The 57,671-nt window shown below is 69.7% G+C and carries 44 protein-coding genes, 1 tRNA gene and 1 riboswitch (1 of these 46 running past the window's edge); of the genes, 30 read left to right on the top strand and 15 right to left on the bottom strand.

The window, feature by feature from the left end; all coding sequences use genetic code 11:
• Window positions 1–507 carry the final stretch of a cytochrome c oxidase subunit I gene (ctaD, locus tag DS843_RS26700; protein ID WP_149471864.1) on the top strand. It extends 2,025 nt beyond the left edge of the window, so only the last 507 of its 2,532 coding nucleotides appear in the window; its start codon lies off the left edge, out of view; its stop codon occupies window positions 505–507.
• An 8-nt stretch (window positions 508–515) separates the two neighbouring features.
• The gene (locus DS843_RS26695) at window positions 516–875 is read left to right on the top strand and encodes a hypothetical protein (protein WP_149471863.1); all 360 of its coding nucleotides are present in this window, start codon (window positions 516–518) and stop codon (window positions 873–875) included.
• 15 nt (window positions 876–890) lie between these two features.
• Here the strand turns inward: DS843_RS26695 and DS843_RS26690 are convergent, their stop codons facing one another.
• Window positions 891–1,754 carry a DUF2189 domain-containing protein gene (locus DS843_RS26690; protein ID WP_149471862.1) on the bottom strand — a complete coding sequence of 288 codons (864 nt, stop codon included), beginning with the start codon at window positions 1,752–1,754 and terminating at the stop codon, window positions 891–893.
• A gap of 116 nt (window positions 1,755–1,870) precedes the next feature.
• Here DS843_RS26690 and DS843_RS26685 point away from each other — a divergent pair, with 116 nt between their 5' ends.
• A complete protein-coding gene (locus tag DS843_RS26685) occupies window positions 1,871–2,209 on the top strand; it encodes an acylphosphatase (RefSeq protein ID WP_475849396.1) in 339 nt (112 codons plus the stop codon).
• Window positions 2,210–2,417: 208 nt separating this feature from the next.
• Complete coding sequence (locus DS843_RS26680) at window positions 2,418–2,813, top strand: hypothetical protein (protein ID WP_149471861.1); 396 nt, start codon at window positions 2,418–2,420, stop codon at window positions 2,811–2,813.
• Between the two features lie 3 nt (window positions 2,814–2,816).
• On the opposite strand, the gene lipB is transcribed toward DS843_RS26680, so the two are convergent.
• Window positions 2,817–3,542: a lipoyl(octanoyl) transferase LipB gene (gene lipB / locus DS843_RS26675; protein WP_149471860.1), complete on the bottom strand. Its 726-nt coding sequence runs from the start codon at window positions 3,540–3,542 to the stop codon at window positions 2,817–2,819.
• 125 nt (window positions 3,543–3,667) lie between these two features.
• Between lipB and DS843_RS26670 the strand changes: the two genes are divergently transcribed.
• Window positions 3,668–3,754 (top strand) — tRNA-Leu (locus DS843_RS26670).
• A 103-nt stretch (window positions 3,755–3,857) separates the two neighbouring features.
• Here the strand turns inward: DS843_RS26670 and DS843_RS26665 are convergent.
• Window positions 3,858–4,160 (bottom strand): STAS domain-containing protein, encoded by a 303-nt coding sequence (locus tag DS843_RS26665; RefSeq protein ID WP_149471859.1) that lies wholly within the window; start codon window positions 4,158–4,160, stop codon window positions 3,858–3,860.
• Window positions 4,161–4,456: 296 nt separating this feature from the next.
• Between DS843_RS26665 and mgtE the strand changes: the two genes are divergently transcribed.
• The 7 genes from mgtE to DS843_RS26630 all read left to right on the top strand — a co-directional run bounded on the left by mgtE (window position 4,457) and on the right by DS843_RS26630 (window position 10,173).
• Window positions 4,457–5,896, top strand: a complete 1,440-nt coding sequence (gene mgtE / locus DS843_RS26660) for a magnesium transporter (protein ID WP_149471858.1) — start codon at window positions 4,457–4,459, stop codon at window positions 5,894–5,896.
• 44 nt (window positions 5,897–5,940) lie between these two features.
• A riboswitch (TPP riboswitch) is annotated at window positions 5,941–6,044 on the top strand.
• On the top strand, window positions 6,036–7,205 hold the full coding sequence (gene thiO, locus DS843_RS26655; protein ID WP_149471857.1) for a glycine oxidase ThiO: 1,170 nt from the start codon (window positions 6,036–6,038) through the stop codon (window positions 7,203–7,205). (Overlaps the previous riboswitch by 9 nt.)
• Window positions 7,202–7,411 carry a sulfur carrier protein ThiS gene (gene thiS, locus DS843_RS26650; RefSeq protein ID WP_149471856.1) on the top strand — a complete coding sequence of 70 codons (210 nt, stop codon included), beginning with the start codon at window positions 7,202–7,204 and terminating at the stop codon, window positions 7,409–7,411. The genes thiO and thiS overlap by 4 nt, the downstream gene beginning before the upstream one ends.
• A 254-nt stretch (window positions 7,412–7,665) precedes the next feature.
• Window positions 7,666–8,436, top strand: coding sequence for a thiazole synthase (thiG, locus tag DS843_RS26645; RefSeq protein ID WP_149471855.1), 771 nt, complete (start codon window positions 7,666–7,668; stop codon window positions 8,434–8,436).
• A gap of 50 nt (window positions 8,437–8,486) precedes the next feature.
• Window positions 8,487–8,930, top strand: a complete 444-nt coding sequence (locus DS843_RS26640; protein WP_149471854.1) for a PaaI family thioesterase — start codon at window positions 8,487–8,489, stop codon at window positions 8,928–8,930.
• Between the two features lie 38 nt (window positions 8,931–8,968).
• The gene (locus tag DS843_RS26635) at window positions 8,969–9,442 is read left to right on the top strand and encodes a hypothetical protein (RefSeq protein ID WP_149471853.1); all 474 of its coding nucleotides are present in this window, start codon (window positions 8,969–8,971) and stop codon (window positions 9,440–9,442) included.
• 32 nt (window positions 9,443–9,474) lie between these two features.
• Entirely contained in the window at window positions 9,475–10,173 is a 699-nt protein-coding gene (locus DS843_RS26630; RefSeq protein WP_149471852.1) for an NnrU family protein, read from the top strand.
• A 16-nt stretch (window positions 10,174–10,189) separates the two neighbouring features.
• On the opposite strand, the gene DS843_RS26625 is transcribed toward DS843_RS26630, so the two are convergent.
• Window positions 10,190–12,319 carry a hypothetical protein gene (locus DS843_RS26625; protein WP_149471851.1) on the bottom strand — a complete coding sequence of 710 codons (2,130 nt, stop codon included), beginning with the start codon at window positions 12,317–12,319 and terminating at the stop codon, window positions 10,190–10,192.
• Window positions 12,320–12,534: 215 nt separating this feature from the next.
• On the opposite strand from DS843_RS26625, the gene DS843_RS26620 reads away from it, so the two are divergent.
• Window positions 12,535–12,894, top strand: coding sequence for a Rid family hydrolase (locus DS843_RS26620; protein ID WP_286192341.1), 360 nt, complete (start codon window positions 12,535–12,537; stop codon window positions 12,892–12,894).
• A gap of 10 nt (window positions 12,895–12,904) precedes the next feature.
• Here DS843_RS26620 and DS843_RS26615 read toward each other — a convergent pair whose 3' ends face one another.
• On the bottom strand, window positions 12,905–13,090 hold the full coding sequence (locus DS843_RS26615) for a hypothetical protein (RefSeq protein ID WP_149471849.1): 186 nt from the start codon (window positions 13,088–13,090) through the stop codon (window positions 12,905–12,907).
• A gap of 230 nt (window positions 13,091–13,320) precedes the next feature.
• Between DS843_RS26615 and DS843_RS26610 the strand changes: the two genes are divergently transcribed.
• The 3 genes from DS843_RS26610 (at window position 13,321) to DS843_RS26600 (ending at window position 15,958) form a co-directional block, all read left to right on the top strand.
• The gene (locus DS843_RS26610) at window positions 13,321–14,034 is read left to right on the top strand and encodes a response regulator (protein WP_149471848.1); all 714 of its coding nucleotides are present in this window, start codon (window positions 13,321–13,323) and stop codon (window positions 14,032–14,034) included.
• A 226-nt stretch (window positions 14,035–14,260) separates the two neighbouring features.
• The gene (locus tag DS843_RS26605; RefSeq protein ID WP_149471847.1) at window positions 14,261–14,863 is read left to right on the top strand and encodes a 2-hydroxychromene-2-carboxylate isomerase; all 603 of its coding nucleotides are present in this window, start codon (window positions 14,261–14,263) and stop codon (window positions 14,861–14,863) included.
• Window positions 14,864–14,965: 102 nt separating this feature from the next.
• Entirely contained in the window at window positions 14,966–15,958 is a 993-nt protein-coding gene (locus DS843_RS26600) for a potassium channel family protein (RefSeq protein WP_149471846.1), read from the top strand.
• Between the two features lie 6 nt (window positions 15,959–15,964).
• Here the strand turns inward: DS843_RS26600 and ccoG (DS843_RS26595) are convergent, their stop codons facing one another.
• From ccoG (DS843_RS26595) to DS843_RS26570, 5 genes are all read right to left on the bottom strand, one after another.
• Window positions 15,965–17,431 carry a cytochrome c oxidase accessory protein CcoG gene (ccoG, locus tag DS843_RS26595; RefSeq protein ID WP_149471845.1) on the bottom strand — a complete coding sequence of 489 codons (1,467 nt, stop codon included), beginning with the start codon at window positions 17,429–17,431 and terminating at the stop codon, window positions 15,965–15,967.
• A 243-nt stretch (window positions 17,432–17,674) separates the two neighbouring features.
• Window positions 17,675–19,147, bottom strand: coding sequence for an aminotransferase-like domain-containing protein (locus DS843_RS26590; RefSeq protein WP_149471844.1), 1,473 nt, complete (start codon window positions 19,145–19,147; stop codon window positions 17,675–17,677).
• Window positions 19,148–19,499: 352 nt separating this feature from the next.
• Window positions 19,500–22,322 (bottom strand): phosphoenolpyruvate carboxylase, encoded by a 2,823-nt coding sequence (ppc, locus tag DS843_RS26585; RefSeq protein ID WP_149471843.1) that lies wholly within the window; start codon window positions 22,320–22,322, stop codon window positions 19,500–19,502.
• A gap of 495 nt (window positions 22,323–22,817) precedes the next feature.
• A complete protein-coding gene (locus tag DS843_RS26575) occupies window positions 22,818–23,696 on the bottom strand; it encodes an SMP-30/gluconolactonase/LRE family protein (RefSeq protein ID WP_149471842.1) in 879 nt (292 codons plus the stop codon).
• Between the two features lie 24 nt (window positions 23,697–23,720).
• Window positions 23,721–25,514, bottom strand: a complete 1,794-nt coding sequence (locus DS843_RS26570; RefSeq protein ID WP_149471841.1) for an IlvD/Edd family dehydratase — start codon at window positions 25,512–25,514, stop codon at window positions 23,721–23,723.
• A gap of 214 nt (window positions 25,515–25,728) precedes the next feature.
• Here DS843_RS26570 and fbaA point away from each other — a divergent pair, with 214 nt between their 5' ends.
• Window positions 25,729–26,808: a class II fructose-bisphosphate aldolase gene (gene fbaA / locus DS843_RS26565; RefSeq protein ID WP_149471840.1), complete on the top strand. Its 1,080-nt coding sequence runs from the start codon at window positions 25,729–25,731 to the stop codon at window positions 26,806–26,808.
• Window positions 26,809–26,959: 151 nt separating this feature from the next.
• On the opposite strand, the gene DS843_RS26560 is transcribed toward fbaA, so the two are convergent.
• From DS843_RS26560 to DS843_RS26545, 4 genes are all read right to left on the bottom strand, one after another.
• The gene (locus tag DS843_RS26560; protein WP_149471839.1) at window positions 26,960–27,781 is read right to left on the bottom strand and encodes a GH12 family glycosyl hydrolase domain-containing protein; all 822 of its coding nucleotides are present in this window, start codon (window positions 27,779–27,781) and stop codon (window positions 26,960–26,962) included.
• Window positions 27,782–27,858: 77 nt separating this feature from the next.
• The gene (locus tag DS843_RS26555) at window positions 27,859–28,713 is read right to left on the bottom strand and encodes a glycosyltransferase (protein WP_149471838.1); all 855 of its coding nucleotides are present in this window, start codon (window positions 28,711–28,713) and stop codon (window positions 27,859–27,861) included.
• Between the two features lie 309 nt (window positions 28,714–29,022).
• Window positions 29,023–30,501 carry a cytochrome c oxidase accessory protein CcoG gene (ccoG, locus tag DS843_RS26550; RefSeq protein WP_149471837.1) on the bottom strand — a complete coding sequence of 493 codons (1,479 nt, stop codon included), beginning with the start codon at window positions 30,499–30,501 and terminating at the stop codon, window positions 29,023–29,025.
• A gap of 159 nt (window positions 30,502–30,660) precedes the next feature.
• Complete coding sequence (locus DS843_RS26545) at window positions 30,661–31,368, bottom strand: Crp/Fnr family transcriptional regulator (protein WP_149471836.1); 708 nt, start codon at window positions 31,366–31,368, stop codon at window positions 30,661–30,663.
• Window positions 31,369–31,738: 370 nt separating this feature from the next.
• On the opposite strand from DS843_RS26545, the gene DS843_RS26540 reads away from it, so the two are divergent.
• The 11 genes from DS843_RS26540 (at window position 31,739) to DS843_RS26490 (ending at window position 52,179) form a co-directional block, all read left to right on the top strand.
• Window positions 31,739–33,988 carry an ATP-binding protein gene (locus DS843_RS26540; RefSeq protein WP_149471835.1) on the top strand — a complete coding sequence of 750 codons (2,250 nt, stop codon included), beginning with the start codon at window positions 31,739–31,741 and terminating at the stop codon, window positions 33,986–33,988.
• A 9-nt stretch (window positions 33,989–33,997) separates the two neighbouring features.
• On the top strand, window positions 33,998–34,480 hold the full coding sequence (locus DS843_RS26535) for a response regulator (protein WP_149471834.1): 483 nt from the start codon (window positions 33,998–34,000) through the stop codon (window positions 34,478–34,480).
• Window positions 34,481–34,495: 15 nt separating this feature from the next.
• Window positions 34,496–37,378 (top strand): PAS domain S-box protein, encoded by a 2,883-nt coding sequence (locus tag DS843_RS26530; protein ID WP_167525479.1) that lies wholly within the window; start codon window positions 34,496–34,498, stop codon window positions 37,376–37,378.
• 68 nt (window positions 37,379–37,446) lie between these two features.
• Window positions 37,447–39,975, top strand: a complete 2,529-nt coding sequence (gene ptsP, locus DS843_RS26525; RefSeq protein ID WP_149471832.1) for a phosphoenolpyruvate--protein phosphotransferase — start codon at window positions 37,447–37,449, stop codon at window positions 39,973–39,975.
• A gap of 22 nt (window positions 39,976–39,997) precedes the next feature.
• Window positions 39,998–40,969 carry a 1-phosphofructokinase gene (gene pfkB, locus DS843_RS26520; protein WP_149471831.1) on the top strand — a complete coding sequence of 324 codons (972 nt, stop codon included), beginning with the start codon at window positions 39,998–40,000 and terminating at the stop codon, window positions 40,967–40,969.
• Between the two features lie 27 nt (window positions 40,970–40,996).
• On the top strand, window positions 40,997–42,847 hold the full coding sequence (locus DS843_RS26515) for a PTS fructose-like transporter subunit IIB (protein WP_149471830.1): 1,851 nt from the start codon (window positions 40,997–40,999) through the stop codon (window positions 42,845–42,847).
• 176 nt (window positions 42,848–43,023) lie between these two features.
• Complete coding sequence (locus DS843_RS26510; RefSeq protein WP_286192340.1) at window positions 43,024–45,357, top strand: ATP-binding protein; 2,334 nt, start codon at window positions 43,024–43,026, stop codon at window positions 45,355–45,357.
• Complete coding sequence (locus tag DS843_RS26505) at window positions 45,354–46,994, top strand: ABC transporter substrate-binding protein (RefSeq protein ID WP_149471829.1); 1,641 nt, start codon at window positions 45,354–45,356, stop codon at window positions 46,992–46,994. Before DS843_RS26510 ends, DS843_RS26505 begins: the two co-directional genes overlap by 4 nt.
• 264 nt (window positions 46,995–47,258) lie before the next feature.
• Entirely contained in the window at window positions 47,259–48,401 is a 1,143-nt protein-coding gene (locus DS843_RS26500) for an efflux RND transporter periplasmic adaptor subunit (protein ID WP_149471828.1), read from the top strand.
• 6 nt (window positions 48,402–48,407) lie between these two features.
• On the top strand, window positions 48,408–51,551 hold the full coding sequence (locus DS843_RS26495; protein WP_149471827.1) for an efflux RND transporter permease subunit: 3,144 nt from the start codon (window positions 48,408–48,410) through the stop codon (window positions 51,549–51,551).
• A 73-nt stretch (window positions 51,552–51,624) separates the two neighbouring features.
• Window positions 51,625–52,179, top strand: a complete 555-nt coding sequence (locus DS843_RS26490) for a hemerythrin domain-containing protein (RefSeq protein WP_286192339.1) — start codon at window positions 51,625–51,627, stop codon at window positions 52,177–52,179.
• Between the two features lie 62 nt (window positions 52,180–52,241).
• Here the strand turns inward: DS843_RS26490 and DS843_RS26485 are convergent, their stop codons facing one another.
• Complete coding sequence (locus DS843_RS26485; protein WP_286192338.1) at window positions 52,242–56,558, bottom strand: response regulator; 4,317 nt, start codon at window positions 56,556–56,558, stop codon at window positions 52,242–52,244.
• A gap of 353 nt (window positions 56,559–56,911) precedes the next feature.
• On the opposite strand from DS843_RS26485, the gene DS843_RS26480 reads away from it, so the two are divergent.
• Together DS843_RS26480 and DS843_RS26475 are read left to right on the top strand one after the other, a co-directional pair.
• Window positions 56,912–57,172 (top strand): hypothetical protein, encoded by a 261-nt coding sequence (locus tag DS843_RS26480; protein ID WP_149471825.1) that lies wholly within the window; start codon window positions 56,912–56,914, stop codon window positions 57,170–57,172.
• 120 nt (window positions 57,173–57,292) lie between these two features.
• Window positions 57,293–57,671, top strand: a 379-nt coding sequence (locus tag DS843_RS26475) for a CoA transferase (RefSeq protein ID WP_208852330.1), incomplete at its 3' end; no start/stop codon positions are given.

The raw sequence follows: 57,671 nt of genomic DNA, 5'->3' as shown, positions 1-57,671 counted from the left end.
ACGGCCTTCGCCTGCCTGTGCTTCACCTACGTCTTCCTGTGGACGGTCAGTCCGGACGTCTGGCCGGCGGCCACGGAGGCCTTGCCCGGGCTGGAGTGGCTGGCCGGCGGGGTGGCCCTGTGGATCGTGGCCGCGGTGGCGATGCTTCTGGCGAGCCGGGCGCTGAACGGCAACCACGCCTGGGCGATGCGCGGCGCACTGGTTTCCGGTTTCCTGCTGACGGTGGTTGCGGCGGTGGCGGAGCCCTATGCCCAGGTCGGCGGCGGCCTCGTCGCGTCGCGGAGCGCCTATGGCGCCATCGTCTACATGCTGGCGGCCTGGCAGGTCTTCCACGTCGCGATTCTGCTTCTGATGACCGGCTACGTGTTGGCGCGGTCCTTCGCCGGGCTGCTGCACGCGCGGCGCCGGGTCACCTTCGACAACCTCATGCTGATGTGGCTCTACACCTGCGGGCAGGGGGTGGCGGCGCTCCTGCTGGTCCATCTGTTCCCGCGGCTGGCCGTGTGAGGCGCGCTATGGAGAAGACAGCGTTCACCGCGACCTTCACCGGGATGATGTCGGCCTTCCTGATCTGGGCGGTTCATTTCGCGGCGGTTTACGGCATCAACGGGTTGATCTGCGCCCGCAACCTGGAAGGGGTGGACTGGTACGGCCAGCCCGCCGCGGTGGTTCTGGTCCTGGGTGCCACGGGCATCGCCCTGCTGCTGGCCGCGGGGGTTCTGGCGGCGGCGCTGTGGGGTGCGGCGCCGGGGCGGCGGGCCAGCGAGGACCCGCGCCGCTTCATCCGCTTCTTCACCGCGCTCGCCGCCGCGGGGGCGCTGCTCGCCATCCTGTGGAACGGCCTTCCGGCCCTTCAGGTGCCAGCCTGTGGGTAGGTCACTGCGGGTGGCTCACTCCGGGATCAGACGCCGGTAGAGGTGCCATGTGGCGTGGCCGAGCACCGGCATGACGATCACCAGCCCGACGAAGGCGGGCAGCGAGCCGAGCAGAAGCCCGCCCGCCACGATCAGGCCCCAGAGCGCCATGGCCTCCGGATTCCTCAGGGCGGCGCGGACGGAGGTGCGGATGGCCGTCGCCACGCCGACCCGGCGGTCGAGCAGCAGCGGGAAGCTGACCACGCTGATCGCCAGCACCAGGACCGCGAACAGGAAGCCGATTCCCATCCCCAGCACGATCATCGCCCAGCCGGCGCGGGTGGTGAACAGCGCGTGGCTGAAGGCGCTCCAACCCTCCGACGCCAATGGGGCCAGCGTCGCCATGTAGATGAGCTGCGCCGCCACGAGCCACAGCAGGAACACCGCCGTCAGGATCGCCCCCATCGCCAGGACCGCCCCGAAGGCCGGCGAGCGCGCCACCCCGAAGGCGTCCGCCCAGGACACGCGGTCGCCCCGCTCGCGGCGGCGGCTCATCTCGTAGAGGCCGACCGCGGCGAAGGGGCCGATCAACGCGAAGCCGGAGGCCAGCGGGAACAGAAGGTGCAGGGCGTTCTTGTCGAACATCACCTGGGCCAGCAGCAGCCCGACCAGCGGATAGATCAGGGCGATGAAGAGGACGTCGGTGCGGCAGGCCATGAAATCCTGGAATCCCTTCCTCAGCGCCTCGCGCAGGTCGTCGCTGCGGATGCGGCGCACGGTCGGCTCCAGCGCCGCCCGCTCCGCCGCCGATGGGGCGATGGCGTGCCCCGCTTCCGCCAGATTGTGGGACCAGGATTTGAAATGGGCCGCTCCCCATTCCGCAGGGTTTCGGATGGTCATGTCCGTTCCTCCCGAACCGTTCGTTCCGGGAATAATACGCCGACGAACGGTTGACGGGGCTGTTCATTGGGGGAGGAGAGGGCACGGGTCTGCACCGGGTTTTCCGGAGGAGACGCATGCCCTATTGTCGCGACCGTACGAAGACGAAACCGGGGATGGGAATGGCGGAGAACGAGGACCGCAAGGCCGTGCTGGCCCGCATTCATGGCAAGGTTCAGGGCGTGTGGTACCGCGGCTGGACGGTGGACGCGGCGGGGCGGCTGGGGCTGTCCGGCTGGGTGCGCAACCGCGGCGACGGCACGGTGGAGGCCCTGTTCGCGGGTCCGGCGGAGGCCGTGGACCGAATGCTGGAGGCCTGCCGCCGCGGCCCTTCCGCTGCCGTGGTCAGCGACATCGCCTTGGAGCCGGCCCGCGACCCCGGTCCGGGCGTCTTCGAGCAGCGGCCGACGCAGTGACCTCTCGCTGGGATGGTTAGCGTTCCGTTAGCCGTGCGGGGATAGGATGTTTGGACCGGGTGGGGGCAAGCGGATTGGGATGAGCGGCAACAGGCCAGAATCTGTGCTTCGGCTCCTGCGCGTCGCGTCACTCGGCCTTTTGCTGGCCGCACCGGGAACCGGGAGCGCTTGGGCCAAGGGGCCGCTCGACCGGACGGAGCCGGGGCACATGCCGCCGGTGCCGCCCGGCGGATACGACCTGCCGCTGTCGCCGCCGGTGGTCCAGTTTCCGTTGCCCCCGCAATGGGTGATGATCCGCTCCACCCAGGACTGGCGGCGCGCGGGGACTTTCGAAAAGGAACTCAGCAAATCCTGCGCCTCCCGCCACTTCCGGGAGCAGATGCCCCTGCGCTACCGCGCCATCTTCAAGGGGGAGGTGCTGGGGGTCGCCTTCGGGCATGGCCTGAATCTGCATGACCCGAAGAAGCAGGCGAACCGCCGGCTGATCTATCTGTTCCGCAACGGAGACAGCACCGGCTGCACCATCGTGTCGATCACCAACGAGGATGTGCGGGTGCTGAACGACGCGCAGCCGGCGCAGCCCGCCGGAGCGGCGAAGCGGTAGGGATCATCCCTCTTCCGGGCCGCCGCCGAAGACCTCCGCGAAGCTGGCGATCAGGGCGGCGTCCACATCCTCCATGCTGACCAGATGGCCGAGCGCCACGATGGAGGTCACCCCATGCTCGCTGATGCCGCAGGGGACGATGCCGGCGAAGTGGGACAGGTCCGGCTCCACGTTCAGGGCGATGCCGTGGAAGCTGACCCAGCGGCGGACGCGCACGCCGATGGCGGCGATCTTGTCCTCCTGGCCGGGGGCGCCGCCGTAGGGCTGCTTGTTCACCCAGATGCCGACGCGGCCCTCCCGCCGTTCGCCGCGGATGTTGAAGGCGGCCAGCGTGCGGATCAGCCACTCCTCCAGATCATGGACGAAGGCGCGGATGTCGGCGCCGCGCGTCTTCAGGTCCAGCATCACGTAGGCCACGCGCTGCCCCGGCCCGTGATAGGTGAACTGACCGCCGCGCCCGGCCTGATAGACGGGGAAGCGGCCCGGCTCCAGAAGGTCCTCCTCCCGCGCGCTGGTGCCGGCGGTGTAGAGGGGCGGATGCTCCAGCAGCCAGACCAGTTCCGGCGCGGTGCCGGCGCGGATGGCCTCGACCCGCGCCTCCATCTCGGCCAGCGCGTCGGGGTAGGGGACGGGCGTGTCGCTGATGCGCCATTCCACCGCCGGAGCGGCGGCAACGGAGGCGGAGGCGTCGGCGGACGGCGGAACGGGGGCGGTGCTGGCGTCGGTCATTCCGACGTTATGAACTTTCTTTTCCAAAAACGCGAGACGCCGCTTGATCGGAGATTGGGGATCTGGTATTCCCCCGCTCCACCCGATGGAAAGAGCAATCCTGACGTCGGTTCTACCAGCCTTGTGCGGTCGTGGCGGAATTGGTAGACGCGCAGCGTTGAGGTCGCTGTGGCAGAGATGCCGTGGAAGTTCGAGTCTTCTCGACCGCACCATCCCTCCGGAACGGGGGATTGGCAAACAAACGAAAAGCCCGCGGGTCCAACGGACCACAGCGGGCTTTTTCGTTTTCGGGCCGCCCTGTCGATACCGGCCCCTTCAGCGGAACTCCACATACTGGTCGAGCGCGACGCGGCGCATGGTCTGCACAATATAGGGTTGTGCATTGTGCACCGACACCAGCCCCTTCGCGTCGCGGCAGCGGTTGGCGAGAACGAACAGCATGCCGATCGCCGCGGAATCGACGAAGGTCAGGTAGCGCAGGTCCAGCCGCACCTGGGGCCGCGCGCACACATCCCAATCCGCCAGCAGGTCGTGGAACTTGCGGCTGTCGTCGTAGGTGAAACGCCCCGACAGCATGATCCCTTCCTGACCGTCGACGTCGGTGTAGGCGTACTCCATCGTCACATCCGCTGGCCGGTGGTGTCAGTTCTTCGTTGACTGCGAGGGTTGAATGGCCCCGCACGCATTATGGGTGCACGAATTATGCACTCCGCGCAAGCATTGCGCGAAGGGACGGAGGCTCTGGAACCGCCCGCCGCGCTGGACAAAGCGGCGGCGCACCTATATTCGGTGGGCGCCCCGGCGGAGATCCGCGGGGGCTCCCCACCAACCCGCAAACGCCGGTGCGCCATGGCCGACCGATCGCCGGACCATGCCGTCACGCCGCATTGCCATCGTACAGGGAGGGTGCCGCCATGCACACCGACCGCCAGGAACCGGATCGTATCCAGGACGATGTGCCGCACCCGGCCGAACGCCCCGAACCGCCCCGTGAGGACGGCGAGGAGGAACGCGCCTATGGCGTGGAGCCGGAGTTCGTGGAGGAGATCGTCGAACGGCTGCACGCCGGACGGCGCGACGAGCTGCGCGCGGAGGTGGACAGGCTCCATCCCGCCGACATCGCGGACCTGATCGAGCAGCTCGGCCATGACGACCGCGAGGCGCTGGTCGGCATCCTGCGCCCCGACTTCGACGGCGAGGTGCTGAGCTACCTCAACCCCGATCTCCGCGAGGAGATCGTCGAGCTGTTCGAGCCGAAGGAACTGGCCGCCGCCGTCGCGGAACTGGACACCGACGACGCCGTCGACGTCATCGAGGATCTGGACGAGGACACCCGCCGGGCGGTGCTGGAAAACCTGCCCGCCGCCGACCGCGCGCTGGTCCAGGAGAACCTGACCTACGACGAATACACCGCCGGCCGCCTGATGCAGCGCGATCTGGTGGCGGTGCCGCAGTTCTGGACGGTGGGCAAGACCATCGACTATGTCCGCGCCGCCACCGACGAGCTGCCGGAGGATTTCTACGACATCTTCGTCGTCGATCCCATGCACCGGGTGGTCGGGGCGGTGCCGCTGTCGCGCCTGCTGCGCCAGAAGCGGTCCGTCCGCATCGCCGATCTGGTGACGGAGGAGGTGGACGCCATCCCCGCCACCATGGACCAGGAGGAGGTGGCGAACCTGTTCCGCCAGTATGCCCTGGTCTCCGCACCCGTGGTGGACGCCGGCGGGCGGCTGATCGGCGTCATCACCGTGGACGACGTGGTGGACATCATCGACGAGGAGGCGGAGGACGACATCGGCAAGCTGGGCGGCGTCGGCGACACCTCCATCTACCGCACGGTGCTGGAAACCTCGCGCTCGCGCATCTCCTGGCTGGGCGTGAACCTGTTCACCGCCTTCGCGGCGGCGGGCGTCATCTCGCTGTTCGAGGGAACCATCGAGAAGATCGTGGCGCTGGCCGTGCTGATGCCCATCACCGCCTCGATGGGCGGCAACGCCGGAACCCAGACGCTGACCGTGGCCGTCCGCGCACTGGCGACGCGCGAGCTGTCGTCCTCCAACGCTTCCCGCGTGGTGGGTAAGGAGGTGATGGTCGGCCTGATCAACGGCGCCGTCTTCGCCACGCTGGTGGGGGCCATCGCCGCGACTTGGTTCGAGCCGATGATCGGCGTGGTCATCGGCTGCGCCATGGTCATCAACCTCTTCGTCGCCGGGCTGTGCGGCGTGCTGATCCCCATCGGGCTGGAGCGGATGGGCGTCGATCCGGCGGTGGCGAGTTCGGTCTTCCTGACCACCATGACCGACGTCATAGGTTTTTTGTCCTTTCTCGGGCTGGCAACGCTTCTGTTGCTGTGACCAACAAAAGGGCTTGCCAAAGGCGGCTCTCTTCCGGATGATCCGGGCATTGGCTGGGGTGCCGTGCGGGATGAGCCCGCGCGGCTGAGATCACACCCATCGAACCTGTCTGGATAATGCCAGCGAAGGGAGCCGCCGCATGGTATCCGCGCCCTCAATTCATTCCGATTCCGCAAAGCCCTCCGTCGCCGTGATCGGCGCCGGGGTGATCGGCCTGTCCATCGCCTGGAGGCTGGCCGCTGCCGGCTGCCGGGTGGAGGTCTTCGACCGCGCCGCCGCCGGTCGGGGGGCCAGCCACGCCGCGGGCGGGATGCTCGCCGCCTGCGTCGAGACCGAACCCGGCGAAGAAAGCCTTCTGCCGCTGACCCGCGCCTCCCAGGACCTGTGGCCTGCCTTCGCGGCGGAACTGGAGGCCGCCTCCGGCATGGCGGTGGACCTGCGCACCGAAGGCACCATGGTCATCGCGCTGAACGCCGACGACGCGGCCAAGGTGCGCTTCCTGCACGATTTCCAGACCAAACTCGGCCTGCCGGTGGAGTGGCTGAGCGGGGCGGAGGTGCGGCGGCGCGAACCCTATCTCCAGCCGGGCGTGGCCGGCGCGCTGTTCTGCGCCGGCGACCATCAGGTGGACAACCGCAAGGTCGCCGCCGCCCTTCACGCCGCCGCCCTGCGGGCCGGGGCCTCGATCCACGAGCACGCCGAGGTCTCCCGCATCGAGGTTCGCGGCGGGCGGGCCGTCGGCGTCCAGGTCGGGGACCGCTTGGTCGAAGCGGACCGGGTGGTTCTGGCCGCCGGGGCCTGGTCGGGCCGGATCGACGGGCTGTCTCCGGCGGTGCGCCCGCCCGTACGCCCGGTGAAGGGGCAGATGCTGTGCCTGCGCATGGACTCCCGGCTGCCGCTGCTGCGCCATGTCGTGTGGACTCCCGGCACCTACCTGATTCCGCGGCTGGACGGGCGGTTGCTGGTCGGCGCCACGACGGAGGAGCGCGGCTTCGACGACCGGCTGACCGCCGGGGGACAGTTCGCCCTGCTGGAGGGGGCGTGGCGCGCCCTGCCGGGCATCGCCGAACTGCCCATCGAGGAAAGCTGGGCCGGCTTCCGCCCCGGCACCCGCGACGACGCCCCGATCCTCGGCCTGTCGGAGGTGGAGGGGCTGGTCCACGCCACCGGGCACCACCGCAACGGCATCCTGCTGACCCCGGTCACCGCCGATTCGGTGGCGCGGCTGGTCCTGACCGGGGAGGCCGATCCGGTGATCCGCCCCTTCGCGCTCGACCGGTTCGCCCAGCCGAAGGGAGCCGCGGCATGAGCGCCCTCATCCGTGTGAACGGGCGGGAGGAGGAGCTTGCCGCCCCCACCGTCGCCGCGCTTCTGGCCGCGCGGGGCATTCCCGTGGGCACGCGCGGGGTCGCCGTCGCCCTGAACGGCGCGGTCCTGCCGTCCCGCCGGTGGGACGAGACGCCCCTGTCCGCGGGCGACGCCCTGGAGATCATCCGCCCCGTGCAAGGCGGCTGAGCGCAGGGCGGTCCCAATCAATGGCATGTCCCTCTCCTGCCCCGGAAGAGGGTGCCCGCGCAGCGGGCTCTCGCGCTGGCTGGAAGCCAGCGCTGACGCGGCAGGCGGACCTTCGGTCCGCCGAGAGCGGGTGAGGGTAAGGTCGAGGATCGATAAACTATCCTTGCCGGAACCCTCACCCTTCCCACGCTTCGCGCGGGCCCCTTCCCTCTCCCGGGGCGGGAGAGGGGATGTCAGTCAACGAGGAAACATCCATGAACGACACGCTCACCATAGCGGGCCGGGAGTTCGGCTCGCGCCTGTTCCTCGGCACCGCCGGCTATCCGAACCAGCAGGTGATGCTGGACGCGCTGGAGGCCAGCGGCAGCGAACTGGTCACACTGGCCATCCGGCGCATCAGCCTGGACGGCTATTCGGAAAGCCTCGTCGACGTCATCGGCGACCGCGCCGGGCTGCTGCCCAACACCGCCGGCTGCCTGACCGCCAAGGAGGCGGTGCTGACCGCGCAACTCGCCCGCGAGGCGCTCGGTGTGGACTGGATCAAGCTGGAGGTCATCGGTGACCGCGAGCTGCTCTATCCCGACGTGGAGGAGCTTCTGCGCGCCACGGAGGAGCTGGTGGCCGACGGCTTCACCGTCCTGCCCTACTGCAACGACGATCCGGTGACCTGCCGCAAGCTGGCGGATCTGGGTGCGGCGGCGGTGATGCCGTTGGGCGCCTTCATCGGCTCGGGGCTGGGAATCCGCAACCCGCACGCCATCGAGACGATCTGCGCGCGCAGTCCCGTGCCGGTGGTTCTGGACGCCGGAATCGGCACGGCGTCGGACGCCGCCCTGGCGATGGAGCTGGGCTGCGCCGCCGTCCTGCTGAACACCGCCGTGTCGAAGGCGCGCGATCCGGTGCGCATGGCCGCGGCGATGCGCGACGCGGTGGCGGCGGGACGGTCGGCGCGTCTGGCCGGGCGCATGCCGAAACGCGCCTTCGCGGAAGCGTCGAGTCCGCAGCTCGGCTTGATCGGAACGTAAGGCTGGCGCAGGGTAGGGGGAGCCCGAATGCAATCAGGGGAACCCGAGACGTGCCCAAGACCTTCGAACCGCGTGACCCGGACTGGGAGGCGCGCTGCCGCGCCGGCTTCGAACGCCAGCCGATCTGCAAGACGCTGGGGATCGAGTTGACGCGGCTGGAGCCCGGCTTTTGCGAGATGCGCCTGCCCTTCCGCGCCGACCTGACGCAGCAGCATGGCTTCTTCCACGCGGGCATGGTCAGCACGCTGGCCGACAACGCCGGGGGCTATGCCGGCTACACGCTGATGCCGGCGGGAAGCGAGGTCCTGGCGGTGGAGTTCAAGGTCAACCTGATGTCGCCGGCCAAGGGCGAGGTGATGATCGCCCGCGCCCGCGTGTTGAAGCCGGGCCGCACCCTGACCGTCACCAGCGTCGAGGTGTCGATGCTCGACGGCGGGGTGGAGAAGGACTGCGCCATCATGCAGCAGACCCTGTTCTGCCAGGCCCCCGTCTGACCCGCCCCACCCCCTTCCATCCGATCCAGGAGGTTCGCATGCCGCTGTCGCGTCTTCTCGGTGCCGCGCTGATCGCGGGCGCCGCCGCCATCACCCTGGCCCAGCCGGCCTTCGCCCAGAAGAAGGAGCCGCCGGCCTGCGCCGCCGTCTCCTTCCGCCCCATCGCCCCCGGCGCACCGGACGGCGAGACCGACGCCGGACTCTACAAGTCCCGATTCGGCAAGATCGAGGTGAAGGCCGAGGTCAAGGGCGGGCAGGCGACCAACTACTACATGGTGCTGAACGGCAAGCGGATCGACGCGACGGCCAACCCGCCCAAGGCTGCCGATTCCTGCCTGACGTCCAAGAGCGTCAAGCTGCCCTACCAGAAGCAGGCGGCGGGGGCCTGCACCGGCAACCGCTTCCGCGTGGTGATCGACCGCTCCGGCAAGCAGCCGGTGGCCCTGTTCTTCGGCCTGCACGGCGACGATTGGGCCTATTGCAGCGGCACCACGCTGGAAAAGGGCGCCTGACGGGAGAGTAGGAAGCGACCGGGAGACCGCGCATGACCGGCACCATCGCCCATCTGTCCGCCGCGGGCCTGTTCCTGCTGCTGACGCATTTCGGCATCTCCAGCACGCCGCTTCGCGCGGCGCTGGTCGGGCGGCTGGGGGAGAAGCCCTACCTCGGCCTCTATTCGCTGATTTCGGCGCTGGCCTTCTGGTGGCTGGCGGCGGCCTACAACGGGGCGCCTTACGTGCCGTTGTGGCCGCCCGCCGGCGGGCTCGCCTGGGTGCCGGTCCTGCTGGTGCCGGTCGCGCTGTTTCTGCTGGTCTGCGGCTTCTCCACCCCGAATCCGACGGCGGTCGGGCAGGAAAAGCTACTGACCGGAGACCGGGAGCCGGTCCGCGGCATCCTGCGGGTGACGCGGAATCCGTTCCTATGGGGCGTCGGGCTGTGGGCGGTCGCCCATATCGTGCCGAACGGGGATCTCGCCTCGCTGATCCTGTTCGGGACGCTCGCCCTTCTGGCGCTGGGCGGCAGCGTCCTGATCGACGCGAAGATGGCGCGGCGGCTGGGGGCGGACTGGGACCGCTACGCCGCGCGCACCTCCAACCTGCCCTTCGCGGCGATCCTGGCCGGGCGCCAAAGCCTCGTCTGGCGGGAGATCGGCTGGTGGCGCCCGGCGCTGGCTCTGCTGCTCTATGGCGGGTTGCTGCACCTGCACCGGATGCTGTTCGGCGTGTCGCCGCTGCCCTGGTGAGGCTCCGCCTCCAGGCTCAGAAGGTCATGCCGCGCACCTGATCGCGCAACGTGTCGCGGGCGGTGTCGGCCTCCTTGCGGGCGGTGGACAATTCGCGGGACAGGGCGTCCAGACGGGTTTCCTGGTCGCCCATCTTGGCGATGGTCCGCTTGAACAGGTCGCTGTCGCGCGGCAGCGTGGCGAGGTTCTGGCGCAGCCGCTCCTGCTCCTTGCCGATCTCCGCCTGCTCGCGCTCCAGCTCGGCGACGCGGCGTTCCTTGTCCGCGACGGCGGCGCGCAGGGTGGCGACCTTCCCCAACGCCTCGCGCGCGGCGGGCGGAAGCTCCGTGGAGGAGGCGTAGGCCCGCACCTGCTCCGGCGACATCTCCGAGATGCCGAACCGCTCGACCCGCGGGCGCTCCAGCGCGACCGCCAGGGTCACCGTCTGGCCGGCGGGAACCGCGACGGGCAGACGGTAGGCGTCCGCGGTGGTGTCGGGAGCCGTGCCGTTCGCCGCCGGCTGCACCATATTCCAGCCGGGGCGCCGCGGATGCTCGACGATGACCGTGCGGTCCTCGCCCGCCGCTCCGGCGATGCGGTAGGTGGTGGTCTGGCGGTCGGTCACGGTCAGTTGCAGGACCCCGTCGGCCAGCGTGGCGCGGGACAGGGTGCGGCTGGGCTGTTCGGAGCGGTCCACCGTCACCGCCTGATCCACCGCGAAGCTGAGGATTCGGCTCTCTCCCGCCGGCAGGGTGGCCAGCCGCGCGTCGCCCACATAGGCGGCGGCCCCGCCGAGCCGCTCATAGAGGGTCAGCACGCCCGGCGGCAGGCCCCCCGTGTCCCCCGATTCGCCGTTGCTGAGGCGCAGCGCGGCCAGCGGGTGGCGCGGCTGGGTGTCCGGCTGATAGAGCGACAGCCGCTCCGCCGGGATGGCGCGGGCGACGATGGGCATCATCAGCGTGCCGCCGTTCGCCAGGGTTACCGGCTGCGGGTAGCGGAACAGCACCTGGGCCGTGGCCTCCGTGCTTTCGGCGGGGGTGGTCTCCGCCGCGCGCTGGGGCATGGTGCCCGCGAAGGGAGCGGCCATGGCCGGCGCCGGGGCCGGAGGGGCAGCTCCGGCGACGGGCGGGGCGCTTTCCATCGTGCGGGCGCGGTTGTTGGCCGGTTCCATCGCCTTCGCCATCGCATCGGCGGTGACGGCGCCCTCGTCGGGCTTGGGAAGGACGCGGCCCAGCACCTCCACCGGCACCTCCGGGCGGTTCACGAAATAGGCGGAATAAAGCGCCTGACGGAAGGTGACCGGGTTGCCGGAGGCCACCGACAACTCCACCCCTTTCCAGTCGTCGCCGCTGAGGTTTTCCAACACGGCCCAGCCCTGGAGATCGCCGGTGCCGCCTTCACCGCCCTTTACCGATCCGGGCACCGATTTGGCCGCCGATTCGGGCAGGGTCAGGCGGTAGGTGGCCTTCCACAGCGGGGCGGCGACCACATAGGCGACGCGGACCGTGCGTTCGGCCCCGGCGTCGGCCTGCGGGGCGGTGGTGCGGATGGTCAGGCGCCGCCGCTCCTTGCCCGCCGATCCGGCGACGGCGGCCAGAGCGGAGTCGAGCTGCGCCTGCACCCGCGGGTCGGCGAAACGCAGGCTGTCGGTCTCCTCCAGCAGGAGCTGGCGCAGGCCGTCCGCCGTCATCAGGCTGACGCGGTGGCGGGTGACGGTGCCGCCGCCGTTGGGAAGCTGCGTGAACTCCTCCGTCACCGAGAGCAGCCGGCCCGACACCTCGCGCGAACCGCTGGCCCGCACCTCCGCACCCTTCATGGCGTTCAGGAGAGCGGTGGGGGAGGCGAGGTCGTCCGGCGTGAAGGGCAGTTCGCGGAAGGCGGTCTCCAGCGGCTCCTGCCCCGGCAGGTCCACCGTGCCGATGCCGCCACGGTCGTCGTAGACCACGATGCTCTTCAACACGTCGTCCACCTGGTCGCGGCGCACCTCCAAAGTCAGCGCCGCGTCGCCGCTGACGCGGGCCTCGTGCTCGAAATAGCCGACGCCGCCGGTGGACAGCAGCACCCGCTTCAGCGCCAGCGCTCCCGGCGGCGGCTCCGCCGCCAGGGCGGGCGCGGCCAGCAGCGGCACGGCAAGGGTGAAGAGGGCGGCTTTCGTGATCCCGGACATGCGGGTTTCTCCCGTTATGGACGACTGGGCGTTCCTGGCCCGGCTTACGCTTTCATTTGGGAAAGATTTGGGCGGACGGGAAGGACCCGGCCGCGCCGACATGCCGCGGAACCGCTGCACGTCAGGGTTTGTGCGGGCCGGGCCTTCTGTGACATATAGATGTCAAGGCCGCGGCACGGACTGTCGGCATGACAAACGGAATGGGAGGCAACGCCGTGGATCAGATCCTGACGGGCGGTTGCGTGCGTGCTTTGGTGGGGGATGCGGAACGGCGGTGGGTGTTCGTCCCGGGCACCTCCGGCTTCGACGCGGAGCAGCGGACGATGGCCGGCGACGTGGAGGAGCAGGCGCGCCAGACCCTGCGCAACATCCGCAAGGCGCTGCGCCGGTCGGACGCCGATTTGTCGGACGTGGTGCGGATGCGGGTCTATCTGGCGGATGCCGCCGACTTTCCGCGGGTCCAGCCGATCCTGGCGGAGCAGTTCCGCGACAGCCCGCCCGCCGGAACGACCATCGTCTGCCCCCTGGCCAACCCGCGCATGAAGATCGAGATCGAGGTCACCGCCCGCTGTTGAGCGGTCCGGCTCATGCGTCGCCAAGCATCGTGCGCGCTGATTCGATGTGGCGGCGCGCTTCGGTCAGCAGAGCGCGGTGCTGGGCCAGCGCCTCGCGGATCGGCGTCCGCGTGTTGTAGACGCGCACCTCGTTCAGCAGACGGTCGGCGCGGTCGAGATGGGCCATCCGTTCCAGGCATTGGTCGAGCGCGGACATCGTCTTTCCCCTACAGTGCGGTATTTCGTCTTCTGCCTCGCGGCAAAAGGGAATAAACCAACCGGCGATGACCGCATGATTTCAGGAAGCAGGCATTTTCGTTTCGATCGTGACGCAGGATGTTTCAGCCGATTCACCCGTCAGTCGTGCGGCGAGTGCCTGTTACGGGCTTGTAACCGATTGCGTGTGCCCACGGGTGTGAGCTATGAAGGGAACGGGAGGTATGGGCCATGCACATTCTCGCGGTCGATGATGACGAGCCGGTGCGCGAACTTCTGGCGTCCTATCTGGCGTCGGAAGGCTATCGCGTGACCACCGCACCGGATACGGCCGCGGCGAAGAAGGCGTTGGAGAGCGACCCCGTCGATCTGGTGGTCTGCGACCTGCGGCTGCCGGACGGCGACGGTTTGGGGCTGGTCCGCCAGATCCGCACCGAATCGCACATCCCCGTCATCATCCTGTCGTCGAAGGATCAGGATGTGGACCGCATCGTCGGGCTGGAACTGGGCGCCGACGACTATCTCACCAAGCCCTTCAACCCGCGCGAGCTTCTGGCCCGCATCAAGGCCGTGCTGCGCCGCGTTTCCGGCGAGGGGCGCCCCCCGCGCAGCCCCGACGACCTGCGCGCCGTCGTGCAGTTCGCCAATTGGGAACTGGACCTGACCGCCCAGCGCCTGCGCAACCAGGACGGACGGGAGGTGGAGCTGACCAAGGCGGAGTTCGGCCTGCTGGCCGCCTTCGTGAAGCGCCCGCAGCGCGTCCTGACCCGCGACCAGCTTCTCGACCTGACCCGCGCGGACGGGGCGGAGGTGTTCGACCGCTCCATCGACGTGCTGATCCTGCGCCTGCGCCGCAAGATCGAGGCAAATCCGAAGGAGCCTCGCATCATCAAGACCGAACGCGGCGCCGGCTACGTCTTCGACGCCAAAGTGAAGACGGTCTGAAGCCCGTCCTGGCGCCCGCGGGCGCGGAGCGGGCTTTCACCACGGAGACACAAAGACACAGAGATTCGGAGAGGTGAACCGCGGGAGGCGAAGCCCGGCGGTTCGATCCTCCGTGTCTCCGTGTCTCTGTGGTTCATCGTCGGCGCGAAAAGCGCCTGCGGCGGCTGGACGGAACCTTCGGCGCGCGTTAGCCTTTCCGGAAAATCAAAACCGGGAGGACGCGCGGATGGCCGACCCCATCGATTTCTATTTCGACTTCGCCTCGCCCTACGGCTATTTCGCCAGCCGCCGCATCGAGGAGCTGGCTGCGGCGCATGGCCGCACCGTCACATGGCGCCCGGTCCTGCTCGGCGCCATCTTCAAGGTGACGGGGATGAAGCCGAATCTCCAGCAGCCGTTGCGCGGCGAGTATCTGGTCCATGACGTCGGCCGGATCGCCCGGCTGACCAAGGCGCCCTTCACCTATCCCGACTCCGCCCCGGCCAACAGCGTCGCCGCCGCGCGCGCCTTCTACTGGCTGACCGACGAGCATCCCGAGCAGGCGAAGCTCCTCGCCCGCACCCTCTACCACGCCCATTGGGGCGAGGGGCGCGACATCGGCCCCGCCGAAACGGTTGTGGAGATCGCCGGCACGCTCGGCCACGACCGTGCGGCGGTGGCGGCGGCCCTCCAGGACCAGGACATCAAGGACCGTCTGCGCGCCGAGAACGACGCCGCGGTGGACCGCGGGGTCTTCGGGTCGCCCTTCGTCATCGTGGACGACGAACCCTTCTGGGGCTGGGACCGGCTGGACATGGTGGACCGCTGGCTGGCGACCGGCGGCTGGTGAGGCGGCGGCTTGTGAGCCGGATGGGGGAAGGCGGTTGAAAGTCCTGCCAAACGGACCGGCGGTGGCGCTATAAGGTGGGCACCACCGACAACCGGTTCGCGCATGGACCAGACCCTTTCCGACCGTCGCCCCAGCAAGGCCGCCGGCCCCGCTCACACGCCCCGCCCGCGTGCCCGCCGCTCCTGGCTGACCGGGGCGGTGCTGACCGCGCTGATGCAGGGCATGATCGCCCTGTCCATCCGGTCGGTGTCGGGCGATCTGGCCTTCGCGCTGCTGGGTTCGGTCGGCCTCGTCGTCGGGGCCTTCCACTATCTGTTTCCGGGAAGCCAGTTCTTCAGCCTTGCCCTGGCGAACTTCATCGGCGTGTACGCCTGTGTCTTCGTCTTCTTCCTGGAAAGCAACTTCCACACCATCCCGTCGCACATCCAGGCCGCCGCCTTCGCGATTCCGCTGATCGCCTTCCTGGGCGGCGCCTGGTGGCGGGCCAACACGATCCGCAGCATCGTGATGTCGCGGCGTCTGCGCGACGGTGGGCATTTCGACCGCATCTTCCTGTGGATGGCGCCGGTCTGGGGCATCGGCGCGCTGACCTTCCTGTTGCCGGGGCGGGACGTGTCGCCGGAGATGCTGACCGCCGTCTTCCTGCTGTCGATGAGCGCCATCGGGGTCGTCGTGGCCCTCGTCGCGCGGGACATCGCCGTCTTCCTGCTGGACGCCGGGCTGCTGTTCGAAGGCTTCTTCCAGCAGGCGGCCCGGCTGGTGCTGCCGGCCTTCGCCTTCCTGACCTTCTATTCGCTGTGCATCATCATGTTCGGCGCCTTCTACACCATCCTGGACCGCTTCATGGTGGAGCCGAACTTCATCGTGGACGGCGTGCGCCGCGACCTGACCTTTCCGGAGGGGCTGTATTTCTCGCTGGTCACCTTCGCCACGGTCGGCTACGGCGACATCCACCCGGTGACGGGCGCGGTGCGGCTGATCTGCGGGATCGAGATCGTCATGGGCGTCCTGCTTCTGCTCTTCGGCTTCAGCGCCATCATCGGCCACACCGCCCCGAGGGACCGCCGCGACCGAGATCGCGACGGTCCTCTGTAGGAGCGGTCAAGGCGCCAGGAACACCGTTTCGGCCTGATGGACCGTCCCGTCCGACAGGCGGGTCAGGGTGAGGGTCAGCGGCGTGGAGCCGGTCGCCGCGGCACCCGCCGGGACGCGGACATGGACGCGGTGGGTCTGCACGGTGTCGGGGCCGGCGGTCAGCAGGGCCGCTCCACCGGCCACCGCCACCGCGGCGCCCTTCGGGCCGGCGACGGTCAGGCGGTAGTCCTGGGGCGCGCGGGTCATGTTGGAGATCTTGACCGTGTAACTGTTCTGGACCGCCCCGTCGGACAGGGTGACGTGGAGCGGCGCCCGGTCGCGCAGGACGGACACGTCCACCGTCGGCTCCAGCAGAACGCCGAGCGTCATCATCCCGCCGACCACCAGCATCATCAGCGAATAGACGATGGTGCGCGGGCGGACCAGCCGGTAGGGCTCCGGCTTGCGCGCCGTGGCCTTGGCGGCCTGCGCGTTCTGGGTGTCGTAGCGGATCAGCCCGCCGGGGCGCCCGATGCGGCCCATCACGTCGTCGCAGGCGTCGATGCACAGGCCGCAACTGATGCAGTCCATCTGAAGCCCGTCGCGGATGTCGATTCCGGTCGGGCAGACCTGGACGCAGGCCTTGCAGTCGATGCAGTCGCCCAGCCCGGCGGCGGACCGTTCCGCCCAGCTCTGCTCCTTGCGCAGCGGCGCCCGCCCGTCGCCCCGCCAGTCCTGGTAGGTGACGGTGAGGCTTTCGTCATCCAGAAGGGCGGCCTGGATGCGCGGCCAGGGGCAGACATAGACGCACATCTGCTCCCGCATGAAGCCGGCCATGGCGTAGGTGCAGGCGGTCATGAACAGAATCCAGCCGGTCGCCACCGGCCCGGGCTGGAAGCGCAGCAGGTCCGCCATGTAGCCCGGCGCGTCCACGAAGTAGAAGATGGCCGAGGCTCCGGTGATCAGGGCGATCAGCAGCCAGACCGCGTGCTTGGCCATCTTCTTCGCCAGCCAGCCGGCGTCGCGCGGGCCGTTGTCCAGCCGGATGCGGGCGCCGCGGTCGCCTTCGATCCACTCCTCCACCTTCACATAGAGGTCGGTCCAGACCGTTTGCGGGCAGGCGTAGCCGCACCAGACGCGGCCCGCGAGCGCGGTCGCCAGGAACAGCCCGACCGCCGCGAGGATCATCGCCCCCGTCAGGTAGTAGATGTGCTGCGGCCAGAGTTCGAGGGCGAACAGGTAGAATCGCTGGCTGTCCAGGTCGAACAGAACCGCCTGATCCGGCAGGCCGGCGCCGCGGTCCCAGCGCAGCCAGGGCAGCAGCACGAAGAGCGCCAGCAATCCCAGCATCAGCGCCGACTTGATGCGCCGGAAACGTCCGCGGGCCGCCTTCGGGTAGATCTTCCGGTGCGGTGCGTAGAAGGGAACCGGGGCTTGTGGAGCAGGGGCGGGGGGCGGAGGGGAAAGGGTGGACGAGCGGGCAAGATTCTGCATGGCGTGCCTCTGCGCAAACATCCGGACCACCAGAGCGGCGGTCTGCGGCATGGCGCGGAGTGTATGCCTACATTGTCAGAACCGGCAAGCGCGATTGAATGCATTCAATGGAGGGTGTGTATGGAAAAATGGCGCTTTGCCGGGCGCGCTCCCTGCAATGCGACGATTTGAAGCAGAGTGATTGACGGGATATGATATGAGAAGAGTCCTCGAACCGAGCCTCCACCCTCCAACCATCTCACCTCAGATGATGACGCCCGCGGCGGCGGGGGGCAGAGCCAGGGCGTCGGCCAGAGTCTCCAGCGCGCGGCGGGTCTCGGCGCGGTCCAGCGGCGCGCCCAGGCAGAAGCGCAGGGCCGCCGGCACCTCCGGCGTGGTGGCGAAGGCGTCGGCGGCCACGGCGGAGATGCCCCGGCTGCGCAGATGGGCGGTGAACTCTCCGCCGGTCCAGCCGTCCGGCAGGGACAGCCAGAAATGGAAGGCTTCCCGCCGCGTGACGATGCGGTCCGCCGGAAGAAGCGCTTCGGCGAGCGCCCGGCGGGCCATGGCCTCGGCCCGGATGGCGTCGCGCGCGGCCTCCGCGGTTCCGTCGGCGATCCACAGCCGGGCCACGGCGGCGGACAGGGGGGAGGCGATCAGCGTGGTCGCCCGCTGCGCCGCCGCAACCCGGCGGGCCTGCCGGGCGTCCGGTGCCGCCACATAGGCGATGCGCAGCGCCGGAGACACGCATTTCGCAAGCCCGGCGACGTGATAGGTCAGCTCCGGCGCGAAGGTGGCCAGCGGCGGCGGCGTCCGCTCGGGCAGCGGGCCGTAGATGTCGTCCTCGATGATCGGAACGCCATGGTCACGCGCCGCCGCGGCGACGGCCCGCCGCCGCTCTTCCGGCATGGTCGCGGTGGTCGGGTTGTGAAAGGTGGGAATGCAGTAGAGCGCCTTGGGACGATGCTCCGCCAGAACGGCGCGCAGGGCGTCCGGGTCGATGCCGTCCGCGTCCATCGGCACGCCGACGACCCGCAGCCCGAGCTGTGCCGCCGCGGCGCGGAAGCCGGGGTAGGTCAGCGCCTCCGCGCAGACCGTGTCGCCGGGGCGGGCCAGGGCGGAGAGCAGGGCGAGCAGGGCGGCCTGGGTGCCGGGTGCCACCAGCACCCGCTCGGGCGCGAGGCCGGGCAGGCGGTGGCGCAGCCAATGGACCGCCGCCTCCCGGTCGTCCGGGCTGTCGGCCCCGTCCGGGTAGCGCAGCAGGTCCGGCAACCCGAGACCCGCCGTCGCCGCGGCAATCCCTCGGCTCATGCGGGCGGTCAGGGCGGCGGAGTCCTCTGGCTGCGGCGGCTGGTTCATCGCCATGCTGACGGCGAGGGGCAGCGCCCCGGCGGCGGCTTGCGGCTCCACGGCGGCGGGTGAGGGGGCTTGGCCCGTGCTTTGGGCATCCGTCTTACGGATGAAGGTGCCTTGACCGACCCGCGCGTCCACCAGACCGCGGTGGCGCGCCTCCCCATAGGCGCGGCTGACGGTCGTGAAGTCAATGCCCAGCCGGTCCGCCAGAATCCGCTGCGGCGGCAGCCGGTCGCCGGGCCTCAGCCGCCCCGCACCGACGTCCGCGGCGATGGCGTCCGCGATGGCGAGATAGACGGGCCGGCTGCGGTCCTCCAGCGAAGGCACCCAGTCGATGTGCTGGGAGGACGTGTGTTGGGAGGCGGTGGAGGAAAGCGGCGGCATGGCGATCCTTGCGGGGAGCCGGGGCGCTCCCTTCCAGACATAAGGCCCGGCATTGTATGGATTGTCAATATGGCTCCGCCTTCAAAGCGTGCGCAGAAAAAAGGCCACCGGGAGGTTCCCGATGGCCTTCGAGTCTAGGGAGGAAACGTCCAGGACATCGCATTGCCCCCCCGAAGGAGCGGAACGCAACGCCGAACACAAGGAAGAGCGTACTAGTATATTAATATGATAGCAAGCGTGACGTTGGCCGGAGCGGGCGATTTCCGCCGCTCCGCTCCGACACGGGGCCGGGACGGAGCGGCGGCTCTCCGATCCTCTGGGATCAGCCCCTCTGGAATCAGCCCCTCTGGAATCAGCCGCTGTTGCGCAGGCCGGCGGCGACGCCGTTGATCGACATCAGGATGCCGCGCCGCACCCGCTCGTCGCTGCTGCCGGCGCGGTGGCGCCGCAACAGCTCGACCTGCACATGGTTCAGCGGGTCCATGTAGGGGAAGCGGTTGCGGATGGACCGCGCCAGCAGCGGGTTCTCGCCCAGCAGGTCGTCGTGCCCGGTGATCGCCAGAAGCTGGCGGCGGGTGCGCTGCCATTCCTCGCGGATGCGCCCGAAGATGCGCTCGCGCAGTTCGGCGTCCTCCACCAGCTCCGCGTAGCGGGACGCGATGGCGAGGTCGCTCTTGGCAAGCACCATGTCCATGTTGGACAGCAGCGACTTGAAGAAGGGCCAGGCGTGGTTCATGCGCTGGAGCATGGCCATCCCGTCCGGCTGCTCCTGCAGCCAAGCCTCCACGGCGCTGCCGAAGCCGTACCAGCCCGGCAGCATCAGGCGGCACTGCGCCCAGGAGAAGACCCAGGGAATGGCGCGCAGGTCCTCGATGCGGTCCGACTTGGTGCGCGAGGCCGGGCGGCTGCCGATGTTCAGCGTGGCGATTTCCGAGATCGGCGTGGCCGTCCGGAAATACTGGGTGAAGCCCGGCGTCTCGTAGACCAGCCCCCGGTAGGCGCGGAAGGCCAGCTCCGACAGCCGTTCCATCGCCGCGTAGAAGGATTCCGCCGGCTCGACGTGGTTCTCCAGGTCGAGCAGGGTGGCCTCCAGCGTCGCGGCGGTCAGGACCTCCAGGTTGCGCTGCCCGACCTCCGGACGCCCGTACTTGGAGGCGATGACCTCGCCCTGTTCGGTGATGCGGATCTGGCCGGACACCGCGCCGTGCGGCTGGGCCAGGATCGCCTGATAGCTGGGGCCGCCGCCGCGCCCGACCGAGCCGCCGCGGCCATGGAACAGCCGCATGCGCACGCCGTGCCGGTCGAACAGCTTCGCCAGCTCGATCTCCGCCTTGTACAGTTCCCAGCCGGAGGTGAGGAAGCCGCCGTCCTTGTTGCTGTCCGAATAGCCAAGCATCACCTCCTGCTCGTTCCCGCGCGAGGTGACCAGGGCGCGGTAGGCGGGCAGGGTGAACAGCCGCTCCATCGTCGCCGGGGCCTGCCGCAGATCCTCGATGGTCTCGAACAGCGGCACGATGTTGAGGCCGAGCGCCGGAGCGCCCTCCACCGAGGGGCGCAGCAGGCCGGATTCCTTCAGCAGGAGCGCCACCTCCAGCAGGTCGGACGCGCCGTCCGTCTTGGAGATGATGCTGTTCGGCAGGGCGGCGGCGCCGTAGGTCTCGCGAAGCTGGCGGGCGGCGAAGAAGATCGCCAGCTCGCCCGCCGTCTCCTCCGAATACGCGTGATAGGGGGAATGGAGCGGGCGCGGGCTCTGGATTTCCTCGGCCAGCAGGGCGATGCGCTCGTCCTCCGGCAGGGCGGCGTAGTCGGCGCAGCGCCCGGCGACGGCCAGAAGCTCCGCCACCGTGCGCTGGTGCACGTCGGAGTTCTGGCGCAGGTCGATGGGCGCCAGATGGAAGCCGAAGGTCTTCACCGCGATGATGAGGCGGCGCAGGCGCCCGGCGGCCAGACGTCCCGCCCCGTAGGCCTTCAGGGACTTGGACAGCACCTCCAGATCGGCCAGCAGCTCCTCGCTGTTGCGGTAGGGGTCGCCCTTGCCGACCGCGTTGCGCAGCGCCTCATGCTGGTCGAGCGTGCGCAGCGTGGCCGCCAGACGGGCGTAGATGCCGGTCAGGGCGCGGCGGAACGGCTCGTCCGCGCGGTGCGGCGAATGGTCGGGGGAACGCTTGGCAAGCTCCTCCAGCTCCGGCGAGGTGCCGAGCAGAAGCTCCGACAGCGGCAGTTCCCCGCCCAGATCGTGGATTTCGGTCAGGTAATGGTCGAGCGCCGCGGTCGATTGCAGGCGCATCGCCTCGCGCAGGATCGGCGCGGTGACGAAGGGGTTGCCGTCGCGGTCGCCGCCGATCCAGGAGCCGATGCGGAAGAAGGCCGGCAGCGACCACTCCCGGTCGGGGAAGCGCTTCGCCAGCAGATCCTCGAAGCGGCAGAACAGCTTCGGCAGCTCCGCGAAGAAGGTGTCGGTGTAGTAGGAGATGCCGTTCTTCACCTCGTCGATCACGGCGAGGCGCTGCGGGCGCAGCATGCGGGTGCGCCACAGGGTGAGGATCGCCTCCTGGAGCGCATCCATGTTGGCCTCCGCCTCCTCCGGCGTCAGGCGGGACCGGTCGCGGGTGTCCAGCAAAGCGGCCACCTTGTGCTCCAGCGCCAGGATGCTCTTGCGCTGGACCTCCGTCGGGTGGGCGGTCAGCACCGGGCTGACCTGCGCGATGCCCAGCATACCGGCCAGCCGGTCCGGCTCGACCCCCGCGGCCTCCAGCCGGTCCAGCGCGTAGGGCAGGGTGCCCTCCCGGGCCGCCGAGCCGGCGATGGCGTGGTCGCGGGTGCGGCGGATGTGGTGCTGGTCCTCGGCGATGTTCGCGAGGTGCAGGAAATAGGAGAAGGCGCGCACCACCGACATCATCGTGTCGCGCGGCAGGCCGTTCAGGATCTCGGCCATCTCGCGGCGGGCGGAATCGTCGTCGTCGCGGTTGAAGCGGACCGACGCCTGCCGCACGCTCTCGATGACGCCGTAGACGCCGTCGCCCTCCTGCTCGCGGACCGTGTCGCCCAGCAGGCGGCCCAGCAGGCGGATGTCCTCCCGCAGGGGGAAGTCCTTGTCCTCGGTGCCGGTGTCCGTGTGGGCGGTGTCGGCTTCGGTGACCGGAGCGGTGTGGCGGAGGGCGGCGTCGGTGGTCATCGTGGGTCGCTCCGGCTGTGCGAAGGTGGAACCGTCGAAGGATCGGCGTGCAACTGTAAAGCAGTATGCTGCACCTGCTAAAGCCCTTTTTCCCTTGTGGGAGAATGGCTTCGGCATGGTTGCGGACGCTGCGGCCCCGGTTGCGCCGGATGCGCGGCGGCGCAGGCCCAGATCTACCATCCGGCGGCGGGACCCGCCATGGCGGCGCGCGGTCCTTTCGCCATGCGGTGACGGCTGCTGTTCAGCGAATAGGGTTATACTAGTATATCAAATCCACTGGCAAGGCTCACGGTCCGTCCGGCGGGGCAGTCGCATTCGTCGTCGAATCCCTCTCCCGCGCCGGGAGAGGGGGGCGCCGCAGGCGCCGGGTGAGGGTGAAACCAAGAATCAAGGCGCTGATTCTCGGTTTTACCTTCACCCTTCCCACGCTTCGCGCGGGCCCCTTCCCTCTCCCGCCCCGGGAGAGGGGATATCAAGCGCGATTGCCCTGTCCGCTCAGGGCACCCCGAACCGCCCGGGTGGAAGCCCCGCGACGCCCGGCGCGCAGGCGAACAGACTGCCGGCCAGGGGCTCTCCAGAGGGGGCATCCTGGGCGGCGGTGGTGATGAACAGCCGGTCCAGCCCCGGCCCGCCGAAGGCGCAGGAGGTGACGTTGGACACCGGCAACCGCACCACCCGCTCCAGCGTTCCGTCCGGACGGAAACGGCTGACCCGCCCGCCGCTCCAGTGGGCCACCCACAGATGCCCCTCCGCGTCGCAGGTCATGCCGTCGGGATAGCCGTCCTCCTCGCCGAAGCGGATGTGGACGCGCTTGCCGGACAGGGTGCCGTCGCCGGCCAGGCTGAAGGCGTAGACGGTCCGGGACGGGCTGTCGGTGTGGTAGAGCGTCCGCCCGTCCGGGGACAGGGCCGGGCCGTTGCTGACCGTGTAGCCCTCGTCCGCCCGCGCCACGGAACCGTCCGGCCCGACGCGGTAGAGCGCGCCGGAAGCGTCCTTCTCCGCGTCGTCCATGCTGCCCACCCACAGGCGTCCCGCCGTGTCGGCCATGGCGTCGTTCAGCCGGTTGCCGGGCCTGCCCTCCTCCAGCCGCAGGAGGTCCGGCCCGACCGACAGCCGGTCACCGTCGAGGGTCAGCCCGACCAGCCGGCGGGAGCGCAGCCCGGCGACGAAACCGCTCCCGTCCGCCCGCTCGACCAGCCAGCAGGCGGCCTCGTCCAGCGGCCAGTCCCGGCCCTGCCCGTCGGCGGGGGTGTAGCGCAGCAGGCGCGACCCGCGGATGTCCACGGCGAACAGGGCGTCGCGCGACGGCGACCAGAGCGGCCCCTCGCCAAGCCGCGCGTCCGCCTTCCACACGCAGTGGGCCTCCATCTCCATGCCGCTCTCCTTCAGTGACCTCTATCAATGGCTGTCGCGCGGGATGCCGCGGGTCTGGGCGACGCGCTGGAACTTCACCGCCGGCTTGAGAACCATCCCCTCGTCGAGTTGGTCCACGATCACCCGCTGAATCTCCTGCCAGGGCGTCTGGGAGGCCGGGAAGGCGTAGCCCCCGGCGGCAGTCAGCGCGGCGCGGCGGGCGGCCAGCTCGGCCTCCGGGACCAGCATGTCGGCGGTGCCCCGGCGCAGGTCCAGCCGGATGCGGTCGCCGGTCCGCAGGATCGCCAGCCCGCCCCCCGCCGCGGCTTCCGGCGCCGCGTTCAGGATGGAGGGGGAGCCGGAGGTGCCCGACTGCCGCCCGTCGCCCAGGCAGGGCAGGGAATGCACCCCCTGTTTGATGAGGTGGGCCGGCGGGCGCATGTTCACCACCTCCGCCGCCCCCGGATAGCCGATGGGGCCGGTCCCCCGCATGACCAGGATGGTGCAGGGGTCGATTCCCAGCGCCGGATCGTCGATGCGGCGGTGATAGTCCTCCGGCCCGTCGAAGACGACCACCGGCCCTTCGAAGGCGTCGGGATCGTCGGGGTTGGACAGGTAGCGGTCGCGGAATTCCGGCGAGATCACGCTGGTCTTCATGATCGCGCTGCCGAACAGGTTGCCGCGCAGAACGACGAAGCCGGCCTTCTCCTTCAGCGGGTCGGTGATCGGGCGGATGACCTGCGCGTCCTCGATGATCCGGTTCCGGCAATTGTCGCCGATGCTCCGCCCGTTGACGGTCGCGGCGTCCTCGCGGATCAGCCCCCGCGTCATGAGCTGCGCCACCACCGCCGGCACGCCGCCCGCGCGGTGGAAGTCCTCCCCCAGATACTCCCCGGCGGGCTGGAGGTTGACGAGCAGCGGCACGTCCAGCCCATGGGTCTGCCAGTCGTCCACGGTCAGCGGCACGCCGACGTGGCGGGCGATGGCGTTGAGGTGGATCGGCGCGTTGGTCGAGCCGCCCAGCGCCGAATTGACCACGATGGCGTTCAGGAAGGCGTCGCGCGTCAGGATGTCGGCGGGCTTGAGGTCCTCATGCACCATCTCCACGATGCGCAGGCCCGTCCGATAGGCCATCTGCTGCCGTTCCCGGTAGGGGGCGGGGATGGCGGCGGAGCCGGGAAGCTGCATGCCCAGCGCCTCCGCCAGGGAATTCATGGTCGAGGCGGTGCCCATGGTGTTGCAGTAGCCGGTGGAGGGGGTGGAGGAGGCCACCAGCTCCATGAAGCCCTGATAGTCGATCTCGCCCGCGGCCATCATCTCGCGCGCCTGCCAGACGATGGTGCCGGAGCCGGTGCGCAGTCCGCGGTACCAGCCGTTGAGCATCGGGCCGACCGACAGGGCGATGGCCGGGATGTTCACCGTCGCCGCGGCCATCAGGCAGGCCGGGGTGGTCTTGTCGCAGCCGATGGTCAGCACCACCCCGTCCAGCGGGTAGCCGTACAGCACCTCCACCAGCCCGAGATAGGCGAGATTGCGGTCCAGCGAGGCGGTGGGGCGCTTGCCGGTTTCCTGAATCGGGTGGACGGGGAATTCGATGGCGATTCCGCCCGCGCTGCGGATGCCCTCGCGCAGACGTTCGGCCAGCACGAGATGGTGGCGGTTGCAGGGGCTGAGGTCGGAGCCGGTCTGGGCGATGCCGATGATCGGCTTGCCGGATTGCAGCTCTTCCCGCGTCAGGCCGTAGTTCAGGTAGCGCTCCAAATAGAGAGCGGTCATGTCCGGGTTGTCCGGGTTGTCGAACCAGGCGCGGGAGCGCAGCGTCTTTCCGGATGCCGTCATCGGGTCTCGTCTCCTCGGCGGGGGCGGGTCTTTTGGTCACATGCGTGGGATGGGGCTCCCGGCAAGTCTTTTGCAGCGTTCCGGCGTCGGAAATGGCAAAAAGAGCGCGTGGCGTTCGCCGGTCCCATGCCCATATGGGGCTTGGCCGAACGCTCGGACCGACGTTTGAACCAACGTTTCAAGGCAGTTTTTTTTCCGAGGGAGGAATTCACCCATGTCTGCCCCGACCCGACTGAAGCCCGGCGTCGTGACCGGAGAGGACTACCGCGCGCTGATCGCCGCCTGCCAGGACGGCGGCTATGCGCTGCCGGCGGTCAACGTGGTCGGCACCAACGGCATCAACGCGGTGCTGGAAGCGGCGGCGAAGAACCGCTCCGACGTGATCGTGCAGCTTTCCAACGGCGGCGCCCGCTTCTACGCCGGTGAAGGCATGAAGGACGCGCTCCAGGCCCGCATCCTGGGCGCCGTGTCCGCGGCCCAGCACGTCCATCTGCTGGCCGAGCAGTACGGCGTCTGCGTCGTCCTGCACACCGATCACGCGAACAAGGGCCTGATCCCCTGGGTCGAGGGCATGATCGGCCACGGCGAGGAGCATTTCCGCCGCACCGGCCGTCCGCTCTTCAGCTCCCACATGCTCGACCTGTCGGAAGAGTCGCTGGACTTCAACCTGTCGGAATGCGCCCGCATCCTGAAGCGCCTCGCCCCGCTGGGCATGAGCCTGGAGATCGAGCTGGGCGTGACCGGCGGCGAGGAGGACGGCATCGGGTCGGAGGATCTGGACGCTGCCAACAACGCCCACCTCTACACCCAGCCGGAAGACGTGCTGCGCGCCTATGAGGAGCTGTCGCCCATCGGCCATTTCTCGGTCGCGGCCTCCTTCGGCAACGTGCACGGCGTCTACGCGCCGGGCAACGTGAAGCTGCGTCCGGAGATTCTCGGCGCCTCGCAGTCCCTGGTGGCGGAGCGTCACGGCGGCGGCGCCAAGCCGCTGGCGCTGGTGTTCCACGGCGGCTCGGGCTCGGAGAAGGAGAAGATCGCCCAGGCGGTCGGCTTCGGCGTGTTCAAGATGAACATCGACACCGACACCCAGTTCGCCTTCGCCGAGTCCATCGGCGGCTTCGTGCTGGAGAACCAGGCGGCCTTCCGCCACCAGATCGACCCGCAGTCGGGCAAGCCGCTGAAGAAGCTGTACGACCCGCGCAAGTGGCTGCGCCTGGGCGAGCAGGGCATGGTCCGCCGCCTGGACGAGGCTTTCGCCGATCTGGGCGCCGCCGGCAAGTCGCTGGCGGGCTGATCGGGTAGGGGGATTGGTTGCGCTGGGGCGCCAGTGGTTTCTTCGGGCCCCCTCCCTAACCCTTCCCCACCTTCGGTGAGGGAGGGGACAGAGCCCTCCCCCGCGAAGTGGGGGAGGGTTGGGTGGGGGCCCAACACGACCACTCCCCCATTCACACCGTCGGCACCACCCCGATCACCGGCTCCGGCGGCGTCACAACCCCCGCCGGGGCCGGTGGCGCGGTGAAATCCACCGCCAACTGCTCGATCGTCATCGACCCCACGCCCGCCGCGACTTCCGCACCGAACTGGAGTCCCAGAATCCAGTCCGTCCCGCTGACGATTCCCCGGTCCTGAAGCTCGTCCAGCAACCCGTCCAGGTCCAGCGTCCCGGCCAGCCGGTCGTCGCCGTATTGCAGGACCGTGTATTCCCAGTCGATGGGGTTGCCGTCCACCCCGCCGCTGAAGACGGGCTCGTTCCACAAGGTGGCGTCTCCCTGCGCGTCGGTCAGCGTGGCGACCGGCTCCCCGGCGGGGGTGAAGTAGCCGCTGTGCAGCCACACCATCACCTCGTCGGTGACCCCATCGATCCCCTTGGCCGGGTCGTCGCCGATCCACAGGCTGACCGCGACGTTGTAGAGGTTCGTGGCCCCGGTCAGGCCCACCTCGTAGGTGACATCGAAGTTTGGCAGGTCGGTAATCCGTGCCGGCAGGTCCGTGCTGGTGGACGCCACGCCGTTCCATGGATTGACGCCGTGCGTCAATTCAGGATAGGCCCGCACCGGGTAATTCTCGTAGGTCAGGGCGCGCCGGCTGTCATAGGGCCAGTCCCAACGGATTGCGGTCCCATTCGGGAACGCGGCCTCGTCAATGGCGATGGTTTGCTTGAAGTCCTTGCCGTTCCGGTAACCTCCCGGATTCCAGACGTTGCTGCTGGCCGCCCAGCCACCGGTTTCCAGGCGGTCGGCACTTCCGGCCAGCGTGGTGGTGGTCATGGAGCATCCCCGATCCGTCGTTTCCCGTTCGTCGTCCGGGCTTCAACATGAGCGGGCGGTGAAGATCGCGGTGCCGATCAATTCCCCGATGACAGCCTGCGGTCGATGTCCCTGGCAAGCCGATCCATCGGGCTCGATGGTTCGATGGCATCGAACCACTTGTTGTGCCAATGGAAGCAGAAGGCTCCGGGAAAGAAGGTGTCGAGAGTGTATTCGACCGGCGATGCCTTCATGAAGCTGTTGAAGTGAAGCACGGGGTTCTCGATCCATCCGGCGTCGAACCAGGGGCACGGAAGCACGAGAATGTCCATTGGCGTGTCGTAAACCAGACCGGCCTGCTGGAAGCCCCAGCCGCAACCCCGTTTCTGAATGAATTCGATGTTTCCCTTCATCGCCTCCGAGAACGGCGTGGGGGAGATGTAGATCGCGCCGTTGGGGTAGTTTTTCTGCTCCCACCGGTAGGCCAGGATCTTGCCGGGAAACTGATTCAGGAGCGGCATGACGCTTCTCAGGAACAGGCAATCGAGGTCGAACCACACGCCGCCGTATTTGTAGAGCAGGATGTACCGGACGATATCGGAATAGAAGGAAGAGTCGATCGACCGCCCGAAATCGTACCCCTCAAGAAAGGTGCCGCGGCACTCGTCGCGCTCGGAAAAGGCGCGTATCTCGGCGTATTTCCCGATTTCGCTCAGATATTCATTGTCGACGCCGTTCCTCGTCCAGAGGACGATCCTGTTTTCACGCCCGCGCCCATTGAAAAGGTAGCAGCTTTTCACCGAAATGAGGTGCTTCTCGTTCAGCGCTCCGTCCCAGAAGGCGTGAAAGGTGAGCGGCTTGGCCGGGGGCGTCTCGTCCTTGATGAGCTTGGCGACTTCGAGCGCCAGAAGCTCATGGGAAAAATCCTCCGGCGAGAATCTCAGCACTTCCATGGATGGAACCTTCACGACGCCGTTCTTGGGGAAATCTCCCGCCGAAGGGCGTTATGCAACAGGTCCGGCACTCCAGGCAACCTCACCCCGGTCTTTCCGCAAGCTCTCCAAGCGCCCGGCGGAAAGCGGGCGCCCGAAGATCGGACGCCCGCTTCGAAGGGGAAGCCGTCACTTGCCCTTGCGGGTCAGCAAAAAGGCGAAGACGCCGATGGTCACGACGAACACGCTGATGGCGCCGGCGAGCGCGATGTAGGTGGTGGTGTCGAAGTTCATGGCGCAACCTCCATCGGTCGAATGGATTGGACAGGGTCAGGGGGCGAGGAAGACGGTCTCGTGCTGGACGGTCAGCCCGTCCGGCTGGCGGGTGACGACGAAGGCGGCAGGGGTCGAGGGCTGGCGCAGCGCCTCCTTCGGCACGCGGACCAGCACGCGGTGGGTCCCCACGCTGTCGGGATCGGCCTGGACCTGGACGGAGCCTTCCGACGCCTCGCCCTCGCCGCCGGCCACCGACAGCACGGCGCCGGGCAGCCCGGTGAAGGACAGGCGGTAGGTCTGGGCCTCGCGCGTCATGTTCAGAACCTTGACCGTGTAGGCGTTCTGGATGTCGCCGTTGGACAGGGTGACGAACAGCGGGGCGCGGTCGCGCAGGATGTTCACGTCCACCTTCGGCTTCAGCACCAGCCCGGCGGCCATCATCCCGCCGACGACGGTCAGCAGCAGCGTGTAGATGATGGTGCGGGGACGGACCGGCTTGAACACCGGCTTCGCGCCGCCGCTCCGCGCGATCTGGGCGTTCAGGGAGTCGAAGCGGACCAGATCGCCGGGGCGCCCGATCTTTTTCATCACGTCGTTGCAGGCGTCCACGCACAGGCCGCAGCCGATGCAGGCGAGCTGCGGGCCGTTGCGGATGTCCACCCCGGTCGGGCAGACATGGACGCAGGACCCGCAGTCGATGCAGTCGCCCAGCCCGTCCGCCCGGCGCTCCTCCCAGCTTTGCGAGCGCTTGAGGTGGCCGCGGCCCTCGCCGCGCCAGTCCTCGTAGGTGACGGTCAGGCTTTCCTCATCCTGCATCGCCGCCTGGAAGCGCGGCCAGGGGCACATGTAGATGCACACCTGCTCGCGCGCATGCCCGGCGAGAAGATAGGTGGTGGCGGTGAAAAGCCCGATGAACAGCAGAACGTTCGAGGACGCCTCGAACCGCAGCATCTCCAGCGCCAGGGTCGGGGCATCGTTGAAGTAGAAGACCCAGGCCCCGCCGGTCGCCAGCGCGATCAGCAGCCACGCGGCGTGCTTGGCCGTCTTCTTCCACAGCTTGGCCAGGGACCAAGGCGCATGGTCCAGCCGGATGCGATCACCGCGGTCGCCCTCGATCCGGCGTTCCACCCACAGGAACAGGTCGCTCCACACCGTCTGCGGGCAGGCGTAGCCGCACCAGACGCGGCCCGCCAGCGCGGTCGCCAGGAACAGGCCGATGGCCCCCAGGATCAGCGCGCCGGTCAGGTAATAGACCTGCTGCGGCCACAGCTCGATGAAGAAGAAGTACAGGCGGCGGCCCGGCAGATCCACCAGCACCGCCTGATCCGGCGCGTTGGGGCCGCGGTCCCAGCGAATCCAGGGCGTGACGTAGTAGAGGGCCAGCAGAAGGATCAGCGTCAGCCATTTCAGCCGGCGGAAGGTGCCGGCCACCGACTTCGGATAGATCTTGCTGTATTTGGCGTAGAGGCTGCTCTTGCGCGCGGGTGCGGCGGGTTGGGAGGCGGTTGGCGGTTCGGTGGTGGAAACGCTCATCATGCTCGTCCGTGGTTCGGCCCGCGGACAAATGGGCAAAGGGCGGGGCAGGGGGCGGGCCATCCCCGCAGGCTAGGGAGACGGCGCGGCGCTGCCTTTGCGAATCCGCAAACGGACGGGGGTGGGGTGTTGATTTTTGTGGGGAGGGGGGAACGCCTTTTACCCGTCCAGCGCCACCGCCTCCAACGCGGGGAGGTCGCAGGCGAAGACGTTCGGCGCCTGTTCGACCACCAGCCCGGCGCGCTTGAACTCCGCGACGGTGCGGCTGGCCGTCTCCATGCCGACGCCGAGCATGGCGCCCAGATCCTCGCGGCCCGACAGCAGGACCGGCTCGTCCGGGCGGTCGGCGGCGAGCTTCAGGAACAGCCGGGCCAGCCGCCGCCGGGCGCTGCCGGTGGACAGCTCCGTCAGCCATTCGTCGGCCTGGTGCAGGGATTGGTACCAGCGCTCCATCAGGCGGGCGTGCAGGCGCGGAGTCTCCTTGCTCAGCCGCTCCACCACCGCGCGGGGCAGGCGGCAGGTCTCCGCCTCCTGCAACACGACCGCGGTGTGCTCGTAGGGCTTGCCGACCAGCACCTCCAGCCCGGCCACGGCGCCCTGGCGGAGCAGCCGGACGATGCGCTGCGTGCCGTCCGGCAGGAACTGGACCAGCTTCACCAGCCCGCTGCGGATCGTGTAGAGGGAGCCGCCGTCCTCCCCCGCGCTGTAGAGCGTGGCGCCGGGCGGGAACCGCAACTCGTCGATGGGGATGTGGATCAGGTCGAAGTCCGGGTCGCGCAGGTCGCCGAACAGGACGAGGTCCCGTATGGCGCAACTGCTGCATCGCGCGGTGCCCAGCCGCGCGGCGTCGATTCCGTTCCGATGCACCCCTGCCTGCCTTCCGTCCGCCGGGTCCGCTTCCACCCGCCCTGATGCCCGGGGGGGAATCTTACGTGGTCCGGCGGGAAAATTCCATTGGCGGGAATGGCCTCCGCCGCTCCCTTGTATCGCGCCCTGCCTCCATTTCCCGCATTGCGCGCAGCGGAGGGCCGCTTATATGGCGAACCGCTTATGTCCTTGTTCTGAAGTGGTATTGTCTAAGTCTCCCGTGGTTGATAACCAAACTGCTGCGCGCCACGTCAGGCATTGGGGCCTGTCTGAATTCATTGAATGAACGGCGCGCCGACCATGACATCAAGGAGCGGCCTATTGGATTGTCTTTTCCGCGGATGCAAGCGTCATCCTGAGGACCGGCGTCATGACCGCCGTTGATTTGGATCTCGATGCTTGCAGCCGGGAACCGATCCATGTTCCGGGCAGCATTCAGCCTCACGGTGTGCTGCTGGCTTTCTCCGGCGGTGGCCCCAACCCCGTTCTGACCCAGGCCAGCGCCAACGCCGCCCCGGCGCTTTGCCTGCCGCCGGATCGCGCGCTGGGGCAGCCGTTGGACCGGGCGCTGCACCCGCACATCGCCGATCCGGTCCGCTCCTTCCTCGCCTCCGGTCCGGTGCCGTCCCGTCCGGTGCCGGTGGCTATAGCCGATCTGCCCGATGCGGGCCTTCATCAGCTTCTCGCCCACGCCGTTCACGATACGGTAATCCTGGAGCTGGAGCGGCTGGACGGGATCGAGGCCAACCTCCTCGACCATGTCTACCCCCGCATGCGCGAGGCGCTGGAACGGCTGGACGCGCTGAACACGCCGGAGGATCTCCTGACCTGCGCCGCGCACGAGGTGCGGGCCCTGACCGGCTTCGACCGCGTGCTGATCTACCGCTTCGACGCCGACTGGCACGGCACGGTGGTGGCGGAGGACGGGAACGGGCGGCTGCCCTCCTATCTGGACCTGCGCTTTCCGGCATCCGACATCCCCGCCCAGGCGCGGGAGCTGTACCGGCTGAACCGCCAGCGCTTGATCCCCGACGCCGGCTACGCCCCGGTGCCTCTGGTCTCCGCCGGGACGGAGCCGCTGGACCTCAGCTTCTCCGTGCTGCGCAGCGTGTCGCCGGTCCATGTCCAGTACATGCGGAACATGGAGACCGCCTCCTCCATGTCCGTGTCGATCCTGCTGCACGGGTCGCTCTGGGGGCTGGTGTCCTGCCATCACGGCGAGCCGAGGACGGTGTCCTACGCCGTGAGGTCGGCCTGCGACCTCATCGCCCAGATCCTGTCGGTGCGCATCGCCGCCGTGGAGGACCGGCGCGACGCGGAGCACCGCATCGCCCTGCAGACCATCCAGGCGCGGCTGCTGGCCGCCATGGCCCAGGCCGATCCTTTCATTGCCGGCCTGACCGAGCATCCCGACGACCTGCTGCGCTTCGCCGGGGCAACCGGGGCCGCCGTCGTGTTCGAGCGGCACTGCACACTCCTCGGCGACACCCCGACGGAGGAGCAGGTGCGGGGCCTCGTGGACTGGCTGTCCGCCCAGGGAGAGCCGGAGCAGTTCGAGACGGACAGCCTGTCCGCACTCTACCCGCCCGCCGCGGACTTCGCAGGGAAGGCGGCGGGCCTGCTGGCCATCGCCGTGTCGAAGCTGCACGCCAGCTACGTCCTGTGGTTCCGGCCCGAGGTGGTGCGCACCGTCCGCTGGGGCGGCGACCCGCGCAAGCCGCTGGACCGCGACGGGCAGCGCCTGCACCCCCGCGCCTCCTTCGAGACCTGGAAGGAGACGGTGCGCCACCGTGCGCTGCCCTGGAGCGCGGCGGAGCGCGACACCGCCGCCGCGCTGCGCCACGCCGTCATCGGCATCGTGCTGCGCAAGGCGGAGGAGCTGGCCGCCCTGTCGCGGGAACTGGCGCGCTCCAACAAGGAGCTGGAGTCCTTCTCCTACTCCGTCTCCCACGACCTGCGGGCTCCCTTCCGCCACATCGTCGGTTACGCCGAACTGTTGCAGGAGCTGGAGGCGGACCAGTTGAGCGCCACCGGAAAGCGCTATCTGGGCGTCATCGTGGACGCCGCCAACAGCGCCGGCACGCTGGTGGACAATCTGCTGCATTTCTCCCAGATGGGCCGCAGCGAGCTGACGCCCGTCTCCGTGGACATGAACGTCCTGGTGGCGGAGGTGCGGGAGACGCTGGCGCCCGACACCGCAGGCCGGGCCATCGCATGGGAGATCGCCCCGCTGCCCGCCGTGCGCGGCGATCCCGTGATGATGCGGCTGATTCTGCAAAATCTTTTGTCGAACGCCATCAAATACTCCCGCGGGCGGGAACCGGCGCGCATCGCCGTGGGTTGCCAGGACCGCCCCACCGAAACCCTCTTCTTCGTGAGGGACAACGGGGTCGGTTTCAATCAGGCCTACGAGAAGAAGCTGTTCGGGGTGTTCCAACGGCTGCACCGCAACGAGGAGTTCGAGGGCATCGGCATCGGTCTTGCCAACGTGCGCCGCGCCGTGGACCGCCATGGCGGGCGGACCTGGGCCGAGGGGCGGCTCGACGAAGGGGCCTCCTTCTACTTCACGCTGCCGAAGGCCGGGGTGGCGAAACCCGATCTGCGAGACCTCGATGAGTGATCTGAAGCCATGAATGACCTGAAACCCATCCTGCTGGTCGAGGACAACCCGCGGGACCTGGAGCTGACCCTGGCGGCGCTGGAAAAATGCCAGCTCGCCAACGACGTGATCGTCGCCCGCGACGGGGAGGAGGCGCTGCGGATGCTGACCCGCCGCGACCCGGAAACCGGAAAGCCGACGCAGCTTCCCGCCGTCGTCCTGCTCGACCTCAAGCTGCCGAAGATCGACGGGCTGGAGGTGCTGGACCGGGTGAAGAGCGATCCGGAAACCCGGCACGTCCCCATCGTGATGCTCACCGCGTCGCGCGAGGAAAGCGACCTCGTGCGCAGCTACAAGCTGGGGGTGAACGCCTTCGTGGTGAAGCCGGTGGATTTCAAGGCCTTCTTCGAGGCGATCCGCGACCTGGGCGCCTTCTGGGCGATCCTGAACGAGCCCCCGGTCGGCTGCACGCGCCGCCCGGCCGGAACCCCGCCCGCGGGGAAAGGCGCCTGAGGAATGCCCGCCGGAATGCCTTCTGCCGTTACCATCCTGCATCTGGAAGACAGCACGCTCGACAGTGAGCTGGCCTGCGTGCGCCTGCGGAAGGCGGGCATTCCCTGCGAGGTGACCCGCGTGGACACCCGCAAGGATTTCGAAGCGGCATTGGATGCGCAACGCTTCGACCTGATCCTGGCCGATTTCTCCCTGCCCGATTTCGACGGGCTGACGGCGCTGGAGATCGCCAAGGCCCGCGTTCCGGAAACCCCCTTCCTGTTCCTGTCCGGGCGAATGGGGGAGGAGACGGCGGTGACGGCGCTGAAGCTGGGCGCGCGCGACTATGTGCTGAAGCAGCGGCTGGCCCACCTGCCCGCCGCGGTGGAGCGGGCGATCTCCGAGGCGCGCACCCTGGCCGAGCGGCGGCAGGCCGAGGAGAATCTGCGCCGCCTGCGGCAGGCCATCGACGACGTCCGCGACTACGCCATCGTCACGCTCGACCCGGAAGGGCGGATCACCTCCTGGAACGAGGGCAGCCGCCGCCTCTTCGGATACGCGGAGGATGAGGCGCTGGGCCGTCCGCTGTCCCTGCTCTTCGCGCCGGAGGAACGCGGCGCGGAGGATGTCCGGTCCCTGCTGGCCGGGGTGGCGGCAAGGGAGCGCTGCGAGGTCGAATGGACCCACGCGGCGCGGGACGGGCGGCGGTTCTTCGGCTCCACCGTCCTGACCGCGGCGCGCGACGGCACCGGCACGCCGACCGCCTATTCGGTGGTGGTGCGCGACATCACCGACCGCCGCGCCGCGGAAATCGCCCTGCGCGACAGCGAGGCCAAGTTCCGCGCCATCGCGGAAAGCATGCCCCAGCTCGTCTGGTCCGCCCCGCCGGACGGTGCCCCCGACTACTACAACCTGCATTGGTACGCCTACACCGGCACCCGGCCGGAGACGATGACCGGAACCGCCTGGCTGGAGGTGGTCCACCCCGACGACCAGCCGCGGACCAGCGCCCTGTGGACCGGGGCGGTTGTCTCGGGCAGGGACTACGAGGTGGAATACCGGCTGCGCGGCGCCGACGGGCGGTTCCGCTGGTTCCTGGGGCGCGCGGTGCCTCTGCGCGACGGCGAGGGTCGGATCACCCGCTGGTTCGGCACCTGCACCGACATCGACGACGCCGTGAAGGCGCGCGCCGCCCTGGCCGACGCCCGCGAGGATCTGGAACGGCAGGTGGCGGAGCGCACCGCCGAACTGGTGGCCGCCAACCGCCGCCTGCTGGCCGAAGTGGCGGAGCGGCAGCGCGCGCAGGCCGACCTCGGGGCGCTCTACGCCAAGACGCCGGTTCCGCTGCATTCCCTGGACGCCGAAGGCCGGCTGATGAGCGTCAGCGACCGCTGGCTGGAGTTCATGGGCTATGAGGGGCGGGGGCAGGTGCTCGGCCGCCACATCACGGAGTTCATGCCGCCGGACATCGCGCGGGAGCATCGGGAGAATCTCTGGCCGGAATTGTTGCGCAACGGCGCGTTCCAGGACATGCCCTACCGGTTCGTCAAGCGGTCGGGCGAGGTGGCCGACGTGTTGGTCTCCGCCCGGATCGAGCGGGACGGGCTGGGGAATTTCCTGCGCACCATGGCCGCCGTGGTCGACGTGTCCGCCCGCCTGCGCGCCGAAGCCGAGCGGGAGCGGGCCGAGGAAGCCCTGCGCCATTCCCAGAAGATGGACGCGCTGGGCCAGCTCACCGGCGGCATCGCCCATGACTTCAACAACCTGCTGACCGCGATCACCGGCAATCTGGAGCTGCTGCTGTCGCGGCTGGACACGGCGGAGCGGGCCGACCTGCGCGACTACGCCACCCACGCCAAGGTCGGGGCGACCCGCGCCGCCGGGCTGACGCAGCGCCTCCTCGCCTTCGCCCGCCGGCAGCCGCTGCGCCCCGACGCGACGGAGCCGGGCGCGCTGGTGCAGGGGATGGAGGATCTGCTGCGCCGCACGGTGGGCGAGCAGGTGTCCATCGCGGCCGACTGCCCGCCGGACGTCTGGCCGGCCTGGTGCGATTCCAACCAGTTGGAGATCGCCCTTCTGAACCTCGCGGTGAACGCCCGCGACGCCATGCCGGACGGCGGGCGCATCACCATCACCGCCGCCAACGCCCATCTGACGGAGGCTGACGTGGCCGGCGACGTCTCCGGCGCGGCGGCCGGCGATTACGTGGTCCTGACCGTCGCCGACACCGGAATGGGCATGCCCCCTGACGTCATCAAGCGCGCCTTCGATCCCTTCTTCACCACCAAGCCGATCGGGCAGGGGACCGGGCTGGGGCTGTCGCAGGTCTATGGCTTCGTCAGCCAGTCGCACGGGCTGGTGCGGATCGAAAGCGAGGCCGGGCGGGGCACCGCCGTTCGCCTCTACCTGCCGCGCTGCGCCGGAGAGGAGGGCGCCGGCCTGCCGCCGGGAGCCGCCGAGGCGCCCGCGCGCGGCGGGGGGGCGGACGACGGAGCGGCGGACGACACCGCCGGAACCGTTCTGCTCGTTGAGGACGAGGCGCTGGTCCGCATGGTCGCGGTGCAGGCGCTGGAGGACGCCGGCCTCGACGTGGTGGAGGCGTCGGACGGGACGGAGGCGCTGGAACTGCTGGACGGCGGCCTGCGCGCCGATCTGGTGGTCACCGACGTCGGGCTTCCCGGCATGAACGGGCGGCAACTGGCCGAGGCGGTTCACGAGCGGCGGCCCGAACTGGGCGTGCTGTTCATGACCGGCTACGCCTACGACGCCACGCTCGGCACCGGCATCCTGGAGCCGGGCTGCGAGGTGCTCCAGAAGCCCTTCGAGACGACGGCGCTGGTCGCCCGCGTCACCGGGATGCTGGCCCACTCCCGCGGCGCCGCCGTCCGCGACTCCATGCCGGAACGCCACTGCGACTGAAGCGTTGACTCTCCGGCAGAGGTGGGTCCGGCCCCGCGCACGGGCTCCGCGAGGGGGGAGGACGGGCCATGCTTCAGGTCTCCGAATCGCAGGTGCGCCTTGGGCTCTCGGCGCCAAACAAGACGGAGGCCATCCGCCTCGCCGGGCGGGCGATGGTGGACAGCGGCCTGATCGACCCCGGCTACATCGACAGCATGCTGGGCCGCGAGGCGGTGTCCGGCACCTATCTGGGCAGCGGCATCGCCATTCCCCACGGGCTTCCCGAAGCGCGCGATCTGGTGCGCCGGACCGGCGTGGTGGTCGTCCAGTTCCCCCAGGGCGTGGATTGGGGCGGCGGGGAACCGGCGCGGCTGGTCGTCGGCATCGCCGCCAAGTCGGACGAGCACATCGCCGTCCTGCAACGGCTGACCGGCGTGCTGGGCGACCCCGCGGAGGCCGAACGGCTGGGCACCACCCGCGACCCCCGCGCCGTGATGGCTGTTTTGAACGGGGACGGGCTGAACGGCGAGGCGCCCGCCGCATCCGCTCCCGACTCCGCCGCCGCACCCATCGACGGGGATTCCGTTTCGGTCACCGCCCCGTCGCCCCATGGGCTGCACGCCCGCCCGGCGACGGCGCTGGTCGAGGTCGCCAAGCGCTTCCGCGCGGAGATCGCCGTGCGGCATGGCGGCGCGACCGCCAACGCGAAGAGCCTCGTTTCCCTGCTGCGGCTCGGCGCGTCGGGTGGCCAGCCGCTGACCGTCACCGCCTTGGGCGAGGACGCGGCGGCGGCGCTCCAGGCCATCCGCGCCGCCTTCGAAGCGGGGCTGGACGAGCCTGTCCCCACAGCGGCTCCTCCGGCTGAGGAATCGGCACCGGCGCGGGCCGTGCCGGCGGACCTCGACTATGACGGGCGGGTGATCGCCGGAATCTCCGCCTCGCCCGGCGTCTCCACCGGCCCCGTCTGGAAATTCCAGCGGGAGGAGTTGACGGTCACCGAGACCGCACCCGATCCGCAGGCCCAACACCGCCGGCTGGATCAGGCGCTCGCCGCCGCCGCCGCCGACCTGCGCAACCTGCACGAGGAGTTCTGGAAGAAGGCCGGCGCCGCAAAGGCCGCCATCTTCAAGGCCCATCAGGAGCTTCTCGACGACCCCGAGATGGTCGGGGAGGCTCACGCCCTGATCGACCGGGGCAAGAGCGCCGGCTGGGCGTGGCGCGCGGTCTACGAGGAGCGCGCGGCGACCCTGGCGCAGCTCGCCGATCCGCTGCTGGCCGGGCGCGCCGCCGACCTCGGCGACGTGGGGCGCCGCGTGCTGCGCCTTTTGGCCGCCGTGACGGAACGGACCGCCCCCTTGCCGGATCATCCCGTCATCCTGCTGGCCGAGGATCTGGAACCCTCCGACACGGCGAAGCTGGACCCGGCGAAGGTGCTGGGGCTGTGCACGGCGGGGGGCGGCGCCACCTCCCACACCGCGATCATCGCGCGCTCGCTTGACATCCCCGCGGTGGTTGCCGCCGGGCCGTCCGTTCTGGACCTGGAGAACGGGCGCGCCGCCATCCTCGACGGCGACGGCGGCGTCCTGGTGGCCGACCCCAGCGAGCGCGACCGCGACCGCGCCGCCGAGGCCCGGATCAAGGTGGGCGAGCGGCGGGAGGCCGAGCGGCTCGACCGCTACAAGCCGGCCATCACCACGGACGGCCGGCGCGTGGAGGTCGCCGCCAACATCTCCGACCCGGCGGAGGCCATGCAGGCCGTCGACGCAGGCGGGGAGGGCGTCGGGCTGATGCGGACGGAGTTCCTGTTCCTTCAGCGCGACCTGCCCCCGGACGAGGAGGAGCAGTTCGACGCCTACCGGACCATGGTGCGGGCGATGAACGGGCTGCCGATCATCCTGCGCACGCTGGACATCGGCGGCGACAAGAACGTCCCCTATCTGCGCATGCCGGCGGAGGGCAACCCCTTCCTGGGCGTGCGCGGCATCCGCCTGTGCTTCGAGCGGGAGGACCTGTTCCGCACCCAGCTCCGCGCCATGCTGCGCGCTTCCGTGGAGGGGCCGGTGCGCATCATGTACCCGATGATCGCCACGCCTGCGGAACTGGAGCGCGCCAAGGCCATCACCGAGGCGGTGCGGCGGGAACTCGACGTGCCGCCGGTCGAGCTGGGCATCATGATCGAGGTGCCGTCCGCCGTGATGATGGCCGACCGGCTGGCGCGGGAGGTGTCCTTCTTCTCCATCGGCACCAACGACCTGACGCAGTATGTTCTGGCGATGGACCGGTTGCACCCGGTGCTGGCCCCGCAGGCGGACGGTCTGCATCCCGCCGTTCTGCGCATGGTGGAGCGCACGGTGGACGCCGCCCGCCGCGCCGGAATCTGGGTCGGCGCCTGCGGCGGCGTGGCGGGCGACCCGGCGGGCGCGGTCCTGCTGTCCGGGCTGGGCGTGGCGGAGCTGAGCGTGGCGATCCCCGCGGTCGCCTCCGTCAAGGCGCGGCTGCGCACCATCGCCATGGCCGACGCCGAACGCACCGCCCGCGAGGCGCTGGACTGCGCCGACGCGGCGGCGGTGCGGGCGCTGGTCCGCCAACGCTTCGCGGACGCCGGAGGCGTGTCATGAATCCCTACGCCGGAGGCGTGTCATGAACCCCGTGGACGGCAAACGCTCCGGCGTCGTCACCGTGACGCTGAACGCCGCCATCGACCAGACGCTCGACGTGCCGGGCTTCCAGGCCGGGGCGGTCAACCGCGCGGTGGCCGAGACGCGGACCGCCGGGGGCAAGGGCATCAACGTCGCCGCCTTCCTGTCAGGCGGAGCCTTGCCCGTCACCGCCACCGGCTTCCTGGGCGAGGAGAACGCCGCCGTCTTCGACGCGCTGTTCCGCCGCCGGGGCATCCGCGACCGCTTCCTGCGCCTTCCGGGCCGCAGCCGGGTGAACATCAAGCTGGTGGACCGCGAGGGCCGCTCCGTCACCGACATCAACCTGCCCGGCCTGCATGTTCCGGCGGAAAGCTGGCGTGGGCTGCTGACCGTGGTGGACGATCTCGCGACCACCGACCGGAGCTTCGTCCTGGCCGGCAGCGTCCCGGCGGGGGTGCCAGACACCGCCTATGCGGAGATGGTCGCCCGGTTGCGCGCCCGTGGGGCCTTCGTCGCGGTGGACGCCAGCGGCCCGCCGCTGCGCCACGCCGTGGCCGCCCGCCCCGACATGGTGAAGCCCAACGCGGCGGAGCTGGCCGAGCTTCTGGGTCGCCCCCTGACCGGGCGGGCGGAGGTGGTGCGGGCCGCGAGCGACCTGTCGGAATCGGGCATCGCGCTGGTCGTCGTGTCGCTTGGGGCCGAGGGCGCCGTCTTCGTGGAGGGGGGCCGCGCCCTGCTGGCCGTTCCGCCGTCCGTGGAGGTCGCCAGCACGGTCGGTGCCGGGGACGCCATGGTCGCCGGAGTCGTATCCGCCCGGCTGGAGGGGGCCGGACTGGAGGGCTGCGCGCGGCGCGGCACCGCCTTCGCCGCCGGAACGCTGTCCCGCCTCGGCCCCGAACTGCCGCCGCCGGAGCGGCTCGCGGAACTGATGCGGGCCGTTCAGATAGAAGACGTGCGGGTGGAGGAACTGTAAGGCTTTTCAGCGCCGGAGGGGATCGACATGGCAAAGCTCGTGGCTGTGACCGCCTGCCCGACGGGGATCGCCCACACCGTCATGGCGGCGGAGGCGCTGCGCCGCACCGCCGCGCTGATGGGGCACGACATCGCGGTGGAAACCCAGGGGTCCAACGGCGTGCAGACTCCGCTGTCCGCCGCCGACGTCGCGGGCGCCGACGCGGTGATCCTGGCGGCGGACATCGCCGTGGACGATTCGCGATTCACCGGCAAGCCGGTCCTGCACACCTCGACCGCCGCGGCCATCCGCGACACCAAATCGGTGATCGGCAACGCCCTGGCCCATGCACCGGGCGCTCAAGCTGGAACCGCCGCTCCGGAGCCGGCTCCGAAACCTGCGCCGAAGCCCGCCCCCGCGGCGGTGCGCAGCCCCGGCCTTCTGGTCGCCATAACCGCCTGCCCGACCGGCATCGCCCACACCTTCATGGCGGCGGAGGCGCTGAAGCAGGCCGCCCAGGCCAAGGGCTACCGGATCAAGGTCGAAACCCAGGGCTCCGTCGGCGCGAAGAACGCCCTGACGGAGGAGGAGATCGCGGAGGCCGAGGCCGTCATCATCGGCGCCGACACCCACGTCGCCACCGACCGCTTCGCCGGCAAGCGCCTGCTGAAGACCTCCGTGGGGGAGGCGCTGAAGCAGCCCGCCCGCGTGATCGACGAGGCGCTCGCCCTGCCGGCCCCCGCCGCAACGGGAGGCGCCGCCTCTCCCCCCTACGCCGGGGAGGTGTCGGGCGCCAAGGCGCGGCAGAAGGAGGCGCAGTCCGGTCCCTACAAGCATCTGCTGACCGGCGTGTCCTTCATGCTGCCCTTCGTGGTGGCCGGCGGCCTCATCATCGCCCTGTCCTTCGTCTTCGGCATCGAAGCGTTCAAGGAGCCGGGCACCCTGCCGGCGGCCCTGATGCAGATCGGCGGGGAGGCGGCCTTCGGGCTGATGGTGCCGGTGCTGGCGGGCTACATCGCCTATTCCATCGCCGACCGGCCCGGGCTGGCCCCCGGATTCATCGGCGGGATGCTGGCCGCGAAGATCGGGGCGGGCTTTCTTGGCGGCATCGTGGCGGGCTTCCTGGCCGGCTACATCGCCCGCTGGCTGCGCGACACCATCCGGCTGCCGCAGAACCTGGAAGGGTTGAAGCCGGTGCTCATCATCCCGCTTCTGGGCACGCTGGCGGTGGGGCTGCTGATGGTCTACGTCATCGGCACGCCGGTGGCGGCGATCATGAACGGGCTGACGGCCTTTCTCCAGGGCATGACCGGGGCCAACGCGGTGGCGCTGGGCGCGCTTCTGGGCGCCATGATGGCGCTGGACATGGGCGGACCGGTCAACAAGGCGGCCTACACCTTCGCGGTCGGGCTTCTGGCCTCCAACACCTACACGCCGATGGCGGCGGTGATGGCGGCGGGCATGACGCCGCCGCTCGGGCTGGCGCTCGCCACCATGATCGTCCCCAACCGCTTCACCCTGCAGGAGCGGGAAGCGGGCAAGGCCGCGGGCGTGCTCGGCCTCGCCTTCATCACGGAGGGGGCGATCCCCTTCGCGGCCAAGGACCCGCTGCGCGTCATTCCCGCGGCCATGGCCGGATCGGCGGTGGCCGGCGCCCTGTCCATGTGGTTCGGCTGCGGCCTGCGGGCGCCGCACGGCGGCGTCTTCGTCCTGGCGATTCCCAACGCGGTGACCCCGCTCGTCCCCTACATCCTGGCCATCCTGGCCGGGACCATCGTCACGACGCTGGCCCTGATGGTCCTGAAGCGCCGGGTGGAGGCGGACCCCGCGGCCGCACCCACCCTGAACACGGCGGCCCCCACCCCGACCGGCCCGGCCCCCAGCGGGGCGGGCCGGTGACGACGGGAGATCGGGGCCGCGCAACGCAACCCCCGATGGCTGCAATTTCTTCGAATTAGTTCGAATTTTCGCCAAAATGTAAAGAACTCGGCAACGCCTGAGTGCTATCGCTAGCTTTGCGGTGTTCCGCCGCCGGCCTTCCATGGTCCGGGCGGAACGGCAGCCGGCGGAGCGTGATGAGGATCTCGTATCGCATAGCGACGGTGGGAGGAATCCCGGTGGGCATCGCGGCGTTGATCGCGGTGTTCGCCTGGATTCTGCTGGAGCACGCCGGACGCTCGCGCGAGGCCGCGGTGCTGGCCGGCACCGTCTACCGCGAGATGATCGCCGCCACCGCCGCCCGCAACGACTTCATCCAATCCGCCCCCCAGGGCCGCCTTCCCCACGAGATCACGTTCCGCCGCGCCACGCACGGTGCGCGGGCGGCGCTGGAGGCGTTGGGCGGGTTGGCGGAGGCCGGCGCCCAGGCCGAGGCGGTGGAGACCGCCCGCCGCGCGTCGGACCGCCACGCCGCCCGGCAGGAGGAGCTGGTGGACGCCACGGCCTTCAGCGACGCCCGCGCCCGCGGCATGGCCGAGCAGGAGGCCCGGCTGCTCGCCCTGACCGAACAGGCGCGCAAGAGGCAGCACGCCGCCAAAGTGGCGCTCGTCGCGTCCCTGGCCGAGGCCGACCGGCGGCTGCGCGCCAGCCGCGCCGTGGTCGACGGCCTGCACGAATTGCGGGAGGCGATGCTCCACGCCCGGCTGGCGGCGCGGGACGAGGCCGCCGCCGGTCCGCGGGACCCGTCGCGGCCCGGCGCCTTGCCCGTTCTGCTCGACCGGGTGGAGCGTGTCGCCGGGACGCTCGGCGCCTCGCTCGCCCAGGCGAGCGGTGTGGAGGGGAACGGCGGCGCGCTCGCCGCCGGCGACGTCTACGGGGCGGCCCTGGAGGAGCTGAGGCGGTTGCAGGCCGAGCGGCTGGACCGGCAAACCCTTCCCGATCTGGCGCCGCGCTACGGCGCGCTCGCCGAACGGGTGCTGAAGGTCGCCGCCACCGGCTACAACGCCGTCCAGGCGGAGGTGGCGGAGCTTCTGCGCTACACCGTGTCGGCCCACGCCATCGAGCAGGAGACCCAGAACGTCGTCGTGACCGCCCTCACGCTCAGCGGCCGCACATTGTCCGCGCTCAACCAGCGCGACACCCGCGGCCTGCGCGCCGTCGCCGCCGACAGCGGGCTTCTGCGCGATCGGGTGGCCGGGCTGCCCATCTCACCGCTGATCCAGGACGAGATGCTGGCCGCCATCGGCGCCTGGCGCGACGGGCTGGAGCGCGCCACCGACGGGCTGGCCCGGCAGAACGGCGCCATCGCCGCCATGGACATGGACGCCGCCGCGGTGATGGACACCGCCCGCCGGCTGAACGACCTGTTCCAGGAGAGCGCGGTGCGCAGCGCCGACCTGCTGCGCACAACCCTGGTCATCGGGGCGACCTTCGGCCTGCTGTTCGCCGCCGGGGCGGCGCTTCTGGTGGCGCGCGGCATCACCCGGCCCCTGCGCCGGCTCCAGGACGCGACGCGGCGGCTGGCGCACGACCCGCGGGACGGGCGGGTGACCGACCTGGAGCGGCGGGACGAGCTGGGCGACATGGCCCGGGCCGTCCATCACTTCGCCGCCGAGATCAACCGGCGCGAGGACGAACTGCGCCGCGCCAAGGAGCAGGCCGACGCCACCCTGGCCGAGCTGCGGCGGACCCAGGCCGATCTGGTGCAGGCGGAGAAGCTGGCCGCGCTGGGGCAGGTGGTGGCCGGCGTGGCGCACGAGATCAACACGCCGCTTGGCATCACGCTCACCACCTCCACCCTGATCCGCGAGAAGGTGCCGAAGATGACGGCCCTTCTGGACGCCGGCCAATTGCGCCGCCGCGAGCTGGAGCGCTTCCTGAACGACATGGGCGACGTGTCGGACCTGCTGGTCAACAACACCGTCCGCGTGGCGGAGCTGGTCCAGCGCTTCAAGGAGCTTGGGGTCGATCCGGCGGGGGAGAAGCGCGGGCGGTTCGACCTCCGCCTCTGCCTGCTTCAGGCCGTGGACGCGCTGGAGCCGTCCTGGGGACCGGCGGGGCACCGGGTGGTGGTGGACTGCCCGCCGGGGCTGGTGGTGGACGGCTATCCGCAGGCCATCGCGCAGATCGTTTCGCATCTGCTGCTGAACGCGATCCATCATGGGCTGACCGATGGACAGGGAGCGGGCGGGCAGGGCGGCACGGTGACGGTCGCGGCCCGCAAAGCCGCGGCGGATGTCGTGGAACTGGCCGTCGCCGACGACGGGGCGGGCATCCCGGCGGCGCTGCGCGCCCGGATCTTCGACCCCTTCTTCACCACGCGCCGCGACCGGGGCCACGCCGGGCTCGGCCTGCACATCGTCTACAACACCGTCAGCCAGCTCGGCGGCTCCATCGCCCTGGAGGGGGAGGGCGGCGCGCGCTTCGTCGTCCGCCTGCCCACCGCCACGCATGAAAAGGACCGCGCATGACACGGCACCCGCGCCCGGCATCCGCTGCCGCCTTCGCCCTGGCCCTTCTCGCGGGGACCGCCGCCGTGCTGTGCAGCAGCAGCGGCGCCCAGGCGGCGACGCAGGCGGCGAAGACCCTGGTCTATTGCTCCGAAGGCAATCCGGACAGCCTGAATCCGCAGATCGCGACGACGACGACCGGCTTCGACGCGGTCCTGCCGATCTACAACACGCTGGTCGAGTTCAAGCGCGGCACGACGGAGATCGTCCCCGGCCTCGCCGAATCCTGGACCGTGTCGGAGGACGGGCTGACCTACCTCTTCACCCTGCGCGAGGGGGTGCGGTTCCACGGCACGGAGCGCTTCACCCCGACCCGGACACTCACCGCCGACGACGTGATCTTCTCCATCGAGCGGCAATGGAAGTCCGATCATCCCTTCCACGCGGTGTCCGGCGGCGATTATCCGCTGTTCACCGACATGGGCATGCCGGCCCTGCTGAAGTCGGTGGAGAAGCTGGACGACCGCACCGTCCGCATCGTCCTGAACCAGCCGGAAGCGCCCTTCCTCGCCAACCTCGCCATGCCCTTCATGGCGATCCTGTCCGCCGAATACGCCGGCACGCTGCTGACGCAGGGTGCGCCGGAGCGCATCGACCTGGAGCCGGTGGGCACCGGTCCCTTCCGGTTCGTGGCCTACCAGCGCGACGTGGCGATCCGTTACCGCGCCTTCGACGGCTATTGGGAGGGGCGGCGGCCCATCGACACTCTGGCCTTCGCCATCACCTTGAACGCCGCGGTGCGCCACAACAAGCTGAGCGCCGGGGAATGCCACGTCATCGCCACCCCCAGCCCGTCCGACCTGCCGAAGATCAAGGCCGATCCGGACCTGCGCCTGTTGCAGCAGGAGGGGCTGAACGTCAGCTATCTGGCCTTCAACACCCGAAAGCCGCCCTTCGACGACGTCCGGGTGCGCCGCGCCTTCCGCATGGCCATCGACAAGAGGACCATCGTGGACGCCGTGTTCCAGGGCGGCGGCCAGCCCGCGGTGAACCCGATCCCGCCGACGCTCTGGTCCTACAACCGCGCGGTCGAGGATATCCCTTACGACCCCGACGCCGCCCGCCGCCTGCTGGCCGAGGCGGGGCAGGGGGAGGAGCTTCGGATCGATCTCTGGTACATGCCGGTGACCCGCCCCTACATGCCCAACGCCCGTCGGGTGGCCGAGATGATGCAGGCCGACCTGGAGAGGATCGGGGTGCGCGCCACCCTGCGGACCGCGGAATGGAAGCAGTACCGTGAGGCGCTGTCCAACGGTGAGCATCAGGCGGGCATCCTGGGCTGGACCGGCGACAACGGCGATCCCGACAACTTCCTCTACGCCCTGCTGAGCTGCAACGCCGCCCGCGACGGCGGGGGCAACATGGCGAAATGGTGTGACGCCGCCTTCGACGAGCGGATCGAGCAGGCCAAGCGCACCAGCGACCGCGCCCGGCGCACCGCGCTCTACCAGGAAGCGCAGGCGATCTTCCGGGAGGAGTCCCCCTGGCTGCCCATCGCCCATTCCGTCGTCTTCACCGCCCTGCGCAAGGAGGTGCAGGGATACGTCATGGACCCCTTCGGCCTGCATGACTTCAAGGACGTGAGCCTTCAGGACTGATACGGTTGGACAATGATCACCTCCATCGTTTTCCAACCGTGAAACCCGGCAGATCAACGCGTTGGCATTGATTGGCATGACCGCCGCGCGGCACCGGAACGAGGGCGGGAACGGCCGCCGCCGGCTCGACATCAGGACCGGACCGATGGTTGCGATGGTGATCGGGTCCGGCCCCGTCCTTCCCCCCTCCGCGCTCCAAAAGGAACGTGCCGAAGATGGCCGCCGCTCTGTTTAGGTGGGCACGGCTGATCGGGAGCCCCCTTGATGCATCGCCCTCGCCGCGGCCTCGCCGCCGTCTGTCTCCTTGCCTTTTTTCTTCCGGGCGGGGCCTTGGCCCAGCAGCCTGCCGGCGCGCCGCCTCCCTCGGTCACGACGGAGGTGGTGCGCGAGCGGGAGGTCACCCCGATCAGCGAGTTCATCGGCCGCGTCCAGGCGATCCAGGATTTCGAAGCCCGCGCGCGCGTGGAAGGCTTCATCGAACAGGTCGCCTTCCAGGAAGGGCAGAACGTCACCAAGGACACCCTGCTCTACGTCATCGAGCAGGCGCCCTACCAAGCCACCGTCGACAGCGCCAAGGCCGACCTCTCCCGCGCCCAGGCGACGCTGCGCGAGGCCCAGCGCGCCCTGCAGCGCGCCCAGGAACTGCGGACCCGCGGCAACATCTCCCAGGCCGACCTCGATCAGGCCCAGGCGGCGCAGGAGACGGCGGAGGCCGACATCATGCAGACGCAGGCCAAACTGCGGCAGGCGGAGCTGAATCTCGGCTACACGCGCATCGCCTCGCCCATCGACGGGCGCATCGGCGCCACCGCGATGACCGCGGGCGACCTCGTCGGCCCGTCCAGCGGTCCGCTCGCCACCGTCGTGCAGCTCGATCCCATTCGGGTGGTCTTCTCGGTCAGCGACCGCGACCTCCTGGAGGTCCGGCGCGCCGCACCCGACCTCGCCGCCGCCGAGGCGGTGGACCGCTTCGTGCCAGCCCTGCGGCTGGCCGACGGCTCCGAGTACGAGCAGAAGGGCAAGGTGTCCTTCGCGAGCAACCGGATCGACCCGCAGACCGGAACCATCCCGGTCTACGCCGACTTCGCGAACCCCAAGGCGTTCCTGCTTCCCGGCCAGTATGTGACCGTCCTGATCCGTCCGACGCGGACCGAACGGCAGCCGGTGGTCCCCGTCTCCGCCATCCAGCAGGACCAGCAGGGCAGCTACGTCCTGGTGCTCGACCAGCAGAACCGGGCGCAGCGCCGCCCGATCGAGCCCGGACCGCAGCTCGATCAGGTGATCGCCGTCCCCAACGGGGTGCGGGCGGGGGAGACGATCATCGTCGGCGGTGTGCAGAAGGTCCGCCCCGGCATGACCGTGCAACCGGAACCGGCGTCCCCGACCGCCGAACAGCCGAGGGGATGAGCACCCATGTTCTCCGGCCTGTTCATCCGGCGCCCGAACCTCGCCATCGTCATGGCCCTGGTGGTGACCATCGCGGGGGCACTGGCGATCCTGGCCATTCCCGTGGCGCAGTTCCCGCCGATCACGCCGCCATCGGTGCAGGTCTCCGCCACCTATCCCGGCGCCAACGCCCAGGTCGTCGCCGACAGCGTCGCCGCCCCGATCGAGGCGCAGGTGAACGGCGTCGAGGGCATGCTCTACATGTCCTCCACCAGCACCGACACCGGCGCCTACACGCTGTCGGTCACCTTCGCGCAGGGCACCGACGCGGATTTGGCCCAGATCAACGTGCAGAACCGCCTGTCGCTCGCCACGCCGACCCTGCCGACGGAGGTGTCGCGCCAGGGCGTCACGGTGCGCAAGCAGTCGTCCAACATGCTGATGGCCGTCAACGTCTTCTCGCCCGGCGGCCAGTTCGACCCGATCTTCATCTCCAACTACGCCAGCATCAATCTGCGCGACGCCATCGCGCGGGTGCCCGGGGTCGGCGACGCCCAGGTGATGGGCGCGCTGACCTATGCCATGCGCGTCTGGATGGACCCGAACCGCATGGCGGCGCTGGGCATCACCGCGGCGGATGTGGTCGCGGCGATCCAGAACCAGAATCTCCAGGCCTCGGCGGGGCAGATCGGCGCGCCGCCGGTTCCCGATGGCCAGCAGCAGCAACTGACCATCCTCGCCCGCGGACGGCTGGACGATCCCAAGCAGTTCGCCGGCATCATCGTGCGCACCAACCCGAACGGCGGCGTCGTGCGGCTGGGCGACATCGGGCGGGTGGAGCTGGGGGCGCAGAGCTACAGCTCCAGCGCCAAGCTGGACGGCGATCCGGCGGCGACGCTGGTCGTCTACCAGTCGCCGGACGCCAACGCGCTGGACGTCGCCAAGGCGGTGCGGGCCGAGCTGGAGCGGCTATCCGGCCGCTTTCCGGAGGGGATGGACTACGCCGTCGTGTTCGACACCACCAGCTTCGTCAGCGCGACGATCGAGGAGATCGTGCTGACGCTGGGAATCACCTTCCTGCTGGTGGTGGTGGTCATCTACCTCTTCCTCCAGGATTGGCGGGCGACGCTGATCCCCACGCTGGCGATTCCGGTGTCGATCATCGGGGTCTTCGCCGTGCTGCTGGTGCTGGGCTACAGCGCCAACACCATCACGCTGTTCGCGCTGGTGCTGGCGATCGGGCTCGTCGTGGACGACGCCATCGTGGTGGTCGAGAATGTGCGCCGCGTGATGGAGGAGCATCCCGACCAGCCCGCCCCCTCCGCCAGCCGCATCGCCATGGAGCAGGTGACCGGCGCCATCGTCGCCTCCACCCTGGTGCTGGCCGCGGTGTTCGTGCCGGTGGCCTTCCTGCCCGGCATCACGGGGGAGCTGTACCGGCAGTTCGCCGTGACCATCACCGCCTCCTTCCTGATTTCGGGCTTCGTCTCGCTGACGCTGACACCGGCCCTGTGCGGCCTGCTGCTGCACCCGCCGGGCCGGCCCTGGCGCCCGCTGGCCGCCTTCAACCGCGGGCTGGACCGGGTGCGCGACCGCTACGGCGATCTCGTCGGCTGGCTGTCGCGCAAGCTGGTGGTGGGCATCGCCGTCTTCGCCCTTCTGGCCGGCGGGGCCTTCGCGCTGCTGAGCAACCTTCCCACCGCCTTCCTGCCGTCGGAGGACCAGGGATACTTCTTCGTCAATGTGCAATTGCCGAGCGCCGCGTCGCTCAGCCGGACGGAGGCGGTGATGGAGAACCTCTCCGGGCGGCTGCGCGCGACGCCGGGGGTCGCCCATGTGATCTCCATCGCCGGCTACAGCATCCTCAGCGGGGCGGCGTCCAACGTCGGGCTTCAGATCGCCGTTCTGAAGCCCTGGAAGGAGCGGGGGGAGGACGAGACGGTGGACGCGCTCCTGGGTAGGTTGAGACCCCATCTGGCGGCGGTGCCGCAGGCGACCATCGCCGCCTTCAACCCGCCCTCCATCCCCGGCCTCGGCAGCACCGGCGGCTTCCAGTTGCAGGTGCAGGCGCTGGGCGGGCAATCGCCCCAGCAACTGGGCGCGGTGCTGCGCGGCCTGCTGGTCGCCGCCAACCAGGACGCGCGGCTGTCGGCGGTCTTCAGCACCTTCAGCCCCGACGTGCCGCATCTCTTCGTGGACCTCGACCGCACCAAGGCGGCGCTGCTGGGCGTCTCGCCGGGCGACGTCTTCACCACGCTGCAATCCCATCTCGGGTCCCGCTACGTCAACGATTTCAACCTCTACGGCCGGGTCTTCCAGGTCCAGGTGCAGGATGCCGCGGAATACCGGGACGAGGTGGCGGCGATCGACCAGCTCTATGTGCGGAGTTCGTCCGGGGACATGGTGCCGCTGCGCAGCATCGTGAGCGTCCGGACGACGCTCTCCCCCGACAGCATCGTCCGCTACAACCAGTTCCTCTCCGCCTCCGTCAACGGGAACGCGGCCCCCGGCGGCAGTTCGGGGCAGGCGCTGAGGGCGATGCAGGAGGTCGCGGACCGCACCTTGCCCACGGGCTTTGCCACGGAATGGACCGGCCTGTCCTATCAGGAAAGCCGCATCGGCAACCAGACCATCGTCATCTTCGGGCTGGCGGTGATGTTCGGCTATCTGTTCCTGGTGGCGCAGTACGAGAATTGGCTGATCCCGCTGGCCGTGCTGCTGTCCGTCGCCATCGCCGTGCTGGGGGCGGGCATCGGCCTGAGCGTCGCCGGGATCGCCAACGACGTCTACGCCCAGATCGGGCTCGTCCTGCTGGTCGGCCTCGCCGCCAAGAACGCCATCCTGATCGTCGAGTTCGCGCGGGAGCAGCGCGACGCCGGCCACCCCATCGTCGAATCCGCGGTGATGGGCGCCCGCCAGCGCTTCCGCGCCGTGCTGATGACGGCCCTGGCCTTCATCCTGGGGGCGGTCCCGCTGCTGGTCGCCACCGGCGCCGGGGCGGCGAGCCGGCGGTCCATCGGCACGACGGTCTTCAGCGGCATGACCGCGGCGACGCTGGTCGGCATCATCTTCGTGCCGGTGCTGTTCGTCGCCTTCCAGCGGTTGACCGAACGCCTCGTGAAGCGCCGCCACCCGACGGACGTGCCTGCGAAGACATCTCCGGCGGAATGACCCGGTCCCGCCCCTGTTGGACGTCGGACACACAACGGACCCGGGAGGCACGGACATCATGACCAGGAGAGGAATGGACCTTTGGTCCACAAATGGCCTGATCGCCTTCGCCAGCGGCGCGGCCGTGGCGATCCTCGCCAGCCGCCTGCTGCCGCCGGTGGTCGCCCAGGCCGCCGGGACGACGATGGCGCGCGACCCGTTCGGCGCGCTGATCGACGATCACCGCCACATCCTGGCGCTGTTGAACGAGATGGAGCGGACCCGCCCGGACGCCGCCTTCCGCCGGACGCAACTGCTGCTCCGCCTGAAGCGCCGTCTCGCCGCGCACGCCATGGCCGAGGAGGACGTCGTCTATCCCCTGCTGCACGATCATGCGCACGAGGAGGAGGACACCCGGCGCCTCTACGGCGAGCACGCCGACATGAAAATGCACCTGTTCGCCCTCGAACAGATGCCGAAGGATCATCCCGACTGGTCCGGGCGCGTCACCGAACTGAGGCGGCTGATCGCGGACCATGTCCGCCAGGAGGAGGAGGTCGATTTTCCGAAATTGCGCGACACGCTGGACCCCCGCGCGACGAAGCGGTTGTCCGGCCATGTGCAGCGTGAGAAAGCGTTGTTGCTGTAAGGGCACAGCGTCGCGCCTTTTCCGCCGGCAGCCTTCCGAATGCGCCGTTCCGGCGGGCCCGGTCAGCCGTCGCCGGACGCGGCCTGCGGAGCATGCGCCACCGCCACGCGCAAGGCCTCGGCCAGCGCCGCGGCGTCGTAGGGCTTCGGAAGGTGGACGCCGCCGTCGGGGGCGCGGTCGGCACCCGACGCGTACACGACGGGCAGCGCCGGGTCGCGTCGGCGCAACGCGGCGGCCAGCCCGTCTCCCGAAAGACCCGGCAGGGTGAGGTCCGTCAGCAGGACATCGACGGCTTGCCCTTCCTCGATCGACAGGGCCTCTTCGGCGGTGCCGGCCTCGATCACCGAATGCCCGAGGCTGGTCAGCATCTCCACCGTGACGAGGCGGATCAGCGCGTCGTCCTCGACCAGAAGCACGCGCAAGCCCCGGTCGCCGCCCATGCGCACCGCCCCGGGGTTGCCCGGCGGGAGCGGCGCGGCCTCCTTGCCGCGGGACTTCTGCCGCTGGTTGCGCAGGACGTGCCTGATCTTGCCGGCCAGAGCCTCGCGGGTGTAGGGCTTGCTCAGCAACTCGACACCCAGGTCGAGCCGCCCACCATGCACGATGGCGTTCTCCGTGTAGCCCGAGGTGAACAGCACCGCGATTCCCGGCAGCCGTTCCTGCGCCCGGCGCGCCAGTTCGGGGCTGCGGAGCGGTCCCGGCATGACGACGTCCGTGAACAGCAGATCGATCGGCACGCCGCTCTCGACGATGGCCAGCGCGCTTTGCGCGTCCCGCGCCTTGAGCACGCGATAGCCGAGATCGCACAGCATCTCGACCACGGTCGCGCGGACGTCCTCGTCGTCCTCCACCACCAGCACGGTTTCCGATCCGCCCGCCGCCGGCCCGTTCTCGACCACCGTCACCACGTCCTCCGCCTGATGGGCGCGCGGCAGGTAGATGCGGACCGTCGTGCCCTGGCCGGGCTCGCTGTAGATATTGATGTGCCCGCCCGACTGCTTGACGAAGCCGTAGACCATGCTGAGGCCGAGCCCGGTGCCCTGGCCTTCCGGCTTGGTCGTGAAGAACGGCTCGAAGACGTGGTCCAGCACGTCCGGCGGGATGCCGCAGCCGGTGTCCGTCACCGCCAGCATGACGTATTGGCCGGGCGCCACCTCGGCGTGACGGGCGGCATAGGGGTCGTCCAGAAAGGCGTTGCCGGCCTCGATGGTCAGCCGGCCATGGCCGCTCATGGCGTCGCGGGCGTTGATCGCCAGATTGAGAAGCGCGTTCTCGACCTGCCCATCATCGGCGAAGGTGTTCCACAGCCCGCCCGCGATCATGGTTTCGATCTCGACGCCCTCGCCCAGAACCCGGCGCAGCATCTCGTCGAGGCCGCGGACGAGCCTTCCGAGATTGACCACGCGGGGCGCCAGAGGCTGGCGGCGCCCGAAGGCGAGGAGCTGGGCGACCAGCTTCGAGCCGCGGCTGACGCCGCTCAGCGCGTTCTGCAACCGCTGCTCCGCGCGGGCATTCCCCGCGACGTCCCTGGTCAGGAGCTGGAGGTTGCCGGAAATCACCTGAAGGAGATTGTTGAAGTCGTGCGCCACCCCGCCGGTCAGCTTGCCGACCGCGTCCATCTTCTGAGCCTGCCGGAGTTGCGCCTCCACATGCTCCCGCTCGGCGATCGCCGATGCGATGCGCTGCTCCAGCAGGTCGTTGAGGTGCCTCTGGGCGTCCTCCACCTCCTTGCGTTCGGTGATGTCGATCACCGATCCGATGTAGCCGAGGAACGCGCCATCCTGGCCGAAGCGCGGCGCTGCGGCGTCGATCGCCCAGCGGTAGACCCCGTCGGCCCGGCGCAGCCGGTATTCCAGCCGGAACGCCTCCTGCCGGGCGTTGGCGGCCAGGAAGACCTCCGCGGCGGCCTGCCGGTCGTCCGGATGAGTGGCGTCCAGCCAGCCGAAGCCCAGCCCCGTCTCGGGAGTCTGGCCGGTGAATTCGTACCAGGAGCGGTTGAGATAGGTGCAGGAGGCATCCAACTCGGTGACCCAGACCATGACCGGCGCGTGGTCGGCGAGATTCCGGAATCGCGCCTCGCTCTCGCGCAGCGCGGTGGTCACCTGCCGGCGAAGCCGAACCATGGCCAGGGCGGCGTCGACGCGGGCGGTCAGCTCGCGCGCCGAGAAGGGCTTGACCAGATAATCGTCGGCGCCGGCCGTGAGGCCCTCGACGCTCGCCTCCTCGCCCGCGCGTGCCGACAGCAGGATCACCGGCAGATCCTGCAATCCGGCGCCCTCCCGGATTGCGCGCAGCAGTCCGTAGCCGTCGAGCCGGGGCATCATGATGTCCGTCAGCACCAGATCGGGCCGGCGCGCTCGGATCGCCTCCAGGGCGGCCAGTCCATCGGGCACCGCCTCGACCGTGTAGCGGCCCTCCAGCAGGCGGCCCACATAGTCGCGCATGTCGGCGTTGTCGTCGGCCAGCAGGATGCGCGAACGCTCGCCCGTTTCAGACGCCGCCGCCATCTCAGCGGTGTCGCCGAACGCGGCGGGCACGTCCGGCTTCGCGGCGTGCGTGGCCGCGGGAAGCCAGCGCAGGGCCTCCTCGACATAGCTGTGGGCGCGCATGGCGGTCGAGGCGCCGGTCGGCTCGGCCAGGACGTGATCCGGCGGCAGATGCGCGGTGCCGGACGGAATGGTGATGGAGAAGGCCGAACCGCGTCCTTCCTCGCTCTCCACCCGGATCGTGCCGCCATGCAGCTTGACGAGTTCGTGGACCAGTGCCAGCCCGATGCCGGTGCCCTCGTGGCTGCGGCCCTTCGCGCCCTCGACCCGGTGGAAACGCTCGAACAGGCGCGGCAGTTCGGACGTCAGGATGCCCGTGCCGGTGTCGCGCACCGTGAGTTCGGCGCCCTCGCCGGCCAGCCTCAGCGTGACGGCGATCCCGCCATGGAAGGTGAATTTGAAGGCGTTGGACAGCAGGTTGAGGACGATCGTCTCCCACATGTTGCGGTCGACGTGGAACGGGCCGGGCAGCGGCGGGCAATCGACGGCGAGGCCGAGTCCGGCCTTCTCGCAGGCGGAGCGGAATCCGCTCGCAAGTTCCACGGTGAAGGCGGCCAGATCGGTCGGCTCAAAGCGCGCCTGGGTGCGTCCGGCCTCGATGCGCGAGAAGTCCAAAAGCGCGTTGACGAGCTTCAACAGCCGCTGGCCGTTGCGATGGACCATCGCCAGATCCTCGCGATGATCCGGCATCCGCTCCGGCTCGGCCCGCAGCACCTCTTCGAGCGGCCCCAGCATGAGGGTCAGCGGCGTGCGGAACTCGTGGCTGATGTTCGAGAAGAACACCGTCTTGGCACGGTCGATCTCGGCCAGCATCTCGGCGCGCCGACGTTCGGCCTCGTAGGTCTGGACGTTGGTGATGGCCGCGGCGATCTGCCCCGCCACCAGACCGAGAAACCGCCGGTAACCGTCGTCGAGCAGGCGGAACGGGTTCAGGCCGACGACCAGGATGCCGGCCCGCCCCGTCTCGCCGCTCGCCGGGATCGGCAGCACCGCGGCCTGGGACGGGGACCGGCGCCAGACGCCGGGCGGAAGCTCCGCCCCGAACCTCGTTTCCAGCCCGGCGACCGGTTCCAGCTCATCGGGCGCACCGATGAAGGGCCAGACCGACGAGCCGTCCAGCGCCAGCGCTTCGGGGGCCGCCGGGTGGCCGCGCTTGATTCCGCAGGCCCCGGCGAGGGACGCGCTCGCGCCGTCGGGGTCGGCCACGTAGATCAGGGCGAAGGGCAGGTCGCGCGGGTTGGCCGCGAGCGCCCGGGCGCTCCGCTCGCACACCTCCTGAACGGTGCGGGCCTCCGCCGTGCCGGCGGCCAGATCGCGCAGCAGCGCGAGCTGGCGTTCGCCGATGATCCGCTGCGTGTCGTCGGTGTTGGCGCAGATGATGCCGCCGGGGCTGCCGTCGTCGTCGGGAACCGGGCTGTAGGAGAAGGTGTAGTAGGTTTCCTCGGGATAGCCATTGCGCTCCATCACGAGGAGCTGTCCCTCGACATAGGTCCCTTCGTCGCCCGACATGGCGGTGGACAGCATCGGACCGATGTCGTCCCAGATTTCCCGCCACACGACCGAGGCCGGACGTCCGAGCGCCCAGGGATGCTTGCCGCCGATGATCGACTTGTAGGCATCGTTGTAAAGATAGACCAGTTCCTTGCCCCAGCCGATCCAGATCGGCTGACGCGAGGTCAGCATGATCCGCACGGCGGTCTTCAGGCTGCGCGGCCAATCCTCGGGAGCGCCGAGCGTCGTCGATTCCCAATCATGGGCGCGCATATGCGCGCCCATCTCGCCTCCGCTGGCGAGGAAGTCGGGAGCGGCGGAGACGTCGGTTTGGTCGGACATGCGTGGAGGTTCCGTCCTTCCTGTGCTTATGATCTGTTCATAACAGGAGCGTGGCCGTCGGCGCAGGCGACAATTTTCAAAAACGTCCTCCTGTTGCCGGAAGCCATAGGCCCGCATGCCCAATCGGCTGAAACGCAGGATGACCCCGCCCGGCTTGCTCCGCCGATGTGCGGAGGGCAGGGTAGGGGACGTGCCGGTCTGCCTCCCCATGGATTTTTTCCGGATCGTAATTCCCCTTGACCTCAAGTTAGCTTGAGGTTTTACGCTGCCCAAAGTGGATCTGGGATACCAGAGGCGATCGGGGGCACGAGCCGCGGAGGGCGGCGGCCCCGAATGCACCAAGGGAGGCGCGCGTGATCTCACCGACGTCCGTCAATTGGACCATGCTCAACACGTTGCGGGCCATGCCGGGACCCGAAGCCATGACTCCTCCGGTCTCGCTGCTCGCCATCACGAAGGCCGCAAGCCTGAAGCCGGTCGTCGTCAGGCCGGTGCTGTGCGAATTGATCCGGCAGGGCTTCGTCCGGGAATACGCGACCCACTGCGGCAAGCACTATGCGCGGACGACGAAAGGCAATCAGCGCATTCTGGAAATAAAGGGCTGGCTTCGGTAGCCGTCCCGCAGCCTGCGGGAAAGAACCACCGGCATCGTCTGCTCCCGTCCTTTCCAAGACGGACGGTTCGATAACGCCGCGGCGGCTCGGCCCGCCTGCGGCCCAGCGGGGAGGGATTGCATGGCAAAGGCTCTTGAAGGTGTGCGGGTTCTGGACTTCACCCATGTCCAGTCGGGTCCGACCTGCACCCAGCTTCTGGCGTGGTTCGGCGCCGACGTGATCAAGGTCGAGCGTCCGGGCGAGGGCGACATCACGCGCGGCCAGCTCCGCGACGTGCCCGACGCCGACAGCCTCTACTTCACCATGCTGAACCACAACAAGCGGTCCATCACGCTGGACACCAAGAACCCGGACGGCAAGCGCGTCCTGGAAGATCTGGTGCGCATCTGCGACGTGATGGTCGAGAACTTCGCCCCCGGCGTGCTCGACCGCATGGGCCTGACCTGGGAGCGCATCCAGGAGCTGAACCCCCGCATCATCGTCGCCTCGGTCAAGGGCT

Origin of the sequence: Roseomonas genomospecies 6 (genome assembly GCF_008365375.1) — a bacterium.
Lineage (GTDB): Bacteria > Pseudomonadota > Alphaproteobacteria > Azospirillales > Azospirillaceae > Azospirillum.
Note: the sequence above shows the minus strand (reverse complement) of the source record. Positions and strands in the feature narration are given on the sequence as shown.

Bases quoted from the DNA above. Each gene is read 5' to 3' on its own strand.
- DS843_RS26635 (WP_149471853.1), top strand. From the start codon at position 8,969: ATGCCGCTGTCGCGTCTTCTCGGTGCCGCGCTGATCGCGGGCGCCGCC.
- DS843_RS26515 (WP_149471830.1), top strand. From the start codon at position 40,997: ATGGCAAAGCTCGTGGCTGTGACCGCCTGCCCGACGGGGATCGCCCAC.
- DS843_RS26615 (WP_149471849.1), bottom strand. From the start codon at position 13,090: ATGTCCGCGCTCGACCAATGCCTGGAACGGATGGCCCATCTCGACCGC.
- DS843_RS26495 (WP_149471827.1), top strand. From the start codon at position 48,408: ATGTTCTCCGGCCTGTTCATCCGGCGCCCGAACCTCGCCATCGTCATG.
- thiS (WP_149471856.1), top strand. From the start codon at position 7,202: ATGAGCGCCCTCATCCGTGTGAACGGGCGGGAGGAGGAGCTTGCCGCC.
- thiO (WP_149471857.1), top strand. From the start codon at position 6,036: ATGGTATCCGCGCCCTCAATTCATTCCGATTCCGCAAAGCCCTCCGTC.
- DS843_RS26485 (WP_286192338.1), bottom strand. From the start codon at position 56,558: ATGTCCGACCAAACCGACGTCTCCGCCGCTCCCGACTTCCTCGCCAGC.
- mgtE (WP_149471858.1), top strand. From the start codon at position 4,457: ATGCACACCGACCGCCAGGAACCGGATCGTATCCAGGACGATGTGCCG.
- DS843_RS26490 (WP_286192339.1), top strand. From the start codon at position 51,625: ATGGACCTTTGGTCCACAAATGGCCTGATCGCCTTCGCCAGCGGCGCG.
- ccoG (WP_149471845.1), bottom strand. From the start codon at position 17,431: ATGCAGAATCTTGCCCGCTCGTCCACCCTTTCCCCTCCGCCCCCCGCC.
- DS843_RS26575 (WP_149471842.1), bottom strand. From the start codon at position 23,696: ATGGAGATGGAGGCCCACTGCGTGTGGAAGGCGGACGCGCGGCTTGGC.
- thiG (WP_149471855.1), top strand. From the start codon at position 7,666: ATGAACGACACGCTCACCATAGCGGGCCGGGAGTTCGGCTCGCGCCTG.
- DS843_RS26685 (WP_475849396.1), top strand. From the start codon at position 1,871: ATGCCCTATTGTCGCGACCGTACGAAGACGAAACCGGGGATGGGAATG.
- ccoG (WP_149471837.1), bottom strand. From the start codon at position 30,501: ATGAGCGTTTCCACCACCGAACCGCCAACCGCCTCCCAACCCGCCGCA.
- DS843_RS26530 (WP_167525479.1), top strand. From the start codon at position 34,496: ATGCCTTCTGCCGTTACCATCCTGCATCTGGAAGACAGCACGCTCGAC.
- DS843_RS26680 (WP_149471861.1), top strand. From the start codon at position 2,418: ATGCCGCCGGTGCCGCCCGGCGGATACGACCTGCCGCTGTCGCCGCCG.
- DS843_RS26570 (WP_149471841.1), bottom strand. From the start codon at position 25,514: ATGACGGCATCCGGAAAGACGCTGCGCTCCCGCGCCTGGTTCGACAAC.
- DS843_RS26500 (WP_149471828.1), top strand. From the start codon at position 47,259: ATGCATCGCCCTCGCCGCGGCCTCGCCGCCGTCTGTCTCCTTGCCTTT.
- lipB (WP_149471860.1), bottom strand. From the start codon at position 3,542: ATGACCGACGCCAGCACCGCCCCCGTTCCGCCGTCCGCCGACGCCTCC.
- DS843_RS26605 (WP_149471847.1), top strand. From the start codon at position 14,261: ATGGCCGACCCCATCGATTTCTATTTCGACTTCGCCTCGCCCTACGGC.
- DS843_RS26665 (WP_149471859.1), bottom strand. From the start codon at position 4,160: ATGGAGTACGCCTACACCGACGTCGACGGTCAGGAAGGGATCATGCTG.
- DS843_RS26610 (WP_149471848.1), top strand. From the start codon at position 13,321: ATGCACATTCTCGCGGTCGATGATGACGAGCCGGTGCGCGAACTTCTG.
- DS843_RS26600 (WP_149471846.1), top strand. From the start codon at position 14,966: ATGGACCAGACCCTTTCCGACCGTCGCCCCAGCAAGGCCGCCGGCCCC.
- DS843_RS26590 (WP_149471844.1), bottom strand. From the start codon at position 19,147: ATGCCGCCGCTTTCCTCCACCGCCTCCCAACACACGTCCTCCCAGCAC.
- pfkB (WP_149471831.1), top strand. From the start codon at position 39,998: ATGAACCCCGTGGACGGCAAACGCTCCGGCGTCGTCACCGTGACGCTG.
- DS843_RS26540 (WP_149471835.1), top strand. From the start codon at position 31,739: ATGACCGCCGTTGATTTGGATCTCGATGCTTGCAGCCGGGAACCGATC.
- DS843_RS26695 (WP_149471863.1), top strand. From the start codon at position 516: ATGGAGAAGACAGCGTTCACCGCGACCTTCACCGGGATGATGTCGGCC.
- DS843_RS26630 (WP_149471852.1), top strand. From the start codon at position 9,475: ATGACCGGCACCATCGCCCATCTGTCCGCCGCGGGCCTGTTCCTGCTG.
- DS843_RS26560 (WP_149471839.1), bottom strand. From the start codon at position 27,781: ATGACCACCACCACGCTGGCCGGAAGTGCCGACCGCCTGGAAACCGGT.
- DS843_RS26505 (WP_149471829.1), top strand. From the start codon at position 45,354: ATGACACGGCACCCGCGCCCGGCATCCGCTGCCGCCTTCGCCCTGGCC.
- ptsP (WP_149471832.1), top strand. From the start codon at position 37,447: ATGCTTCAGGTCTCCGAATCGCAGGTGCGCCTTGGGCTCTCGGCGCCA.
- DS843_RS26535 (WP_149471834.1), top strand. From the start codon at position 33,998: ATGAATGACCTGAAACCCATCCTGCTGGTCGAGGACAACCCGCGGGAC.
- DS843_RS26555 (WP_149471838.1), bottom strand. From the start codon at position 28,713: ATGGAAGTGCTGAGATTCTCGCCGGAGGATTTTTCCCATGAGCTTCTG.
- ppc (WP_149471843.1), bottom strand. From the start codon at position 22,322: ATGACCACCGACGCCGCCCTCCGCCACACCGCTCCGGTCACCGAAGCC.
- DS843_RS26510 (WP_286192340.1), top strand. From the start codon at position 43,024: ATGAGGATCTCGTATCGCATAGCGACGGTGGGAGGAATCCCGGTGGGC.
- DS843_RS26625 (WP_149471851.1), bottom strand. From the start codon at position 12,319: ATGTCCGGGATCACGAAAGCCGCCCTCTTCACCCTTGCCGTGCCGCTG.
- DS843_RS26690 (WP_149471862.1), bottom strand. From the start codon at position 1,754: ATGACCATCCGAAACCCTGCGGAATGGGGAGCGGCCCATTTCAAATCC.
- fbaA (WP_149471840.1), top strand. From the start codon at position 25,729: ATGTCTGCCCCGACCCGACTGAAGCCCGGCGTCGTGACCGGAGAGGAC.